This is a genomic window from Paenibacillus sp. 2TAB26 (assembly GCF_052115145.1).
In the GTDB taxonomy this organism is placed as follows: domain Bacteria; phylum Bacillota; class Bacilli; order Paenibacillales; family Paenibacillaceae; genus Pristimantibacillus.
Genome location: NZ_JBFRGC010000012.1, coordinates 230,687 through 288,357 on the forward strand (window position 1 = coordinate 230,687; position 57,671 = coordinate 288,357).

Sequence of the window (57,671 nt, forward strand, 5' to 3'; positions counted from 1 at the left end):
TACAAATTTTTCAAATCCAGCAGAACCTAGCTTATTAAACTCTGCGATGTATTCATTCCAAATGGACTCAAAGGCTGTCTCAGAAGCGAACACCATTTTTGGATAGTATTTCTGCTGTAGGTCGCCTGCTTTCTGGTTGAAGATCTGTTCAGGAGAGCCTTGTTCCTTCTCGATACTCCAGGCCGGGTACCAAGCTCGTTCTACCGGTTCGGAGTAAAAGCCGGAGAAGGTCTTCAGACCGTAGGCCTTTAGCAGGGCTAGATCGCCCTCCGTGTAATTAACCGCCGCTACCTCTGGCTGACTAGTAGGCACATGAGCGTTGCCGTCCTCGTACACCGAGTTGTTGCCATAACGCGGCCACTCATAATCGAAGTATGCCCAGCCGTATTTGCGTTTGAATTCATTGTCGTTGCGGTTGGCTACTTGCTCCTTGCTCATGATGAAACGGCCTTCTTCATTTACCGAATAGGTGACATCTTTCTCACCCCATTGAATGAGCTTCTGATTTTCTTCGGTCAACAGGTTATCCCAATATTTAATGATTCGTATCGGATCCTCAGCGCTCACGGTAATTCCGAGCCCTCGGTTGTTTACAAAGGAGGGAGGATCGATATAGGCATCTGTTATGCTTTCGTCAAAGACAATGGGAAGTGCCACATAACGTAGGTCGTCATTGCCTGCCGCTTTCAAATTATTGGTAGCATCGCCAATTTGCCAAGCATAGTTGACATATCCCAGCACGCGGCCGGACGTAAGTTTAGCCAAGTATTGGTCTTTGTTAGCAGTAAAGGTTTCCGGGTCAAGCAAGCTTTTCCGGTTTACCGCGTTTAGTGAGGAAAGCCAGCGCTTCTCATATTCGCTAGCCATATAAAGCTTGGCTTCATGAGTTTGCATGTCAACCATGACGTTGCCGTCATTTGGATATCCGGCTAGATGCATCGGCTGATTGGTGATGGTGAAAAACTCACCAGGCGTGCCTGCGAAAGTAAGGAAGCCAATCGTACCTTTTCCGTCTACCGTAGGGTATTTGGCTTGATACTTCTCGATCAGATCAAAATATTGATCAAGCGTTTTCACTTCCGGATAACCAAATTCTTTCAATACACGTCTTTGCATCCAAAATGTACTGGACGCGTCCGGCTCCATCAAATAACCGTTTACGTTGGCCGTGAAAGGAAGAATATAGATGTTTCCATCCTCATTCGTAATCTTGTCCATATAATCGCCGTAGACACGCTTGATGTTAGGGCCATACTTCTCAATTAGATCGTTGAGCGGGATGAATGCGCCTGCATCCAGAAGCTTAGAAAGCTCGCCTACTGGAGAGATGACATCAGGATAATCGCCGCCGGCGATCATGACACCAGACTTTGTGCTTGCATCTCCTACAACATATTCCATCTTCCAATCGACACCTGTCTGACCTTGGAGGATCTTGCCGATGGTCGTGTTGCTTGCAAGAACGTCTTTATTCGTACCGAAGGCGAAGTAATCGTAGGTTACCGGTTCAGTACTTACCTCGCTTTTCGTTCCTTCCGTTGCTTTGTTTCCTCCTGCATCATTACTTGAGCAGCCAGCAAGGAGGATTGTCATAGCCGTTAGAACGGCCAGGCTGGATTGCAGCCATTTTTTGTTGCGCATTGCTGTATCCCCTTTCTCTATCAAAGTATTGTAAGCACTTTCAGTATAGAAGATAGTGTTTATGATTGTTATATAGCAAAGCTTAGATCAGTCTTTGAATAATTAAGTACTTATTGCTCGGAATTTATCTTTTTTTTGTCCAGCGGTAGACGCAGCATGATCCGTGAGCCTCCCCCTGGAGAACTGTCAATCGCGAAGCTGAACGATTCACCATAGCATATTTTCAGGCGAGTAATGACATTTTTCATTCCGATGGAATCGCCCATAATCGCTTCCTCATGGAGATAATGATGAAGCTCGCTGATCTTTTCCTGATCCATGCCTACCCCGTTGTCTGCAATAAGGAAGACAATCTGACCTTGCTCTTGCGCGATCTGAATCGTAATATAACCGATGCCTGGCACACTCTCAATGCCATGAATGCTTGCATTTTCCACAAACGGCAAAAAGGTCATCTTCGGAATTTCAATATCCAGCAGGGATTGATCCACCTCGATATGAAACTCCAGTTTTGTATCGAAACGGTACTTCTGAATTTCCAGGAAGCTTTCCATTAATTCAAGCTCCTCGCGAATCGTAACGAAGCTTCGCTTCCAAAGAATGGATTTGCGGAAGATTTTCGCCATGTTTTGAATCGTCTTGGCCGTCTGCAACTCGCCCTTCATTTGACTCCGCATTCGGATTGTTTCGAGCGCGTTGAATAAAAAGTGAGGATTGATCTGACTGTGCAGCGCGTGCAGTTGAGCTTGTCTTTGGCTTAGCTCCAGCTCTTTCTTTTGTATTTCTGTAACATACACATCATTGATCAGATTCTCAATCCGCTCGCTCATTCGGTTGAACTCCACTGCAAGCTCGCCGACCTCATCCCGTTCTCGATGATAAGGAATACGTTCGAAGTTTTTGCCTTTTACGGATTTCATGTGTTTCAGAATCTTTTGAATGCGTGTATGGATCGAGCGGGAAACAATAACAATCACAATCGTAGGCACAAGGAAATTAATCCCTGCAAACCAAAGGATAAATTGCCCTGATCGCCGGACATCATATAAAATTTTCTCTTCATCCAATACTCCGTATATCGTCCAGTCTCCCAAATAGCGGTTGTTATGATATTGCTTGCTAATGATGATTGCCTTATTCGGTACGGGTATTTCCTTGAGACTTAGTGTCCGTCCTGTTTTGATCAGATCACTTGGTTGACCGCTCGACAGACGGCCGTATCGAGCTTGAGAAGACGGATCCATAAAGTAAAAATCCCCCTCAAAGCTGGATAAATCAAGAATTTGGTTAATGTATTTCATATTTAAGTCGATTTTCATGACATGCTCATAGGTTTCAAACCGGGGATCGGATAGCTTTTGAATAACGCTGATACTGTCGGACGTTACATACAAATAGGGATAGGTGTTATTGAAATTTTCAATTTGATGATACCAATCCGTATTCCGCATCTCGTTCTCGAGCCTGATGATATGGCTCGAAGCCAGTATCGACGGATTGTCGCTCATAATCACAACAGAGCTGATGGATTTGTACTCCTTGTCGGCTCGGTTGAACAGATTGGATATGGCATTTAGAGACTCCACATAGTGGTCATGAGAGGCATGGAGGGTGTTTAAATGATTGTTGAGCTGCTTGTTAATCGAATACAGATAGGAAATACCTGCTGCATCTTCAATGACTGCCCCAAATTCGGCTTTTAAAAGATTTATGGCTTGTTCCGCATCTGTCGTTTTCTGATTTTTGATGTTAATGGTAGTCACATGATAGAACATCACGTTAGTCAGTACGATCGGTATGAATACGCATACAATATAAATGAAGACCAGTTTATTTCGGAGCTTCAGATGATGAAGCCGATAGTTGAGCACGGGGGAGCCTCCTTATTTTTTACCGATAATCTTATTCCGATAATCCGTTGGCGTCATGTTTTCCAGCTTTTCAAACTGGGCGGCAAAATAATCGGCATTTTGAAAGCCTACGAGATCCGCGATTTCGTACATGCGTTTTTTCGTTTGCCGCAGCAGCCGCTTGGCGTCCTCTATGCGAAGCGACAGCACATACTCATTGAAATAAACGCCGTAATTTTTGCGAAACAACTGACCGAGATAGACTGGATTCATATGGAATTCGGCAGCTATTCCTTTTAAATAGATGTTTTCTTTGTAGTGGCTGTCGATATATTTTTTCACTTTTTCAATACTGCCCTCGTTCTTTTCGCCTCGCTTCTCCGCGATATATTTAGCCGCTTCTTCTATAAACTGCAAGAAAACATGCCTTATCTGCTTCAAATTGCGGTATTTCATCTGCCAATTAAGCAATTCGTCCAACCATTGCAGATCTTTTTCGTTTCCTCCCAGCTGCCGGATGATATTGATGATAGCAATCATGATTCGCCTAATTGTATTCGTAACGGCACCTGGAGCGAAATGCCGCTCCTGAAAGGCAATAAAAATGGCATCAATGGCGGATTGATAACCTTTCAGTTGATTGGCTTCAATCTCATAGATGAGCTTTCTATGCAGTTCTTCATCCACATCAAAGTAATATAAGGGCAGCTTATGCAGGTCCGATGCCATAAAGATGCCGTTAAAGCCTGCGGCAAAACGATAATTCAAGCATTCCTCGGCACTGGTTCCGGATTGAGCAATTTGTTTTAAATGGCTTGTCGAATGGCCTATAAACAAAGCTATCGTCGTTGCAAGCTCCGTCTCCAGCATGTCAAGCAGCTTGGCGTAGTTCGTCCGCTCTGCATTGTTTTGCTCGTCCAGCCACAACTGAGGCACAATAAAGCCATATTGATTGTACGCGCGTACATGAATAAGCAGAGCTTGTCCCTCATGATGAAAATATTGCTGGAGTGCCGTTTGCAGTGCCGGAAAATAGTCAATTGCCCCTTGAGGCAGCCTATCTTGTATTTCTGCAATGATATACGTATAGGAAGAGGAGAGTGGAAGCTCCAGCGCATGGGCAATCCGCGCCATCACTTGCTCGCTTGGTTCGGTCTGCAGCAAGCTTTCGATGACGGTTTCGATAAGCGGCTTTTCTCTCGTTATCGATAAGAGCTGTTTTTGATTCAGCGAATTGGCTATTTTTTTCAAAGTGGATGTAAACTCCTGTTCATCAACGGGCTTCAGGATATAATCCGACACATTGTAGCGGAAGGCTTGCTGAGCATAAGAGAAATCGGGGTACCCGCTTAAGATAATAAACAGCGGTTGATGCTCGCATTCCGCTTTCACTTTTTGAATCAGCTCCAGACCGTCTAGCACGGGCATGCGTATATCCACAATGACGAGGTCCGGGGTCTGTTGTTCGATAAGGTTCAGTGCTTGCTCCCCATTTTCCGCTTCGCCACAAATTTCAAATTGCATAGACGACCAATCCATCAGACTTATTAAGCCCTTGCGCACAAAAATTTCGTCATCCACGATCAGCACCTTATACATGGTTTTTCCTCCTTTGAGATACAAACTACGGCCTTAACTACGGCTATTTAACTACAGCGATTCTTTCGGTAATGATGCATTCCCTTGCAGGCGTTTAAACGTTGAAGGCGAAATTCCCTTATATTTCTTGAATTGCTTTGAGAAGTAGCTAAGCTGCTGAAAGCCGTTTTCGAGAGCTGCCTGCAGCATGCTGTACGAGCCGGATTGGATCATCAGCGCGGCGCTGTTGACGCGGAGCATATTAATATATTCGAGTGGTCTCATATCCGTCAGCTCTTTGAATAGCCGGCATAGATGGGACGGCGATATGGAGCCGATGGATGCCAGATCGTCGAGCGTGAGCGAAGATTTGTAGTTTTTGTTGATGTACTCCAGCACTTGAATCATGTTTTTCCATTTGTTCGTGTTTAAAGGATTGGCGCGTTCGTATAGCTGCTTTGGAATCAAATGCGGGTAGAGAACTGCGAGAATCATATAAAGCCGTCCCTTGACGCCAAGCTGAAATCCTTCGCGTTCGACGCGGTATTCCGTGAGCAGATCTTCGATTCGGTCGATCAATAGACGATCCTGCACTCGCCGTCGAGTCAACAGGGAAGGGAACAAAAGATCGCCTCGAAGAAGCGGATTCAAACATTGCTCCTGACAGAAATCGGGATGCAGGGCGGATAGCCACGATAGCTTGAATACGATAGCAGTGTAGGAGCAACCGTATGCTGAGTTGCAGTAGCCGCTGTGGAGTTCTGCCGAATTGACGATCAGACAATCGCCAGCCTGCACTTGGATCTCCACATGGTTCACGGAGAATACGGCCTGTCCTGCTCGAATATAAATCAGCTCGATTTCCTCGTGCCAATGCAACGGAAGAATAGACTGATTTCCCGAAAGATAATCTACGTTATAGACGGCGAACGGAAAGTCAGAGGAGCCGTGCAGTACTTTTTCCAGAAGACGGTATTCCAGCAAAGATATTCACCACCCTATCAATATTGAGTTAATTATAAACAAAATAGAGTTATAAGTTAATTTATAATATCAATTTCGTGGTAATGCTGAGGATTCGAATTCAGTATACGAAGGAAATGAATATTTACTGTCCTTTTGCACCAGTTAATGATTAGAACTGCATAGGTCATGTTTTAACTTTACAAATGTTTATAGTTGCATGCGATTAGATATAACAAATCTCAGTTAAAGTAAACATACTTTGTCGAAAGGGGTTTTGTTTTAAATGAGTAGAGTACGCAAAAAAATGTCAAGGTGGATGACGGCAATGCTGGTATTGCTGGTAGCTGCCACTGGAATTGTAAAGCCTATGCCGGCTCAAGCAGCTCCACCCGCGGCCATTCCGTCGCAAATCACACTGGCTATAGGCGGAGGCGCAGCCGATGGTAAAACGGCTATGGCTTTCAACTGGGTTGCGGACGCGACGGTAAACACATCAGAAATTGTTTACGGCACTTCTCCTGACTTGGCCGGCGGTACAACAAAAAGCGCCGAAGTTGCCACAGTCAATGCTTCAACTGTGACTGGCAGCGTTCCGGACAACAAGCTGGTTAACGTTAAAGAGGTACGTACTTATCGTGTAGTTGTTCAGGATCTGACACCAGAAGCCAAATACTATTACAAAGTAGGAAACACAACCAACGGTTATTCCGCGGTCTCTAGCTTTACTGCGCCTGCAGATCCTACGGCTAGGAAACCGTTTTCTTTTTTGATCACTCCTGATACGCAGGGAACATCCCCAAGCACGTATCAAAACACCGCCGACTTGTACGATTATATCAAGGCGAACCATCCGGATGCCGCATTTCTCGTCCATAATGGCGATGTAGTAGAGGATGCGAGTTTTTCAGACCACTGGCAGTATTTCTTTGATGCCGCTCAAAACCTTTCTAGTACGATGCCGATCATGGCTACCCCTGGTAATCATGACAATTCAATCTATGATAAAGATTCCATTCAGTATACAAACAGATTTAATTATACAACTCTGAAGAGACCAAGCGGTCTGTCTGAGGCTGCTGCTGGAACTGTGTATTCCTTTGAATATGGAGACGCTTTGTTCATCTCTCTTAATTCGTTTGGTCTGAATTCCAGTGATGATGCCGTACAATGGAAATTTCTGGCTGATGAGACGGCAGCGTCGACTAAAAAGTGGAAGGTCGTAAATCTGCACGCTTCGCCTTATGACCCGGGTTCAAGCCACTATGCAGTGGACAATGTAATCGRTAAAAAGTTTACCGATGCCGGCATCGATCTGGTTCTCGCCGGTCACGAGCATGCCTATGCCAGAACCACATTAAAGACAATCTCAACTGTGGCAGGAACAGGAAGCATTCAAAAAGCGAATTTTGGCGAAGCACCGACCTATGTCATAGGTGGATCGGTGTACAACTATGCGTACAGCTTGAATGCTACCAAAGACACTTCATGGAACGACTTCTTCTATGACCTTCGTATCAACAAAACAAGTCCAGGTGGCGGATCCATCTATTCACCAGGTGTATATAGCAGAGCTGAGGTTACAAGCAATGCAATCATTTATAAAACGTATTATAAAGCGACAGGCTCTGACAAGCCTTTCCGAGTCATCGATGAATTCACCATTACCAAATCGGGGAACGAGATCACCCAGCCAAYAGGCGGCGGCAAAGTGCCTGCCTCGGTGACATTTATGTTCGACAACTTCAATGAGGATACACGCAAGACGGTGAAAGACAAGTACATTGCCCGCTTTAACTGGGTAACTCCAGTAACAACGAAGTCGACGCAGCTCTTTTATGCGAAAAAATCCGACTTTGACAGCAACGGCGGCAAGTTCACGGATTTTGTTTTGGGAACCAATTTCACAGTTGATTTGAGGAGCAATATTGAGAATTTGAAGTATACAGGCGCAGGGACGCAATACTCAGTCGACCCGGTCCAAAGCCATAAAGCACAAACGGCTGTCCTCGAGCCGGGGACGGAGTATGTGTACAGCGTAGGTGACGGCGTTCAAAATGTGACGAGCGTTACAGCGCCTGCCAGCTTCATGACACCTGCCAGCAACATCGATACTTTTAACTTCAACTGGATTTCCGATGCCCAAGCAAACGATACCAGAGGTTATGCAGCAACGCTCGATAGTTATAATAAAATGAGTAAAAAGGCGCTGACGCAAGCCTTTACAGATTTTCCGGATGCTGCGTTTGTCCTGAGCTCGGGCGACCAGGTCAACTTTGGTTTCGACACATGGGAATGGGATGCATTCTTTGAGGCCAATCAGGATTTGTTCTCGAAAGTGCCGCTTTACATGGCGACGGGCAATCATGAGTTCGATGGAGCGGGCAACAGCTGGGCCAACAACAGCTGGACTCCTGTGGACCCTACGCTGCAGAACTTTTTGGGCCGCCACAATCCGCCTAAAAATGGCGCATCCTTTTACGGTGGCGGCGAAGGCACGGAACGAATGGTTTCGGGTATGACGAAATTACAACTCGAATCCAGCAACTATTATTTTGTACATGGCGACACGCTGTTCTTGGTGATGGATTATCAGGATCAGAGCACCGCCGCGCAGATCAAAGCACAGCAAGACTGGATGAAAGCTGTCGTGAAACAAAATCCGACCAAATGGCGCGTTGGAATGTTTCACAAAACGTTGTTCGGATATCGGATGGCCTCTCCTGTAGCCTCCTGGACGAACGCTTTTGATGAAGCGGGAATTGATGTGGTGCTGATGGGACATGACCATATTTATGCCCGCACCAAGCTTCTCGCAAGCGGCAAAGTCGTTGCAGAGTACGGCGACGGGACAACCTATCTAACGAATTACTCTGCAAATAATGACAACCGTGGATCGTTATACAAAGAAAATCCTGCCATTGCGTACGTCGATATTAGAGAAGTCGGACGGGGATTTGCCAATATTTCGATTTCGCCTGATCAAATTAGAGTGACAAGCAAAGGTTTCGATAAAAACGATGAACTGCAAACCGGGGATGTTGACGTGCTGGTTACCAATAAACCACGTACTTATGATTTGAATGCCTGGAATTATCCAGCGGTTCCGCAGGAAGTCGATGAATTTACGATCACGAATATTGCCGTCAACGGGTTTGCCAAAGAAGGGCAAACATTGAATGCCTCGATTACGCCGGCGAGCGCTACTGCATCCTTCAAATGGGAAATCTCGAAGGACGGTACGTCTTGGACGACTATCGCAGGAGCAACAGCTGCTAATTACGCGATCAAAGCGGCGGACGTAGGTTCATATTTGCGAGCTGTTGCAACGGGAACAGGTTTTTATAACGGAGTTGTTACCAGCATAGCCACAGGCAAGGTCACTCCGCTTGCCAGCAGCGGCTCAGCAAAAATAAAAATCAAAACAGCAAACGATCTGGTTGCACTGTCACAGAAATTTGGCACGCCTGAATATCCATTTGACGGGAATTACGAACTGTCGGCGGATATTGATATGACAGATGTTACGTTTACATCGATCGGCAGAGACACGGTTCCAAAACAATTTATTGGGACATTTAACGGAAAAGGTTATATCATTCGAAATCTCAAGATTTCGTCCACAGACACTAGCACGGGCTTCTTCGCTTATATCGGAACTGGTGGAAGAGTAGTAAATCTAAATTTGGCGAATGTAGACATAACCGGTATGAATAGAACTGGAATTATTGCAGGGGTATCCAGCGGTACGATTGAAAACAGCTATGTGGACGGCAAAGTAACCGGCACCGGTTATACAGGCGGTATAGCAGGGCTGCTCTATGCGGGCACATTGCAAAACACGGTCATGAACGCAGATGTTAGCGGGACCACAGTAGGCGGCTTAATAGGAGGCACCAATTATAACGGTTCTGGTTGGTCGCTTATTCAACAAACAGTTGGAAATGTAATTTTAAATAACGATGTGAGAGGTACGGTTACAAGAATCGGTGCAACTCAATATACCGGTGGTATCGTCGGTGATATGGGCGGCGGTTCGGGCAGCGTGCTTCAGACCCTTAATGGCAATACATTCTCATCTGAAATTATTGGAAATCCTACGAAGCTGCTCGCAGGCTATTGGTCAGGCAGCAGGCCGATCGTTGAATCCAATCAAGTGAACTACTATGACAGCGCAAAGTTAAACACAAGCGGCATACCTTCGGGAACCGTCTCTGCTTTTGTAGCGAAGTCGGCAGCTGATTTTGCACAGCAAGCAAATTACGTGGCTTTGGGATGGGACTTTACGAGCATTTGGAAATGGGATGCCACGAATAACGCACCCGTGCCTCGCGTTCTTGAACTTGGCGGGGGCTCGGATAAAATAACAATCAAAACTTCAAGCGATTTGGTTGCATTGTCGCAGAATTTCGGTACGCCTGAATATCCGTATGATGGGAATTACGAGTTGTCGGCGGATATTGATATGAAGGATGTGGAGTTTGCCGCGATCGGCGGAAAAGACACATCAAAGCCATTTATAGGCACGTTCAACGGAAAAAGATATACGATAAGTAATCTCAAAATTTCAACGACAAACAGCAGTACAGGTTTCTTTGCCTACATCGGCAATGGAGGCAAAGTCGTAAATCTGAAATTGGTGAATGTCGATATTACCGGTGGCAATAGCACAGGTGCCATTGCAGGAACTTCCATGGGCACGATTGAAAACAGCTATGTGAGTGGTAAAGTCACCGGTGGAAGCATTACTGGCGGTATTGTAGGTACGCTCCATGCAGCCACTTTGCTAAATTCCTTCGTATCTGCAGATGTGAGTGGAACAACAGTTGGAGGCTTGATTGGCGGTACAGGTTGGAACAGTGCAGGTTCGCCTATTCCCGTTCGATATGAGACTTCGCCAACCGTCATTCTGAATAACTATGTGGGTGGAACGTTTAATAAGCTTGGCACATATTCCGGTGCAATGGTTGGTGATATGGGCGGTTCTGCTGGAAATCTGCTCCAAACCTTAAATGGCAATGTGGTAGCCAATGCAATTAATGGACCTGCCCCTGGTCCAATCGCAGGGTATTGGTCCAGCAGCAGGCCAATCGTGGACTCCAATAAAGTCAATTACTATGACGGAGCGCGTTTAAGCACTAGTGGGTTGCCTTCAGTGATTATCCCAGCATTTGCTTCAAAGTCGGCTGCTGATTTTGCACAGCAAGCAACCTTCGAAGCCTTGGGATGGGACTTTACGAACGTATGGTATTGGGATGCAACGAACAGCATTCCCGTGCCTCGAGTGCTTAATCTTGGTGAGGAAGAAGAAGGAACAATCTCTGCTCTAACTGTTGCCGGTGGAACGGTTGAAGTAGACGGTGCTGCCGCAGGAAGTTCTGCACAGGTTGAGGAAGGCTCGACGGTTAAAGTAACTGCGGCTGTTCCAAACGGACAACGCTTTGTAAAATGGAGTGCGGCAGGGCTTGCATATGGAAGCAACACAACAAATCCACTGACATTTACGATGCCGGCAAACCCGGTTTCATTGACGGCTGAATTCGAAAATGTACCGATGTCGAACGCGGATTTGAGTGATCTTAGGGTGGACGGTACGACAATAAGTGGATTTAACGCGAATACGCTGAGTTACACGCTGAATGTGCCGAACGTAAAAACCTCCGTGACGGTAGYGGCAAYCGGGTCCGAATCGAAGGCAACCGTCGCTGTCGTAGGCGGCAGCGACCTGGTTGTTGGAGACAACACGATAACGGTTACTGTAACGGCGGAAGACGGAGAAACAACAAAGGTCTATACGATAATTGTAAAGCGCGGGACAGCGGGGCTATCTTCCAATGCCGAACTGAGCGATTTGAAAGTGGACGGCACGACAATAAACGGATTTAACGCCAATACGTTGAACTATACGTTGAATGTGCCAAACGTAAAAACTTCCGTGACGGTAGCGGTATATGCATCTGACACGAAGGCAACTGTCGCTGTCGCAGGCGGCAATAACCTGGTTGTTGGAGACAATATTATAACGGTGACCGTTACAGCAGAAGACGGAGAAACAACGAAGGTCTATACGGTTATCGCAAAGCGCGGGGCAGCGGATCTGTCTTCCAATGCCGAACTGAGCGATTTGAAAGTGGACGGCACGACAATAAACGGATTTAACGCCAATACGTTGAACTACAAGTTGAATGTGCCGAACGGTCAAACTTCCGTGACGGTAGCGGCAACTGGGTCCGACTCGAAGGCAACTGTCGCTGTCGCAGGCGGCAACAGCCTGATTGTCGGTGACAACGCCGTAACGGTAACTGTAACGGCAGAAGACGGAGCGACGAAGAAAGTATACACGATTACCGTGCAACGCGCCGCCGCCTCGACAGGCGGAGGAGGAACGACCGCACCTGCAACTGACAGCAAACAAACACTGCCTGCGGGCACAGGGGGGACGGCCCAGTTCGAAAAAAATGCCGTCACCATCGTGGTTCCTGCCGGAGCATCGGAGAAGCAATTGACGATTACGGTGGAGAAGGTGATCCAAACCTCGCAGCTCGTAACGAACAAGGACATTCTACTTAGCCCGGTCTATGAGATTCTGAAAAACTTTACAGAAAAATTCTTGAAACCGATCACGATCACGTTAACGTTCGATTCGGCAACAGTCGGAGCGAATCAGATCGCTTCTCTCTTCTATTACGATGAGGTGAAGAAGGTTTGGGTGGAAATCGGAGGGATGGTGAGCGGTAACCGGATTACGGCGGAAGTCGATCACTTCACGAAGTTCGCGGTATTCGCCGTAGCGAAGAAAGAACCTGAAGAAAACACAGGTGCAGGCGCAACGTTCAGCGACGTAACAGGCCACTGGGCGGAAGCAAGCATCAAGAAAGCGGCTGCGAAGGGCATCGTCGACGGTTATGCTGACGGAACATTCAGGCCGAACGGCGAGATAACGCGTGCCCAATTCGCGGTGATGCTGGCCCGTGCTCTGAAGCTGGAAGGCAACGGAGCAGTACTGGCGTTTACCGATAAGGAACGCATCGGCGACTGGGCGAAGCAAGGCATCGCACAGGCCGTGAAAGCTGGCATCGTGAACGGGTATAGCGATGGTAGCTTCAGGCCGAACGCGAAGATCAGCCGCGCCGAGATGGTGACGATGATTGCTAATGCGCAGGGTCTGACCGCAAAAGCCAATGCAGCAACTGCGTTCGAGGATCATGCCGACATTCCGGCATGGGCGAAAGCCGCAGTATCAGCAACGGTTGAGAAAGGTATCGTTCAGGGCATCGGTGCCAATAAATTTGCGCCGAACCAAACGGCAACGAGAGCACAAGCAGCAGTCATCCTGCTTAGAGCGCTCGAGATATCCAGCAATTAAAGCTTTATCCTCTCTTTAAAGCCAGGCCCCCGGTAAATGAGCCGGGGGCCTGAATTTTATAACAGCACCGGACGGTTTCCGAGAGAGACATTCACAAAACTGAGAAAGCAGTTGTCGCAGCGTTGCTTATTACCAGTTAATTACTCAAACTGCATAAGTCATATAACTAAAAAATAAGGAAGGGGCTGTCTCAAAAGTCATAGTTGACTTAGGGACACCTAAGACTGAAGCGAACGCCAATCGGTACACGTTCCCATTACAATTGTGAGCGAATACATTGAGGAACGGCCATGAAATAGGTATTGATTATTTTATTACTTTCGCCAGTATTTAATTTGTTTAGTGCTCGGAATCAAGATGAATATTTACAAGTATTTTGGAGAAGTGCAGTATCCTGGTTTATTTTATAAGGCAGCTGTTTATTTTGAAGGTATAGCTGCAGCTCAATGTTTATGAGCTGAAGGCAGAGAGGATGGAACTGTATTAGAAAGCTATATCAGTGGCTCAGAAGAAGATAAGCCTAGGTAATCTATCGCAATGGTTGGAGAAAAATAGTAAACGGATATAGATTTGTTCCGAATATTGATTATTAGGTTTACTCGCTATTTTTGTATAAACAATATCAAATGGTTTACTTTTTGATTTTTTAGGTGCTATTAAACAAAAAATATTCAATGAGGTCATCAAACATTATTTAATGTTTTTTTTGAATTGTTTTAATTCAGTTAATAGATGGTCTAACTGTTTTTGCGATGTTTCTAACTGTTTTAAATGTTTATTTTGGCTTTGAGAACTCTTGTTACTGGATTTCACTAATGCTTCTAGGGCAAGACCAGCAGCGATTGCTGTTATACTATCTCCTAATGTCGTGATGGATGCTCCAATAAATGCAAGTTTAGCAACCTGAATATCTGTTGTATCAGATGTTCCATTTAATTCGCTTTTATTGTTGTTCATAGTCATTCTCTCCCTGCGTAGATCAAAAGTTAAAGGATTCCTTAATACTCACAACATATGCAATTAATGTGGGAAGAGGTACCTAGTTTGATTTAACTCGATGAATAGTTGATGTACATGGGCTGACTAGATTAGCTTGTTACCCTGGCAATGTAATCACTCAATTTATTGCCTTAAAGAGGTAAGGAGTTACTACTTTGATTCAAGTATCAGCGTAAATACGGAGAAACTTGACAAGGAGCAAGTGGAATATGGGATTGTATATAGATACCAAACCATGTAAAAAGAAAAGCCGAAATAGGAATCGGCTTCTGATAAATTAATTAGTGGTGATTCATAAAATACAAAAACCAAACTGCATGATTTTGTTCATCTGCTGCAGCTTGTGTAAACAAATCTTTAATAACAGGATTATCAGTTTTTCTTGCTATCTCATGATAAAAATCAACAGTTTCTTGCTCAGCATTAAATGCTACGGATACTCCTTTTTGAAAATCTGTTTGGCATTCTTCTGTTCTTTCTGGAATTGGTTGTTTTCCAGTTAACCATGTGTATATTTGCGAAAACATGTTAAAATGTCTAATTTCATCATTTCTTATTTCGAGTATTTTATTTTTAATATCAGCGGTTGGAGCTTGATTTGCTAGTTGTTCATAGCAGTAAATGGCGGAATATTCTCCATTTAAAGATTTTGATAATTCTCCAATACCAATAAACATCATATCTTCAGAAGGATTTAGTGTCTGATTTAACGCAAGAAAATGTTTTTCAACTTCATTTAAGTGTTTGCGGTATTCGCCGCCATAGTAGAGATGCAATGGATGGTCCATATATTCATATTTATCAGCAAGCATTTTGTAAGTTGAAGCCAGTTTCAAATGATATTGCCATGCTAATCTATTACTTATTCTATTCAAAAGATTCACTCCTTAAAATTAGGCTCAAACCCATCATATGCAGTTACCTAATAGTGGGAGTGGGCTTTCTCTATAGGAACATCACTGAATATTGAGGAACTTAGGAGGGGAAGTATTTGCAAAGACAGATGAACAATCTAGTTGGAATGATGGATTCAAACGGCAACGAAAAAGTAAGGTTTTCGGTTGTTTAGAAGTAAAGATCGGTCGGTATGGAAAAGAACGTGTCGATTATATGACATTTCTAAAACTGAAGTATTACAATTTTTGCAATGATAGTCGAGTGAATTATCTCTATATTGCTATTTAATTACCTGAATTGAAATTTTGCCTTCTAAGACTATGGATGAAAAAGATATTGTTTCATGACGAAAATACTATTTCTTCCCTTCAAACAGGTGATTGGAATTAGAAGACTGTCTAGAAAGTCTGATTGCCTTTTTTGGAGGATCTTTTCGTTTTATAGGTGGTGAAATGCTATTACTGCGCGGTGAAGACAAGCGCTTTATCTTTGCACCGGATAATCGATTTATTTTCGAAGATTAGAAAATTTTCTCAATTGACTTCGTACGCATACCCCCACAAACGACATTATAAATCCGAAACTAGTTTATTAATGAAAGTGAAGGGAGCGGCTCATGAAACAATCGAAAGCGGTAACGCTTATAAGCCGGATCTACCAAAACCAACATCCGTTATTTGATTCCGAGGAGACAGCTAAAGCAGCAATTGACGATATCGATATTTTCCAAGTCGCTCCCCAAGTTTATTATTTATTGAAGAGCAGCGGCTTATTGGAAGCCGTGCCTTCCGAGCACCGAAGCAGGATTAAATCGGGCGTGGATGCTGTTTTGTTTCAAAACATGCTGATCCGCTCCGAGATGTACAAGCTTCTTGATGCGTTTGAGCGTTCAGGAATTCAAGTGATCGTGCTGAAAGGCATTCGGTTGTCTGAACGTTTTTTTGGACATTTTTCGGGCAGGGGAACATCCGATATCGATCTGCTTGTACGTCCAGAAGATTTGGATAAGGCGGTCGCCCTATTGGAGCGCCATGAGTTTATCCGGTATATAGAAGACGATGCGGATCATTTCCATATGCTGTTGAATAAATTTTATGCGAATGAGGATTTCCCGCTGCTCGGGGTGGAGCTGCATTGGAATATTTTGCGCGAACATGTCTCGGATACGGATATGAGCTGCTTTTGGATGGATGCAGAACCGATTTCTCCCTATCAATTGGTGAAGGAGCTTTCGGCCAAGGACACCTTTTACTACCTATGCCTTCATGGCTATAACCATAATATGTTATCACTGAAGTACGTTATCGATATTTTGCACGTCCTGAGATGCTGTAGCGCAGAAATAGACTATGGCCAGCTCTTTGCACAGGCAAAGAGCGATGGGAACTATGCCAAAGTACTTATTGCGCTGACAATTGTCTATGACTTGTTTCCCGAGCTGCATGAAACCAAGCCGCTAAACGTACGGAGACGCTGGCCGCTTTGGAATATCGAACTGATGCGAAATGCCCAATTCGGGATCAGAAACTGGCGATTTTATGGCTTCCATCTGTTTTCTGCCTTCGTCGCCTACGATTCGGTTAAACAACAGTGGGCGCATCTGCGTTATTTACTGCTGCCGCCAAGAGATTATGCCTTGGACCTATTAAAGTATGCCAATAGATCAGATGTCCCGGATTCGAATGAGCCGATGAGCAAAATCTATGCCAAAATCTATAAGAGAAGACTACAATTTTGGATTCGAACCATTCGTGCCAAACAAAAGAAGAATTAAATCGAATATTCTTGTTTTATATATACAAAAAGCAGGTATTAATACATTTTATCATAGTATTATTTTACTAAATTTCATAAATATCATTGACTATCACTATAATATGACATAAATTCCTTGAAAGGAGGTGAATGAAATGAAAAAGTATGAAGCTCCTAAAGTACTTACGCAGCATACTGTCGAATTTGGAACAGCGAGACCAAGCGATAAAGTCGGTGGCTATGAATGGTGCCAAAAACGTAATTTTAAACCTATGTTTTGCAGGCATTATATTGGAGGCTAACTAGAAAGCAATGATAGATTTTATCTGAGAAGCGGAGCTAACGATCGAGTTTGCTCCCTTTTTATTCTCAGGAATAACTTCTGATGAACGGGCGGTGCATAATGACGTACACATTGCATACACAGGTCGGCAGGAGTTCGATCGATTTTCAAATTCAAACTACCTTTTTATATGATGAATTGACCGCACGTTTTCGTTCCTTTAAAGCAAGTGGAAATCTTGAAGCGCCTGACATTCAGGTGGAGGTCTACGACTTTTACGGGAAACCTTTCGACGACGGTCCTGTCGAGATTCAAGAGAACGGCGGCGAATATATCTATATCCGTGCGGACTATAAGCTGGTGACAACACCTGATTACAGTCAGGCAAAAATTTATGTTCACGATGACCTTGCACTCAAGCACGCCTTAATCAATCTCTACAGCGCCTGGCTGATCTATCGGCGCGCAGGGCTGCTCATCCATTCGTCATGCGTGGTGGAGGATGACCGCGCTTGGATGTTCGCCGGGCCATCGGGAGCAGGCAAGTCGACGGTAGCTGATCTTTCCGTTCCCCGTCCTATTCTTTCCGATGAGGCTACGCTCCTATTGTTTGAGCCGGATGGTTCGATTACAATCCACGACTCCCCATTTCGGAGCGAAATGGAAGAAGCATGCGAGCTTCCAAGCAGTTCCTTGGCAGGCATTCATTTTCTGATCCAATCGCAGGATGTAAGGCGGGTAGGTATCCGCAAAGGCGACGCGCTGATTTCTTTGCTGGATAAGGTTTTTTATTGGGAGCATAACAAGCTGGAAACGGCAAAGATGATTGCGCTTTGCAAGCAGGCGGCAGAAGGCGTACCGGCTTATGAGCTATATTTTCAGAAAAACGATACCTTTTGGGGAGTGATATCATGACGATAATGGTAAACCAAACACTGCTGAGACGGGAAAATATCGAGACGGCTGAGCTGGATGGCGAGTGGCTGCTGCTGAACATCGACACCCACGCCATCACGAAAGTGAACGAGCTTGGAGGTTATATTTGGTCGATTCTTCCCGAATTTCCAACTGTCGCAGAGCTGGCCGAAAAAGTACATACCGAATATGGCGTTGAGATGGAAGTTGTCCTCGATGACGTTCAGGCGTTTGTTGAAATGCTGATTGAGGCCGGACTGCTAATAAATGCATGATTTGACGCCAATTATGTCAGCAGTAATCCAGCGAACCGGAAAGATCGAGCTGCCCTCTGCGGGTATCAGCATGTATCCCTTGATCAAGGAAGGAAACGTAAGCACTTTCTTGTCCGTGCAACGGGAAAAATTGAAAATTGGCGATATATGTTTATTTGTTACAGATCAAGGTGCGTTGATCGGACACCGGCTGTACGCCGTAAAGCAGGACGGCTCAAAGGAATTATTTATCTTCAAGGGAGATACATGCTATGAGCCGGATGATCCCGTACCGTTCACAAGCATTCTGGGTCGATGGTCCGGCGTTCGCCGTAACAACCATTTTCAAGCTGCGAATCATTGGAGATCCAGGCTGCTTGCTGTACTGGCTTTGCGTGTACCAAAATGGCACAAAGTGATTCGATGGTGCGCAGTAAGAAACGAGCGTTATATGTAACTGCCGGAGAGTGACATTGAAAAAGGAGTATTTTAAATTGAAAACGGAGAATGCGAAGCGGGAAGCTGGTAAACCTGTTAACGGCGTCGCAGTAGAACAACAGGATACGGAGAATCCATGGCTCCGTATAAGGGCGGATGTGGATTTCAACCTACGACGATTTTGGCATTACGAGGTTGTTTTCAAGACCTTAACCATGGAAATGGTGGACGGGCAAGGGAAAACCATCATGACCTTTCATAAGAATAACATGATCGATGTATCCGTTCGCGAGGCTTTCGGCGGAGCATCGTTTTTTATTATAACCGGTGATGGCGAGATAGAAGCTGCGAGATTCTCGCTTCCGTACATTGAACCTTTCCGACAGGCTGTTCCCGCGATAAGGAACTGGCTGGCGGAAGGGGACGAAACTGGAGATCTAGCCCTCCCAGCTCTAGAAGAAAGTACGGAAACGTATAGATGCTCAAAATGCGACAAAACCGTCTCTCCCGGTACAAGCAAGTGTTTAAACTGCAGCAGCAGCAAATGGTCCATGCTGCGCAGGTTGGCGGCTTACTGTACTCCGTACCGAAGCCCCATGCTGGTAAGCGCGCTGCTGCTTGTATTATCCGTATTTATTGAAGTGATCCCACCCTATTTGATCAAAATGATTGTGGATGAAGTAGCCAAACCGTCTGGAAGCTTGAACGTGCTTTTTGCATTGGCAAGCGGTTTGGCCCTTGTACAGGTGTTATCTGCTGCGATGCAAGTCATTCGAAGCTACCTTGGCGTTCGAATAGGCGGGAAACTGGTAGGGGCGATCCGCCGGGATATGTTCGGCGCTTTGATGAAGCTTTCGATGCGCTTCTTCGATCACCGCCAGGTCTCTCAATTTATCGGCCGTATCCAGGATGATACCGATGAATTAAAAGAATTTTTGACAAACGGCATGGTGTATCTAGTCACGCAGATGCTGCTCGCCGTAGGCATCCTGTTTATGCTATTCCATCTGAATTGGCAGCTGGCAGCGATGATTCTGATCCCGACCCCATTCTTGTTTGCCGGATTCTATTGGCTGTGGAAGAGGCTGAGCTCACTTTGGTATTCGCAATGGCAATCTGCTTTGCATGTCAACAATGTGATTGGCGAAGCGCTACAAGGCATTCGAGTCATTAAAGCCTTTGCGCAGGAAAATGCCGAGAAAAACCGTTTTGACAAGGTGAATAATCATTGGATCAATCGCACGATTTCCTTCGGTAATCTTTGGCTTGGCGTATCTCCGATTTTTACGGTACTGACGGCTGTGTTCGGCATCGCTGTTTGGTATTTGGGAGGACGATCGGTCTTGTCCGGCACCATGTCTATTGGAACATTGACCGCCTTTACGACCTATTTGCTTATGTTCTTCGGGCCTGTTCAAGCCTCCGGACAGCTATTAAGCTGGCTAAACCGCTCGCTTGGCTCGGCCGAACGGATTCTCGAAATCATCGATGCCAAGGTTGATGTCCCTGATAAGCTGGACGCGGTAGAGCTTTCTTCCGTTTCTGGCGAGATCCGCTTTCAAGGTGTACGTTACGGGTATGAAGTGGAACGACCGGTGCTAAAAGATATTAACCTCACTATACGTCCCGGTGAAATGATCGGACTGGTTGGCCGCTCCGGTGCAGGGAAAACGACTCTCATAAACATGATTTGCCGATTTTATGACCCGAATGCTGGAAGCGTTGCGCTTGACGGGCACGACTTGAGAGATATCCGGCAGGAGAGTCTCCGGAAGCATATTGGCGTCGTGCTTCAGGAAACGTTTTTGTTCGATGGTACGATTGCCGAGAACATAGCCTACGGCCGTCCGGATAGTCCGCCGGAGACCATTATCGCAGCTGCCCACGCCGCGAATGCCCACGATTTTATTTGTCGTCTGCCGGAAGGCTACGATACGCGGGTTGGGGAACGCGGACACCGTTTATCGGGCGGGGAGAAACAGCGAATCGCAATTGCGAGAGCGCTGCTGCTTGATCCGGAGATTTTGATCTTAGATGAAGCGACAGCATCTGTAGATACGGAGACGGAGCGGCTCATTCAAGAAGCGTTAAGCCGCTTATTCCGGGGAAGAACCACTATCGCGATTGCCCATCGCCTATCCACTTTACGTCATGCAGACAGGCTTGTAGTCCTCGACCAAGGCCGCATTGTTGAAATGGGGACGCATGAAGAGCTTTACGCGAAACAAACGCATTATTATCGTTTGGTCGAATCGCAAAAACAAACAGCGAAAATACCATCGGAGGTCGGATAAGATGAACCCGTTATTCTTTTTAAGCCGTTCGGAGCTGAGTCAAATCCGTTTGTTCCGATCTTCTGAAGGTATTTTGCATTTGGAGCAGGAAGGTAAGGGTTTTGCCCGTGTAACACTTATTCGCAGTTTTCCGTATACAATGCCCGACAGGTTCATCTCGGTTCGCTCGGCGGAAGGGCGTGAAATTGCAATGATACAGGATGTGAAGCTTCTCGCGGAAGATAGCTTTCAGACGGTACGAGAAGAGCTTGACCGAAATTATATGATTCCTGTCATTAAACAAATCCTGACTGTTAGAAAAAGAGGCAGCGAGTGGTATTTGCAGGTCGATACGAATTATGGCACGACAGCATTGGTCATGGATAACCTTCATGAAAATATCCAACCCGTAACGGAAAGCCGCTGGATGGTAACGGACAATGAAGGACGCCGCTTCGAGCTGTCCGATCCGGAGCAGATGGATGCCCGAAGCCGTGAATATTGGAAGAAGCTGATCTGATTAACGGTTTGTAAAAGTCAGGAGGTATTCGTATGGAAAAAAAAGGGTCATCCTCATATGAAAACACTGATTTTTTTTGTTAACTACTTATCGAGAAGAAACCGTGCAGACTCTGTCAATACCTATTAAATGAATGCACTCGCTATGCTGGGATAGTATTAATCCCAGACAACCCAATTGGAATAGAAGTCATTTAGATGATCCAGACGGTAAGTAATTATAGATCTGGTGGAGTAAAGACTTTAATTGCTTATTTGGACGAGGTTCCAGAAGATCAAGCTCATTAAATGTACTTACAATGTGGCGGCCTTTTAATCGAATGTACGGTTTTAGTTTTTTTGATTTCTTCTTCATGCTAATCACTAAGACCTCCTGAAATTTATGATAATGGATTATTATATGTCTAAGAAAGGCAGTTCGCCTGTGCATTCGCCAAAAGTGTTGTATCTAAAGGGTTATATTGATGACTTGCTGTGAGTGCGATCGAGCAACAAAATTCGTTGAATACAGAAATACATGGAAGGACTTAATGGGATGCTTAACGGAAGAAGTACCCGAGCAGCCGAATGTATGAAGCTAACTGTCCTACCTTACATAAAAAAAACCCTCCAGATGTTTGGGAGGGCTAGACGGACTTAGATATGGTAGTCATATATCTTATGCTATGAATAAAAAAACGTGAGTCAAGCGTTTTTACACCTCTTGAATAATTTGTGCAGCTCTTTTTCACGTTTGTTCAAGTATTTTTGCATTATTTAGTTCTTGGTTTAACTGTTGATATTGACCTGATGCTTGCTGATGATAACTAATTGTTGAATAAGTTGTTCAGCATGAGCGAGTTGTTGTGAATTTTGAATTTTGAATGTTTGCTTATTGTTGTTCCTCCAAGTTTTTGTAATTTGTTTTTTGGCTAGCTTATTTTGCCATTGATAGTTAGATTTTCACCTAATTTAAAAACAAATAATGCTGCATATTCGATTTAATTCGAAATGCAGCATTAGGAAGTGAAGATTTATTTATATTAACCATCTCAAAACAATTTTAATTGCATTCACACATCTAATACCTAACTGAAGCTAGTGACTAACCATTTTAATCCTTTCGGTGAGCTTCGTCGTTGTTATCGTCAGCAGCTTCTCCAACCTTATTTCCCAATGCTGCGCCTACGATACCGCCAACAACAGTTCCAACAGGACCCAAAGCAGAGCCTACGACTGCACCTGCAGCAATACCTCCCGCCGTTCCTACAGCTTTTCCGATGTCAGCTTCATCCGTATTGTTACTATTTTGGTCAGAATCAAGATTTCGATTGAGTTCTTCATTTTTTGTCATTTAATTTCACTCCTTCGTTTTAATGACAGCTGCTATATTTACCGTAGTCACAATGAATATCATGTCCTAAATAGTATGAAAGGATTCATTTCTTGATGAGCTTGAAGCTATTGCGCGGTAATCGATCCGGACAAAGGGATGTGTAAGGATGTCTCGCATGGTGAATTCGCTGCTTCAATGCTTGGATGAATTAAAATCGGAGAGTATATTACATGCTGCAACCATTTTGGATGCAGAATTGGATTCTGTGATATGGAGAAGATTTGATACAAAAATGAAATATGATGCCCTAACAGATTCAGAGACGTTTACTGGAAGCATGGCTCACGAATTCGGAAACGATTTTTAGTATGGATACAAAAACACGTCTCTTTTTTGCAATAAAAATATCCCCACCAAGGTTCACTCAATCTTCATGTAACAACACGAAGTTTTTTGAGTGTCTACTTAAAGGGGTTAATACCATACCTTAAATTGAAGCAGGGGGATTTGTAATTATGTGGATTCATTACACTTCAATGATGATTGGTAGAACCATTGGCCGTCTTTTTGTTTTTGCATAAAGCAGCTTACTTGTAGATTCTTTAATAGAATGTTTTAATATAGACCACTTACCGTCGTTTCCATTTTCTTGTAAGTCAGCAATGGTTTTCATCACAAGTCGACCTACTTCGCCTAATAAAGCTTCGGATTCTCTAACGTATACGAAACCTCTGCTAATAATATCAGGCCCGGATAGTACGGAGCCTTCTATACGACTAAGTGTGACAACAACAACAAGGATGCCATCCTCGGCAAGATGTTTTCGATCGCGTAATACAATGTATCCGATGTCGCCAATGCCCAAACCATCGATAAGTGTATAACCTGTGGTAACTTTCCGTGTTTGTTGTACATGATTACCTGATAGGTCAAGAACATCCCCATTATTCATTATATATATTATCCTTCTCTACTCCAACAGACTCATCAAGTAAGCGATGCTGGTATAACATGCGATATTCTCCGTGGATAGGGATGAAATAGTTTGGTTTCATTAGCGTAAGCATAAGTTTAAGCTCTTCTTGGCTGCCGTGACCAGACACATGCATTCCAGTCGCTACACCTGATCCATGAATAACATGAGCCCCAAGCATATACAGATGCTCTATCATGCTTGCAACGTTCTTTTCATTCCCTGGAATTGGTGATGATGCGAGGATAACAGTATCACCAGAAGATATTTCTGTATGTGGATAGGTGGAGCTAGCGAGACGCGAGAGTGCAGCCATCGGTTCACCCTGACTTCCCGTACACAATACCGCAACTATCAAAATGATCATTTCCTCATCTAATATAAGGAAGCAGCCAATCATTATGATTGGCTGCTTCGATGTTTTTATTAATAGTTAATTAACGTCCCAATTGTTAAGAGAAAATAAAAATGTAGACTCGAAAAGTTATACGCCTTCCCAAATTACCAAGCGTAGCTTCATTTTGTTGAACGTTTTATCAATTAATAATAAATATGAAAAATATATTTTCATTAATGTATGTATATAGTTGAGAATTGGTCGTAGTTGTCAGAGCAAGAGTGGGGTTCAGTCGGATGCTGAAGGTATTGCTTTGGAATCCCTGCAGCGATTGGTTTGAACAGTTGAATCGGCCACTCTTTATATGAATTGCAACTGTTGTTAATGACTATAAATCCATGATTCTTATCGAATCGGCGCTGCTTATGTTAAGTAAATAGCAACATTCTCCGGTGTACGTCCCTCAGGCTCATGCTTAGGCTGCTCTGACAGCACCGTTCCATCCTCTAAGTGCAGCCAAGTATCGAAGCTTCGTTCTCCTTCTTTCAAGGAAATGACCCTCGCTCCTGTTAAAAAGGGCCGATCCAGGTATGCGTTTCGGGTCGTGCGGCCATAGCAAAGACGGATGCCATGCCAATCGCCCCAGAAATCGTGACCGTGGTCATGGCCAGCGAAGGTGCCCATGACATCGCCCATCTCGATCATAGCTGCGAAGAAACCGGAATTCACCCAAGGTGCGCAGCAGAAAGGAGCATTACGCTCTCCGTAGCAAACACCGAAGTCCCATACATCGTTATATTCAGGAAGCGGTATGTGAAAAAAGGCGAGGGAGGGCAGCGGCGTTCCGCCATTGCTTCCGGTAAGTCGATAGGACTCACGTGTGTACCAATCAATCTGATCACGGCGAATCCAATCATAATAGCCCATTCTGCTATATTCCAGCGGAGAGTAGCTGCCTGAATCCAGAAAATAAAGGGCTGCGGCCGTTTCGCGTTCTTTACCTTCTACGGTAAGGACATAATTACCGGAGCCATGAATGCCAGGTGGGTCAGGCTTAGCATAATTATGCGGGTAGGTCAGCTGCAGCGCATGAAGCTGCTCCCGCGTGACGGTTCCTTCCGTATCGTGGTTGCCGAACACAGCAGCCCAAGGGATGTTCAAGCTTTCAGGCACTGAGCAAGCGCGTCGAAATGCGACTACCGGGTTAGGGTGACCAGCTGAAGCGATGACATCTCCTGTGTAGACGACCAGATCAGGCTGTTCGTCTTTCAGGATATCTAGCATCATAGCTTCCATCCTTTGTTCTTCCGCTTCGTATGAAGAAAATTCGGGATCTGTGAACTGCACAATTTTGAAGCTCCCATCTTCTCGAAACCGCAGCGACTTAGCCATTATGGGACTCCTCAGCGGCAGCTGTTTTGCTATCGACGATAGTAATGCTCTTGGATGCCCATGTGTCATCAAGCAATCCCTCTGGTAAGCGAGCATCCCATTGCTGAGTCAAGGTTAAACCTAGCGCAAGTGCAGCAATTGCAGCTGTATCTGTAATGGATACAGGTCCTTTTAGAAGACCGCTATTAATCCCAGGTCCGATACAGCCCCAGAATACGTCACGGTCCATTGGATGGGCGCTGCCATGGCTGTATTTGTTATCACCGCCTCCGCCATGGTCAGTGAGAAGTACAACTAAGCTGTCTTCCATAAGACCTAACTTCTCTAATCGCTTCAACACACTGCCGATTAGTTCGTCACAAGTAGTTATCGCAGCTAAATACTCCGGACAATCATCTCCGTAGCCGTAACGGTGTCCAGAGCCATCCGGTTCATCCAATTGTAGAAATAACAGACGAACGTCCTGATTCTCTTCCATGTATACGAGAAGAGAAGAGACAAGCTCCGCATCCGGCAAAGAAACTTTATGTACACCGAGATTATCTTCAATAATACCGGAGTTAATCGGACTCCAGCTGCTAAAGGAAGCAAGCTTAGCCTCTGGCTGTTGTTCTCTTACTAGTCGAAAGAGGGAAGGAAAGGGAGAATCACTCGGATAGGATAGTGTTGCCGCCTTCTCATTATTTAATTTATGCTTGTCAGGCTGTACCCCATGAAGCACAGATCCCCAACATTCTGCACTGATCGTCGGCATTTCCGCCTTGGCATCAAAGGTGTAGGCTCCACGTGGAAGCCAAGCATCTAGATTCGGTGTGTCTGCTTGCTGTACGAAATTACCCGCACCATCCATTCCAAGAATAAATACCCGCTGTACAGCCTTAGTTTGCTTCATCATCTTTCACTCCCTCATATTAAATCTCTCGTGAAGGACGTGTCTTCCATTAATAGGAAACGGCACGACCAGTTCACGCTTTTAGCATAAGAGCACCCGTTATAACCGTCAATATCCTAATTCATGCTCTGAGACAACTAGTCATTAGCGTGATAAAGATATGTCATTATTATAGTAGTTCACTTGATTAACAGCCCACTATAATGAGAGACAGAGAACGACAACATGAAAGGGTGAGCCTTATGACGGCGGTTGCATCAAACGATACATCCACAACTATGAGTAGCCGAATGCGAACATTCAAAAAAAAAATAAAGAAATACAGGGCTTTACTCATTATGATGGTCCCCGGGCTAGCGTACTTAATTTTAAACAATTATATTCCTATGTATGGAGTCATCTTAGCTTTCAAGGAACTGAACTATGTAGATGGCATTTGGGGCAGTCCTTGGGCCGGAATGTACAACTTTAAGTTTTTGTTCAGTTCTCCCGATGCTTTTCTGATAACGAGAAATACGATTATGTATAACGTGTTTTTCATCGTTGTGAATACCACTTTTGCGCTTCTTGCCGCACTGTTGGTCAACGAGATCAAAGATAAAGTCATCACCCGTTTTTACCAGAGTACGTTTTTGCTGCCACATATCATTTCAATGGTAGTTGTCGCGTATCTGGTATACAGTTTTCTAAATACCGATAGCGGGCTCATCAATAGACAGTTAGACAAATGGTTTAGCGCCGAGTCGATCTCTTGGTACAATGAGCCGGATTATTGGCCATATATTTTGGTTATTGTGAATGCGTGGAAAAATGTCGGCTATTTGGCAATTATTTATTTTGCGGCCATTATCGGTATTGATAAGGAATTTTACGAAGCGGCAACCATCGACGGCGCTAACAAATGGAAACAGATGACTCGGATTACGATTCCACTCATCTCGCCAATGATTATCATCATGACGCTGCTAGCGATCAGTTCGATTATGCGTTCAGACTTCGGTCTATTCTATCAAGTACCGATGAACTCAGGTCCGTTAATGCCTACAACTAATACGATCGATACATTTGTCTACCGAGCAATGATTGAGCGTGGAGACATTGGAATGTCGACTGCCGCTGGTATTTATCAATCTGTTGTCTGCTTCTTCTTGATCTTAGGGGCAAACTTCGCAGTTCGCCGAATCAGCAAGGATGACGCGTTATTCTAATCGATAAAAATTCATAAAGAGAGGAGGCATCAAGCAGATGCCAGTTACATCACGTTTGCGATCTCCACTTATCCATCTGTTCTTTGTGCTCTTCAGCATAGCGTCACTATTCCCGTTCATTTTAGTATTCATGGTCTCCATTTCAGATGAGAGTTCTATTGCCCAGAACGGATACAGCTTAATTCCAAGCAAAATTAATTTCGCCTCTTATCAGTTCTTATTTAATGACTTTGGTCAGATTGCGAGATCTTATGGAGTAACCATTCTCGTAACTCTTATTGGAACAACGGTCAGCTTGTTTATAACGGCGCTCTTCGCTTATCCTTTATCACGCAAAGACTTGCCGCTGCGCCGCACGATGTCATTTCTTCTATTTTTCACGATGTTGTTTAGTGGAGGCATGGTGCCCTGGTATATCACCTATGTGACAATGATTGGGCTCAAAAACACACTGTTTGGCATGATTATACCCAATCTATTACTGAGTGCCTTTAACGTTTTGTTGATGCGTAGTTTTTTTGCCAACACGATACCAGAATCTATCGTTGAGTCAGGCACGATCGACGGGGCGAGCGAGCTGACTATCTTCATGAAGCTAGTGGTGCCGCTTTCAGCTCCAATTATGGCGACAGTCGCCCTCTTCAATTTGTTAGCTTATTGGAATGACTGGTACAACTGTATGCTGTTTATCGATAAACCAGATTTGATGAATATCCAGTACCTTATGACCAAGACGCTAAATAATGTACAGTTTCTAATTATGAAGGCGGATACATCCAGTCAAGTAGGCGAACTTCTTTCCAAAATGCCAACCGAAGGTGTTCGAATGGCACTCGCCATTATCGGCGTCGCGCCGCTCCTGGTCGCTTATCCATTCTTTCAAAAATTCTACATCAGCGGTATCACCAGCGGTGCGGTTAAAGGTTAAGAATACGCATCTAGGTTTCCGATAAAAACAAAGAGAAGAAGGGATTGGTTACGTTGAAGAAAAAGCTGCAAATCGGATTAACCCTGATCATCATTGTTATGCTAGTTCTGTCCGGATGCGCACAGAACAAAACAGGAGGTTCCAACACTCCAAAAGAGGATACGAATAACACACCATCCAATGAGACTGGTGATGCTGCAAGTCTCAAGCCTTACAAAATTACATTGATTTATCCTGGTGCTGTGCCTAAGGATCTAAAGCTTGTTCAGGATGAAATGAGCAAATACTTAACAGAAAAAATCAACGCAACTATCGAATTGAAACCGATTGATTGGGGCTCTTGGACAGACAAGACTAACCTGATGAAAATTTCCGGCGAATCCTTTGATCTCATCTTTACTGCCGGATGGTTTGGTTATGGATTAGACGTATCCAAAGGACAATTTGTAGAACTGACAGATCTCATTGCAAAACACGGTAAAGATATCCCTGCCATTTTGGGCGATGATTTTATGAAAGGCGCACAAATTAGCAACAAGACTTATGGCGTTCCTACCAAAAAGGAATTCGCACAAGGTTTTGGTTTCCTTCTAAACAAAGAATTGGTTGATAAATATAAATTCAATACTGAAGGAGTTAAAACTCTGGAGGAAATGGAAGAAATGTTTAAAGTAATTAAAGAAAAAGAACAAGGTATAGTACCCGTTGTTAGTAATAAATTTGCAAACACTTGGGGAGCAGCTAATTACGATAGCGGTATAATTTCACGTGACAGCAAAGAGTTGAAAGCTATTGATACCCTAGAAGACCCTAAATTTATTGATTTTCTTAAGCGTATGAGACAATGGAATCTTAATGGTTGGTTCGATAAGGATGTTATGACTTCAGATTCAAGCGGTCAAGCAGAGAACATGATGAAAGCCGGCAAAGCCTTTGCAATCGGTTCATCATTGAAGCCTGGTAAAGATAAAGAAATGTCTGTAACAATGGGATTGCCGCTCGTACAAGTTGAGACAGCTCTACCTTATACAACAACAGGTGAAGCAAATGGAGCATTGCTATCGATTTCCCGTACATCCAAGGATCCTGAGAGAGCAATGATGTTTCTTAATATGCTGTATACGGATGCTAAGCTTCTTAATATGCTGGATTGGGGAATTGAAGGTACGCACTATGTTAAAAAAGCAGACAACGTCATTGATTATCCAGAAGGCGTAACCGCTGAGACACAAGGCTACCCGAGCCCAGGCGGTTGGATGTTCGGAAATCAGTTCATCTCATACCTGTGGGTAAACGAAGACGCTGACAAGTGGGAACAATTCGAGAAGTTCAACCAAAGTTCCGAACGCTCTATCGCTCTTGGCTTTACCTTCGATGAGGCACCAGTTAAGGCTGAGAAGGCTGCAGTCGGTAACGTAGATAAAGAGTTCCAGATGGTTCTGAACTCAGGTGCTGTCGATGATGTGGAAGGAACAATTGCCAAGTATAAAGCTAAGCGTAATGCTGCGGGATACCAGAAAATTTTGGAAGAACAGCAGCGCCAGCTAGACGAGTGGGCCAAAGCGAATACGAAATAAGTTATATGCAGGAGTTGGAGAGTAAACCTCCAACTCCTCCTTCTTTTCCAACCTGATGAGATATGCCATAATAAAATGCAAAAGGTATACCGACATGAAGGAATAGGGGAAGAACTGCGATGAATCCTAAAGGCTCTTTGCGTTTCAAGTTAACGGTCGGCTTTATTACCATTACGTTGCCTCTAGTCTGTCTGCTGCTTTACAGTAATTACACGGCCTCCAATTCCGTACGAGAACAAGCGGCGGAGTCGAGCAAAAGTATGATCACACTATATTCTAACCAGATCCAGACTGCGCTTGGCATAGAAACTAATTTTCTATACGATTTAGCAACCGCGGATGTGGATATTCTGTCATTGAACAAGATGGTCTACAACTCTAACGAATATACATTGACCAAGATGCGGATCCTGAACAGCTTAAGCCGATATAATCGGTTTGACAGCACTGTAGATATTCAGTTCGCCTATTCTAACGCATATCTTGATCTGATTCATACCAATATCAAAACAGCCTCTTACGATGAAAATTTGGCCATCAAGCAAGGCCTTCAGGACTTGCTTGACACAGTAAAGCCTGGCAGCCCATTATTTTCAGGGTGGAGGGTAGTTAGCTCTGGTAACATACATGGCTTGGTACGCATTGTGGATTCGGGCGCTGGTGTATACTTGGGAGCATGGGTTCGCCTGGAAAAGCTGATGATTCCTCTGGATCTGATTCAGCTTGGAAGAGAAGGCTTTGCTGCTCTTGCGGATAGTGAGGGGAAACTGATCACCGGAAGCTTCGATGTTGGCGGTTTCGCCGATCCTCCTCTTATTGACTTCTACGAGAAATACCAGAGGATTATGGGAGAAAAAGATACCTACATTGTCGTTAGTAATCCAATTATCTCAACGGATGTTACGCTGGCTGCGTTCATTCCGGAAAAGCGAATGCTTCATAATCTTGCTCGTTTTCGTATGATTATTGCTTGGATTCCGGTATTTGCCGTTGTGCTGCTCTCTCTCTATTTGATTTATCTTAACGGTATTATTCTCAGGCCGATGAATGAATTAATAAAAGGCATGCGCACTCTCAAAAGAGGGGACTGGGCATATAGGCTGAACAATTCGCCTTCTAGGGAGTTTTATATGGTCAATGAAACCTTCAATGACATGGCGCATCAAATTCAAAAACTGAAAATTAACGTTTATGAAGAACATATTCGAGCTCATAAGGCGGAGCTTAAGCATTTACAGCTGCAAATTAATCCGCATTTCCTGCTCAACAGCATTAATGTGGTCTATAACCTTGCTCAGCTCAAAAATTATTCCGTAATTCAAGCGATGTGCCTTAATCTAGTGAAATACTTTCGCTTTACGACCAAAACGAGCAAGCAGTTTGTTACTCTCTCCGAAGAGATGGAACATATGGACAGTTATTTGCGTATTCAGCAGCTCCGCTTTCCCGAAAGGATAACCTATCGGTTTGTGATGGATGAGGACTCGAAGAAGGTACAGATTCCTCCCCTGATCGTGCAGCCTTTTATCGAGAATGCAATCAAATACGGTTTCGACTTCATGGATGATCCTTTTCATATTGAGATTCATTCCATAATAGATACCGATCAAAAACGTTGCCGCATTCGGATTGTTGACAACGGTTGTGGATTCTCGCAAGAGCTGCTGGACTCCTTACGGAGTGGTCACTATTTCCATCAAACAAATGATCAGCATTTGGGCATTTGGAATAGCTATCATCGCTTGCAGCTTCTTTACGGCAACACCTTTCGCTTGGAATTCGATAATTGCGCTGACTCTGGCGCTCTAATAGAGCTGGAGATTCCTGTCGAGGCTCCAGTAGATTAGGGTATAGCGTTGACTCGGATTATAATAGACAGGTTTTTGATTCCAATAGATTTATCATGATAGCAGGAGGCGAAGAGCTTGCAGGTTCTGATTGTTGATGATGAGATGTACTCCGTCATGGGGATAAAGGATGCAATCAACTGGGATGCACTAGGTGTCTCTGCGGTATTCGATGCCTATAACATGAGAGAGGCTGTTAAGATCTTTCAGGAGCAAGAAATTCAAATCATGATTAGTGATATCGAAATGCCGAAAAACACAGGAATCGAATTGCTAGAGTGGGTAAACGAGAATTCCCCGAATACGGAGACGATCTTCTTGACGGCTCACGACGATTTTAGGTTTATGCAGCGGGCCGTTCAGCTCAGCAGCTTTGACTATATGATGAAGCCTGTGGAATATGAAGTCTTGGAAGAAGCGATCCGGAAAGCTATTCTTAGTGTGAATAAGAAGAGTGCAGAACTGGTACAGAGCGAACAATACAAGCCATATTATGAGTTGTGGAACAAAAAAAAGACGCTGCTTAGCGAACGCTTCTGGTACGATCTGCTGTCAGAACGTATTGTGGCTAGAGAGAATGACAACTGCAGCCTGCCAGCTGAGTACGGCATAACATTGAAGCCGGATGATCGACTGCTTCCAGTCATAGTCAGCGTAGAAAATTGGAAGAGGGAACTCAGCACGCGGGATGAGGAAGTGATGGAGTACGCCATTCGTCAATCCTCCTCCGAGCTGTTGATTGCCGACTCACGAGGAGAGGTCGTTCAGACCAAGAACGGTGTCACGTTGGCGATCCTCTACTTCTCACCGGAAGAGGAGTCCACGCTTCGTGATCGTATTGGTGATAGATGCAATATGTATATTGATGCTTGCAGTCAATACTTAAACTGTACGGTATCCTGCTACATCGGTGAGCCTGTGAGACTGCATGAGTTAACGGTGATGTATAAGACGCTGTTGTCCATGGAGTACAATAATCTCAGTGAGTCCAATCAACTGAACTGGCTTAGCAAGCAGAGTCCAGATCCTTTTCCAGATCCTTGCTTGCCTGACTTTACGGCTTGGGCGCTGCTGCTCGAAAACGGCAAAGAAAAAGAACTGGTTCAGCAGCTGAGGAATAGTCTTCAGGAGCTGGCTTCGGATCGACGATTTGGTGCAAACGCGCTGCAAGCCTATTATCAGGGATTTCTGCAGATGATTCACTACCTGCTGCAGAAGAAAGGTCTCTCTGCCCATCAACTGCTTCAAGACACTAGCGTTCCTCAAATGAAAGCGCCTCCGCGTACGCTAGAGCAGATGGAAGAGTGGGGTATAAATCTGATTCAAAAGGTATATTGCTATCTCTTTCAGGAAGAGTCAGTCATTCCGCGTCTTAAAGCATTTATTGCTGATCATCTCAGGGAGAATATCACCCGGGAAATGCTCGCAGAATACGTTCATCTCAATCCTGCTTATCTCTCCCGTTTGTTTAAAAAGGAGGTAGGGATGAGTATTACAGATTATTTGCTTAACGAGAGGATGCGGATTGCCAAAGCGTTGATTGCCAGCTCGACAATGCCGATTTCAGAGATCGCTCAATCGATTGGATATAGTAACTTTTCCTACTTCTCTAAAATGTTCAAGCGTGTCTATCAAGCGAACCCCCAGCAGTTTAGGAAGCTTTCTGGCAGCTCGAATAGCTGAATTGTTCGTTGTTTTTCATCGCCGCCCGATTAATTGGGCGGCTTTTTTTTTTGCCGCAGCTTATAGAAAGTAATGAAGTCACCAGTCTGTTAGTAGATAGTCATTATTCTGGTAGAGTGAAATGGGCTGTGTTCATACAATTCAAGTACAGCATTCTTTACAGTGAAAGGAGATCAGCCGGATGAGCAATAAAATGAAATTTCGTGAGGATGGTACCTTCGTCATTGTCCAATTCTCTGATGTGGAGTTTATAGACGCGGGAGATTATGACCCGGATACACCGGAATTTAATCGCTTGACAAGGGCGACAATGGAAAGCGTTATCAAACAAGAGAAGCCGGATCTAATCGTATTTGCCGGTGATGTTACAGCTAGCGCCAGAGGAAATGATCCGATTCAATCCTTACGCGATGCTGTCGCGGTAGCGGAGGAGAGCGGCATACCATGGGCAGCTGTTTTCGGCAATCATGATTCAGAAGGAGCCGTTTCTCGTGAGCAAATGCATGAAGAACAGCTAGCCCACAGCTACTGTGTCGCTGAAGCCGATCCACCGAATGTAAGCGGGTCTGGTAATTATATCATTACTCTTCTTGACCAAAATGATGAAACGGCCGCTGCTTTGTATTTCCTCGACAGCGGTGATTATTCTTCTAACCCGTCGGTTGGCGGCTATGACTGGATTCGAAGAGATCAAATTGAATGGTATGTCTCCGAATCGCAGAAATTGTCGTCCATTAACAATGATTCGCCCTTACCAGCATTGGCGTTCTTTCRTATTCCTCTGCCGGAGTATCAAGAGGTATGGAATAATCAGACTTGTCTGGGACACTGCTTTGATGGAGTAAGCGCACCGGTTATAAATTCCGGTTTCTTCTCGGCGATGGTGGAGATGGGAGATATAATGGGGACGTTTGTTGGTCATGATCATGCGAATGACTTTAGCGGAACGCTGCATGGTATCCGCCTTTGTTACGGCCGATCTACGCGATATGTGAGTTATGTGGATAATGTCCGCAAGGATCATTTTCAAACGGGAGCAAGAGTTATCCGATTAAAGGCAGGCGAGCGGAATTTCGATACATGGATTCGCCAAAATGACGGAACGATTGCGGTTTTGCCTGAGCATTATCCGAACCAGTCCGACTAATTATAAAAGCTTGTGCGAGGAGGCTTGTTGATGAATTGGCAAATATTCGATGTGAATGAGTGGGTTTATCCGGATACTGAATTATCAGATGCAGGGGCGAGAAGCATTAATCTAGAGACGGCGCGAGGCACCTATGTTGGCTGCCAAATATTGTTGGAGGGACTCCCTTCTAATGCGAAAATAACATGGGAATATGTCTCGGCCGAGTCTGGATTTGTGAAGAATACGTCCATGTATCAGCTCATTGATGTTCAGGTGAATGAGAATACAGGGCCGGATTATTCCACCGTACCTGTAGGCACTCCAGCCGATTATGTAACACGACTTGCGCCGTTCCGTGTATATGATGCTTTAAAGCCGGTCGGCAAGGAATTCCAAGTGCGTGCTGAGAAAGATGCCCTATATGTTTGCTGGAAAGTGGACGAATCCGCAAATCCACATCAGCATGTCGGAGAGCTCCGTTTTCATATTGATGGCAATAGCTATGTCATTCCTGTTGAAATAGAGGTCTTTAAAGCTAAAGTTGCCAAAGAGGAAACGCTGTCGATTACGAATTGGTTCTCATTTGGCAATATAGCAAATTGGCATAACCTCGAAAAATGGTCGGAGCCCTTCTGGAACATGGTTTACCAATACGGAGAAGCGATGCGCCGAACTCGTCAAACTCATTTTTTAGTCGGCATGGAATTGGTTGATATCAAGGAAACGGGAAGCGGAAGCTATGAATTTGACTTCTCGCGTGTCGAGACGTTAATCAAAATGTTTTTAGGTCTGGGCTTCACCCGTATAGAAGGCGGGCATATAGCTGGCCGAAGAGGCTGGGACGATTCTTTTTTCGTTTTAAACTATGATACCAACATAAAAGCAACAAGCCCGGAAGGCTATACATTTATATCGCAATACCTATCTTCCTGGAACAAGTTCCTTGCCACTAATGGCTGGTTGAGCTTAACCGTACAGCATATTGCTGATGAACCGCTTGAAGAGTCGGCTCAAGATTATCGGGTCTTGGCAGGCATAGTTAGAAAGTTCATGCCGGGGGTTCCACTTATTGACGCAATCATACATACGGAACTGGAAGGAGCATTAGATATTTGGGTGCCAACGAATAGGGACTATGATCGTAACAAATCAGCTTACGAAAAAATTCAGGCTGGCGGCGATACATTATGGTTTTATACATGCTGGAACCCAGGCGGTCATTATATGAATCGCTTTCTAGATATTCCGCTTCTCAAAACAAGATTTCTGCACTGGGGCAATTACTTATACAAAATGGATGGCTATCTCCACTGGGGATTGAATTATTACCTGGAAGGCCAAGATCCATTTGAATTGACAAATCCCATGCTTGCTCCAAGCGTTCACGCCAAAAGGGTGCCTGCCGGCGATACTCATATCGTCTATCCGGGTACAGATGGACCTTGGCTAAGCATGAGGCTGGAGTCGATGAGGATGGGCATTGAGGATTATGAATTGCTTCAACAGATAGCTCAAGCTGACCGTAAAATAGCGGATGAGCTGGTAAACTCCTGCATGACAAGCTTTACAGAAGCAAATACCGATGCAGCAGCATTTCAGCAAGTACATCGACGATTGCTAGAAGCCGCATCCATCTGATTCATACCTTACTAACACCATAACTTCCTGCTAAGCGCTTGATATTTTTATTTATCAGTTTCTTAGTGGGGAGTCCCCACATCATTTTCATCAACCTACGCATGAGAATGGAGCGATAGACGTGTCCTTGCTGCGTAAGCTTTCGATTCGTTCACAGTTATCCATAATCGCGTTATCCATCACCTTTGTCTTATTTTTCATTTTATGCACCAGTTATTTGCAAATGGCTAAGATCATTAGCTCAAACAGTGAAAAATATTCGAGCGAGATTGTAGATATGATCCCTAAAGACGCACTTATGCGCGACATGAACGAGATTCGCTTTTCTTTTATTTGGATATTTGTGTTTGGAGCTGTTATCGCAGCAGTTATGTTCACTATTATTACAAGCAACATTTTGCTTCACAAGAACGATTCCTTAGCCAAAGAGCTTCTGGATACAAATGCGGTGCTTTCCTTCATGCAGCTAGAGAAGAAGAAAGCTGAGCTTGCATCCCTGCGCTGCCAAATTAATCCTCATTTTCTCTATAATACGCTGGAAATGATCAAAGGAATGGCTGCAGTAAAAGGGGTTCTTGAAATTAGAGAGGCTGCCGCTTTGCTTGGAAGTATATTTCATTACAGCGTTAAGGGGGGAGGAAATGTTCCCCTGGACACGGAGCTTTCTATCATCGAGTCATATTTACAAATTCAAAAGCTGCGTTTTGGTACCCGCTTTAGTGTGAAATTTGATATCGATGGTCTTGCCCGCAACTGCCATGTGCCGAAGATGATTTTACAGCCAATTGTCGAAAATGCGGTTTATCACGGACTAGAGTTAAGTGAAAAGCAAGGTTTATTAAGGATAAGCGCTTATCTGGATGTGTACAGAGACTTGATTATCGTCATTGAGGACGATGGGGTAGGGATGAATCAAGCTCAACTGGAGCGGGTCCAATCTACATTGTCGGACTCGGAGCCGAGTGGATTGCTGATAGGCGAGAGAGATAATAGCATCGGTTTTGCCAATGTGAATGTAAGGATCAAGCTGATTTGTGGTTCAAAGTATGGACTTGATATTGCTAGCAAGGAAGGTGAAGGAACTCGGGTAACGATGAAGCTGTCGACGAAGGGGGAATTTTCGAATGTATTATAAGGTTCTGCTAGTTGATGATGAAGCATGGGTTGCTGAGAGTCTTAAGGCGAGTGTTAATTGGCATGCTTATGGGTTTGAGGTTGTAGGAATGGCTCATAACGGGACAGAGGCACTGACCATGTTTGAAGCTATACTTCCGGATATCGTATTCACCGATATCCGTATGCCAGGTATGAATGGTCTGGAGCTAATTAAAAAAGCACGTGAGCTTCCGCATAAAGCGCAATTTATTGTCGTAAGCGGCTATGCAGAATTTGCTTATGCGCAGAAGGCGCTCACTTATGGTGCGCTTGCGTATTGCCTTAAGCCGTTCGATGAACAGGATATTATATCGATCCTAAGCAAATTTAAGAAAAATAATGAAGCGCAACATGAGACAGCTGAAAATCCACTTCAATTATTTTTGGAAGAACCAAACGAAACGAATCGCAATAAGCTTACATACAAGCTCGAACAATATGGCCTAATCGATGGCTTTAATAATGGAGTTGGCCTAATCGTCTGTTCCACTATCGGTAATGAGTCAGTACAGGCTTCAGAAAACTATTTGCAGGTTAAGATCGGAAGATCAAAGTCTCTGTATCTCGTGGCATGGGCTCAATTGGAGAAGACAATTAATGAAATAAGCAAAGGGATGCCTGATCGGATCCGTGGAATTGGCGTAAGTGAAAAAATAACAGAAATAGAGAAACTAAAAGAATCGGTTGAAATCGCGAATTCATTAGCTGATCATTATTTTATTGCTGGTAAAGCAGCGATATTTCGCAAAAAAAACCCGATACGCAAACCTTTTAACGAAATGCTGAAGAGAATTGATGATGCTATTCGAATAGGTAATATAGCTGCTGCGAATGTTGCTTTTGACCAAGTACTCGTCCTGTTCAGAGAAGGAAGTCTGGCTATGAGCCATGCACTCCAGCTTTATAATATCGTACTTTCATTCATGTACCAGTTTGGAATTGAGCTGTCCGATAAGATGTTATATAGCAATGAACTGCTGCTTGCTTCTTTTGGCTCTCTATCTGAAATGATTCATTGTTTACGTCAATATGTAAGCAGATATATTCTTGAAGCGACCGAAAACGTCTCACAAGAAATTAGCAATGAAACCTTTAGAGCTATTCTGAACTATGTAAATCAAAATTACATTCAAGATATATCGATACAGAGCTTATCGATCAAGTTTTATACAAACCCTAGTTATATCAGTCAATTATTCAAAAAGGAAGTAGGTGAGACGTTTACAGCATATATCGCCAAATTACGCATTACCTATGCCTGCAAGCTGCTTGGCAATACTAATTTAATGGTGGGTGAAATTGCAGAAAAGGCGGGATATCAGGATTATTTCTACTTCACAAAAATTTTCAAAAAAGTTGTTGGTACCACGCCATCAAGGTTCCGTGCGGAGATGAAGCTCGCGTAGGTGCTTCTTTTATTAGAGGGTATACCTGCTCACGATGTAGTAGTATGTAAAATTTTTAGATAATCTATCGTTATTTATTATGAGATTTGATGGACCTTATCATTTAGGTTTTTTATGTAGAAAAAGTATGAATTTGTACAGATACCTCGCTTTAAACCAAACTCTTATAATTAGGATTACAACCAAATGTAACCGCTTTCAAATATACTCCAATCCTTATACATTAGGCGATCATTCATTTGGGTTTAGTAAGGTATGTATCCAAAAAATGATATTAAGGGGGAAAGAAGAATGAAGCTAAAATTATTAACGATGATGCTGGTGATTGCAATGTTTGTATTTACTGGCTGCTCGCAAAATTCCGGATCTAATGCGTCTAAGGATGAGCCAACCCCGGCTCCTACAACTGAGACTTCCGAGGAGACGGCAACAGAAGCGCCACCTTCTACTGCGCCAGTCGATGAGAAGATTGACTTTAAAGGCGGAACGATCCGCATCGGGCAATGGTGGGGAATGGAAAACTATTTGAATGAGGAAGAGAAGGAAATGCAACGCAAAGCAGAGGAAAAATACAATGTGAAAATTGAGTATGTAACCGTACCTTTCGCTGAGATTCAATCAAGAATAGTAACCACTTCCGTAGCAGGGCAGCCTTTTGCCGACATTATTATGATTCCGACGGAATGGGCTATTCCGAAGATGGTTAAAGAGGGGTATCTTCGCAATATTGACGACCTAGTGGATATGAAAGACCCTAACTGGAATCAAGTTATGTTGAAGAATGGCAGCTACGGGGGGAAGCAGTACAGCTTCACCGACAAGGACAATAACGGCAATGGATTCTACTATAACAAAACGTTAATTCAGAAATTCGGTTTAGAAGATCCTTATGAATTGCAGGAAAAGGGCGAATGGACTTGGGATAAGTTTCTAGCGATGACCAAAGCCGCTACGAAGGATGGCGTATTCGGCGTAACTCCCTATGATACAGCTTCGAGCCTAACGCTTCCTTTCATTTACTCCAATAACGGATCTGTAACGAAAGATGACCAAATTACATTCGAGGAACCGGAAGCATTAGAAGCTATTCAGTTTGTCTCCGATTTATACAATGTTCATAAAGTTGTGGGCGGATCTTTTGTGGAAGGTAAAGCGCTATTCTATCCTGGAGCTCGTTGGGTTTCAGCAGATTTCAATGGCAGCTTGGCTGATGACTGGGGTTATGTATTCTTTCCTAAGGGTCCTAAAGCAACCGAATATGTTGTTCCAATAACTGTAAACATGTGGAATCTGATGGCGGATGTAGAAAACCCAAAAGCAGTTATGACAGTTTGGCAGGAGCTTTATGAGAGAAACCCTGAAAAAGGCTATGATGGCGTAATTCGTGGAGAAGAAGCTAACTTTAGAAGTGAAGAGGGCCTCAATACGCTGCGTAAAATGCTTGGTAACGGAACGGTGATGCAGTTCTTTGCCTATGATGGCTTTCAGGGCTATTTCAATGAAGCGATTAATAATATCATGACTGGAAAAGCGACACCTGCAAGTGAGCTTGCGAGAATTAAACCGCTTGCTCAGGCTGCAATTGATGTGACTTTGAAGAAATAGGATTTGGTTGCATAAAACGCTGCGCGCACCCCAATTCATTTCTATGGTTGGGGTGCTGCTCATAAGCGGGAAGGGGGATTCCATATGGCCAATGTCAATAAATATGGAATAGTCAAGGTTGTACTTTTAGTGACGCTTTCTGCTGTGTGTATCCTGCCCCAGAGCTTTCAATCAAAGGGGATGTCTATGGTAAAGGCAGCCTCAAATGCTGCTGATACTTCTGAAGCCATCTCGGAGCAGATGCTCGGTAGTAAGAGTGAGGACGGATACGACCAATATTTGGTGAAGCATCAGAATGCGCCTAGGCCAGGGCAAGAGATTATCATTCCAGGAGATACCTTTTCTAAAGTGGTAGACATGAAGGCTAACGTCGTTAACGACATAGCTGGATTGGCGGGTAATGCGGTTGAATCGGATGAAACGGGAAGTATCTCATGGGAGTTCGATGTAACGAATGAAGGCTTATATAATATTGCAATAAATTTTTATCCAATGGAGGGTAAGGGTGCGGATATTGACCGCGAGCTGCTGGTTGATGGAGAAGCGCCGTTTGCTGAGAGCAGAAATTTGGTGTTCGGGAGAGTGTGGACGAGCAAAGCGGAAATTGCACGTGATACGCGTGGGAATGACACCCATGTCCAGCAGGTAGAGCTGCCGATGTGGCAGGAGACATACGCACAAAGTGCGGATGGTCGCCACAATGAACCCTATTTATATTATTTTACTCCAGGGAAGCACAGCATCACTTTAGTTTCCGCAAAGGAAAAGATGCTGATTCGTTCTATCAAGCTGAACCAAGTTGAACAAGCGAAGGATTACGAAGCGGTTGCCGCTGAATATGAGTCGAATGGTTATAAAGATGCTTCTGATGTCATGATCAAGGTTCAAGGGGAATTAGCGGATTTGAAGTCAAGTCAAGTACTTTATCCGATGATGGATCGCAGTAGCCCTTCTACCGAGCCTTATCATATGTCTCAAATCCGACTCAACACGATTGGCGGCTTCAACTGGGCGGAATCCGGTCAGTGGATGACTTGGGATATAGAAGTGCCGGAAGATGGACTTTATCATATCGGCATTAAATATAAACAAAGCTTTCAACGAGGTATGATTTCTTATCGCAAAATGTATATTGACGGCAAGCTGCCGTTTCAGGAGGCTGATGGCATTGCCTTTGGTTTCTCAACGAACTGGGAAATGAATGAGCTTGGAGACGGGAAGAGTCCGTACCAATTTTATTTAACGAAAGGCAAGCATGAGATTAAGCTTGAAGTGACACTCGGAGAAATGGCATTGCTGCTGCGAACAGTGGAGTCCAGCGTGCTGGATCTAAATTATATTTTCCGGCGCATTATTATGGTGACGGGCACGGTACCGGATGAATATCGGGATTATCAGCTTGACAAAAAAATTCCAGAGATGATTGAAGTTTTCACCAAACAAATGGAAGTGTTGAAATCTATAGTTGAGCGTGTAGAGAAAATATCTGGTGGCAGCAGTGATCGCACAGCTTCATTGAATCGGCTCATTTTTCAGCTGCAAGACATGGTAGATGCTCCAGAGACAATAGCACGCCGGTTAGAGACGTTCAAATCCAATACAAGCTCATTAGGAGATTGGATTTATTCCATCAATTATATGCCTTTATCGATTGATTATCTTGTCATCGCCTCACCTGATAAGAAAATGCCTGCTGTCAAAGCGAAGTTTTTCAAAAGAATGAAGCATCAAGTGGGCACGTTCATGCTCTCTTTCTTCACCGATTACAATGTGCTCGGTTCGACGGAGAAAGGCAGTAAAAAAATCACGGTGTGGATGACGCAGGGGATTGATCAGGCAAAAATTGCGAAGCGGCTTATTGATGAGTCATTTACTCCTGAAACCGGAGTTGCCGTCGACATAAAAGTGGTCAGTGAAGGCGTGCTCATGCAAGCCATGCTGGCAGGACGCGGTCCTGATGTTTCCTTCGCTCTGCCGGAAGATAAGCCAGTCAATTATGCCTTGCGGAATGCAGTGGAGGATTTATCCAAATACCCTGGGTTCAACAAGGTGAAGCAGCGCTTCCATGAGAGCGCATTAGTTCCTTATGAATTCAATAAGGGAACATTCGCACTGCCTATTGAGCAGCAATTTCCGGTTTTATTTTATCGGAAGGATATTCTCGAGGAAATGAATCTGGAAATTCCGCAAACATGGGAGGATGTCTTTGAGATTATTCCTGAGCTGCAGAAGCAAAACCTGTTGTTCGGCTTTCCTATTCAGGTTTTGGTGAAAACGGGGGCGAACGTACAAGATAACGCTACATTGCCGGTTAACTTTACCTTTGGTACGATGCTGTTCCAAAACGGCGGGGAAATTTATCGCAAAGGTGATAAAGCCAGCGCACTAGATACTGAGGTGTCTGTTAAATCATTTATCGATTGGACGGAATTATATACGACCTATAAGCTGCCGTTAACGACCGACTTCGTCAACCGTTTCCGCAGTGGAGAGATGCCAATCGCGATTGCTGACTATACGAGATTCAATCTCATCAACGTCGTTGCACCGGAGCTGAAAGGACTATGGAATTTCACTCTTGTGCCAGGACTTGAGCAGGCTGACGGCACTATTCACCGGGAAGTGCCTGCAACTGGAACCGCTGCTATTATGCTGAAGGACAGTAAGCATAAGGAGGAAGCATGGTCCTTCCTAGATTGGTGGACCAGCACGGATGTGCAGGCGAAGTACAGTCTTGAAATTGAAGCCATTTTCGGCCCGGCTGGAAGAACTTCCACAGCTAATCTGGAAGCGGTGGCTCGGATTCCTTGGCAGGTAAAGGATTACAACGTATTAATGGAGCAGTGGAAATGGGCAAAGGGATTGCCTGAGGTTGCTGGCGGATATTTCACTGGCCGTCATCTTGACAATGCTTTCCGCAGCGTCGTTATCTCTAACGAGGATCCACGTGAAGCGATAGACCATTATACGAAATTTATTAATGAGGAAATTGTGAAAAAACGAAAAGAGTTCGGCTTGCCAAACTAGAGAGAGGGGGCGGTTGTATTGTCAGGCCCAAATCAAGCAAGCGTTGAATTGCAGGGTCCAAGCAGATTGAAGAGGCAGCCTAGCGAGAGGCGGAAGAGGCTTGCTCATCTACGGGGCGAGATTAGTGTGAAACGGCATGGCTATGTACTCCTTGCTCCATATTTCATACTCTTCTTTATCTTCACCGCCTTCCCAGTCCTTATGGCATTCGGACTTAGCTTCACGGATTTTAATGTACTTGAAGCGCCAGGGTGGGTGGGTTGGGAAAATTATGCCAACTTGTTCGTCAAGGATGAAGTGTTTCTAATTGCGTTGAAAAATACGCTGCTGTTCGCGGCGATAACCGGTCCGCTCAGCTATATCGTTTGCTTCTTTCTTGCATGGCTCATCAACGAGCTTTCACCTAAGATAAGGTCTGTTATTACGCTTCTATTTTATGCGCCATCGATTTCAGGAAATGTATATTTGATATGGCAAGTTGCCTTCTCTGGCGATTCTTTCGGCTATATCAACGCATTCCTGATGAAATGGGGATTTATTCTTGAACCGATTCAATGGCTGCAGGATCCCAAATACATGCTGGCGATTATTATGCTGGTTCAGCTCTGGTTAAGCCTCGGTACAGCCTTTCTGGCTTTTATCGCTGGATTACAAGGAATGGATATGACGCTAATTGAAGCTGGTGCGATCGATGGCATAAGAAATCGCTGGCAGGAGCTGTGGTTTATTACATTGCCTTCACTGCGTCCGATGCTGATGTTTGGCGCGGTTATGCAAATAACATCTTCGTTCGCGGTCGCAGATGTGGCAACAAGCCTAGTCGGCTTCCCAAGCCCGCAGTATGCGGGACATACAATAGTAACGCATCTGAATGATTTCGGGACRATCCGTTTCGAGATGGGCTATGCTAGTGCGATTGCAACCGTATTATTCGCGATTATGCTTGGCTCGAACTTGGTCGTGCAGAAATTGCTTCGGAAGGTGGGTGACTAGAGAGCATGAATATAAGCTTTCGTCTGCGTCGAGAGAAGAAACTCAATCGTTCCCTTCCTGTTGATATAGCTCTATTTCTAATATTGCTAGGAGCGGGAGCATTCATGGCAGTGCCTTTCGTTTTCATGATCAGCACTGCGTTAAAGCCTTTGGATGAGATGTTCCTGTTTCCTCCCACATTTATTGTACGTTCTCCGACAGTGGATAATTTTTATGATTTGTTACTTATTTTTTCTGATTCATGGGTACCGCTTTCTCGCTATGTGTTTAATACGGTCTTTGTTGCATTAACCGGCACGGTCGGGCACGTCATTTTAGCTTCCATGGCAGCGTATCCGCTAGCGAAGCTGAAGCTTCCAGGCGGCAATATCCTATTCGGGATTGTTATCCTGTCGCTGATGTTTGCATCTCAGGTAACTTCCATTCCCAACTATTTAACGATTACGTGGCTGGGTTTGCTCGACTCTTATTGGGCGCTGATTTTCCCGGCTCTAGCAACTTCGCTGGGGTTGTTTCTAATGAAGCAATTTATGGAGCAAATCCCTGATGCGATAATTGAAGCCGCGAAGATTGATGGTGCGAGCGAGTACCGGATCTTTTGGACCATAGTCATGCCAATGGTTAAGCCAGCGTGGCTAACGCTTATTATTTTCTCCTTTAAAGGCTTATGGGGAACAGGCAGCGGGGGCCAAGGCGCTTCCTATGTGTTTAGTGAACAGTTAAAAACGATGGATTATGCCTTTAGCCAAATTTTGTCCGGAGGATTTGCTCGTTCAGGACCGATGGCTGCCGCTGCGCTCATTATGATGCTTGTGCCGGTCACGATCTTTATCGTGACGCAAAGCAGCGTGATTCAGACAATGTCGACATCAGGCCTGAAAGAATAAAAGAGAAAGGGGGAACGCAATTGGCGTCCATAAGGGGCATTGCATCATTTCTTATCCTTATGTGCTTCATTACCGGCTTCGCTGTTCCGGCTTATGCTCTGCCTGATCACGGATACAACTATTCCTACTGGGAAGAGGCGGAGCCTGCGCCATATCCTTATCTGGCCGAAAAGCATGTGGACGGATCGGAGCTTGGTATCGGCCATTTTAATGTTCCGCAGGATTTATTTGTTGCCAAGGATCATCGGATTTATATCGCAGACACAGGAAACAATCGTATCGTCAGCTTAGATGAGAATGGCAAACTTATTCGTACGATAGACGGCTTCGACAATAACGGCAAGAAGGAAACCTTCAACAAGCCCTATGGCGTATTTGTCGATGCTTCACAAAATATTTACGTAGCGGATACGTACAACAATCGTATCGTTAACCTCAGCAATGATGGAACTCTCATTCAATTGTTCGGAGCTCCTGAGTCCAGCATAATCCCGGAAGGGTTTCAATATTTCCCCTTCAAGCTGTACGTTGATAAGTTTGATCGGATTTACGTGATTGCACAAGGTGCCTTTGAGGGGATTATGGAGCTTGACGCTTCAGGCGGTTTTAAAGGTTATATCGGAACGAACAAAGTGAGATTTAATCCAACTGACTTGCTGTGGAAACGTTTATCGACCAAGGAGCAAGTCGGGAAAATGGAGTTATTCCTGCCAATTGAATTCAGTAATTTGGATGTCGATGATCGCGGCCTAATCTATGCCGTATCTTCGGAGGCTAATTCGAATACACCAATTAAGAGGTTTAATCCCAGTGGGGAGGACATATTGCGCCGTGAAGGCTATTTCCCTCCGATGGGAGACATTTCGGTTATTCGTCTTGCCCCCACAAAGAGTGTAGTGAGTGACCAAAAAAATAGAGGAAGCTCTAGATTCATTGATGTAGTATCCGATGAAAGCGGCATGTATAGCGGCTTAGACTCCACTCGCAACCGCATCTTTACCTATGACCGCGATGGTAACCTGCTCTATCAATTTGGGGGAATAGGCACACAGGCTAATAACTTTCAAAAACCGGTTGCCCTTTCAATGCTCGGAGAGCGAATAGCGGTTCTGGATAATGAGATGAACCGGATGACGATTTTTGCGCCGACTCGCTATGGCAAACTAATCCGGCAAGCTGTAAAGGCCCATTATGCGGGCAAGGTGGATGAAGCTGCTGATTCATGGAATAAGGTGCTTCAATTAAACGCTAATTTCGATATCGCTTATATTAGTATGGGCAAAGCGTTTCTTAAGAAAAATGAGAACAAGATGGCCATGAATTATTTCAAAAACGGAAATAACAGGAAGTATTATTCAGAAGCTTTCAAACAATACCGCAAGCAATATGTATGGGAACATTTTGGTACCATTATGACGGTTCTACTCTCCGCTGCCGCGCTCTTCGTTGCAATCCGTATCTATTGGGTCAGAAGAAAGCCGAAGCTCTACTTTGTTGAAACCAATATTGTAAAAGCGCCTTTCTATACAATGATGAGACCTTTCAACGGATTCTGGGAGATGAAGTATGAACAGAAGGGTCGAGTGAAAATTGCGCTGATTATTCTGTTGTTACTTGTCGTGACGATGATTTTGAAGCGGCAATACTCTGGCTTTGTTGTTAATTTCAATAAGCTAAGCACACTTAACAGCGTGGATGAGCTCATCTATATTGTGCTGCCATTTATTTTGTTTTGTGTGGCTAACTGGTCACTGACAACATTAATGGACGGTGAAGGAAAGTTTCTTGAGATTATTACGGCTGTTGGTTATTCGCTGCTGCCGTTCATTATTTTGTACCTGCCGCAAGTCGTATTCAGTAATATGATTACGCATGAAGAAGCCCCTTTTTATTATTTGATTGAGTCTGCAGCTATTTGCTGGTTTTTGTGGTTGTTGTTCGTGGGTATGATGACCATTCACCAATACTCTATTTTCAAAACACTACTGACTTTATTCCTCACCGTTGTAGTCATGGTTTTTATTGTTTTTCTATGCATCCTTTGTTTTAGCTTACTGCAGCAGATGACCACTTTCATACTTTCAATCTATTCAGAAATCAGGGCAAGAGCGTGAGGAGGTGTGTACATGAGTAAGGGAAAGAAACGGACGATATTGATGATGCTATGCTGTCTTATTGCAGCATCATGCCTATACGAAACCATGTTCAGGAACGAGATGGAGGCTGCGAACGAGAGTCTGCCCATGAAGAAAGATAACCACGAAGTGACTATCGCTTCTGAAATGAGAGCACTTCCGGGTGGAATGGGTATGATTGCTGAGAATGAGCATCTGCAGCTATTTATCGATAAGAAGACGACTGAGGTCAGTGTGAGGGAGAAACGCAACGGGCAAGTATGGTCGACCAATCCCATTGATCATGCCAAAGATACGATTGCAACGGCAATTAATAAAACCAATCTAGCCTCACAGCTGATTATTTCGTATTTCAATGACAAAGGGCATGAGTCCTTTATGAACAATGAAGAAGAGAGCATTAAGAAGAATCAGTTTGAGATTGCTCTCGTTGATAACGGCGTCAAAATCACTTACGAAATCGGAAGCTCAGAGAAGGGTCTAAGTTCTATCCCGAAAGCTGTCGGCAAAGAACGGTTTGAAGAACGAATCTTGAACAAAATTGCGGATGAAGCAGTTAGAAATAAGCTTCGTACTCGTTTTTTCTACAACGAGGAGAAGCAGCAGTATGAGCGCAAAAAAATGCAGGATTATGTCGTAAAGGACGTCGTGGCAGTTCTTGAGTCCATCGGCTATACGGCTGAAGATGCACAAGAAGATAACCAGATGGTGGAGAGTGGGGATCAGGCAGAAAATGTAGCACCTCGATTTACTATCCCGCTTATCTACCAGCTTGAGGGTGAGAATCTCATTGCACGAATTGCAACGGATGAGGTGATGGATTCGGACGCATTCCCCCTTCATACGATGCAATTACTTCCATTTTTCGGAGCCACTGATAATGAGGCTGAAGGTTATATGTTTGTGCCGGATGGATCAGGAGCACTCATTTATTTGAACAATAACAACCATGCAGCACGTGCCTATGAGGTTCCGCTGTATGGCATCGATCAGACACCGCTGCAAAATTCGAGAACTGAGGTTCAATATACACAGGTTTCTAGATTTCCTGTTTTTGGAATGAAACAGGAGAATCACGCGATGTTTGCCATTATTGAACAGGGCGATGCCCAGGCAACAATAACGGCGGATACGAGCGGCAAGCTGAATAGCTATAATCGCGTAGGTGCCACTTTCAAAATGAAAGACATGGAACCAGTTGTGTTTAGAACGGGCTCGGTTACCAAGCAGGTTCCTAAATATTCGGAGATGTATGATAGTGGCCTTCAAATTCGCTATGCTTTTTTAGAAGACTCTTCTGCTGATTATACGGGAATGGCTAATTACTACAGGGACTATCTGATTAAGCACTATGGCTTGACTCGGCATAAAAGCGGGAGCGACACGCCATTCGTTCTGGAGTTAATCGGCTCAATTCCTGTTCGTAAAAACTTTCTAGGTATTCCTTATCCATCTACCGAAGCGGTAACCACCTATTCACAGGCGATAGAAATACTGGAGTCTTTGCAGAAACGTGACATATCCCAAATCCAGCTCAAATATTCAGGTTGGTTTAACAAGGGCGTTCAGCATAGGCTGCCTTCATCGATCAAGCTGGATTCTATTCTTGGTGGAAAAAAGATGTTTGAGAAATTATTAAATTATGCAGAGGAAAACAATATCGAGGTATATCCGGACGTTGCTTTTCAGAGGGTTTATGAAAATGGCAAGGGCTTTCAAGCATTAAAAGATGCCACGCGCTTCCTTAATCGTAAATCTGCTAAAAGCTTTGATGATGATATTGTAACGACCAATCCTTCAGATATGCTTTACTATTTGCTCTCACCTCGTAAATTGACGGGCGTGGTAGATAAGTTTCTGAAGAACTATGAATCATTTGACTCCGATGGCGTTTCCTTACGTGATTTGGGAGAGGATTTAAACAGTGATGTTACCTCTCATGAAACCGTTAACCGACAGGAAGCCATAGGGATTATAGGTGAAAATCTGCAGAAGATTAAAAAAGTAACCGGGAAAATCATGCTTAGCGGAGGGAATGCTTACACATTGCCGTATGCGAAGACGATCGTAAATGCTCCGCTCACGAGCAGTGAATTTAATATTGCTGACGAAGATGTGCCTTTCTACTCTATGGTTTTGCACGGATATGTGGACTATGTCGGAACGCCTATAAACCTCGGCCGTGATCAAGATCAGAGAACCGCCTTGCTAAAAACGCTGGAGACAGGATCCAATGTATTTTATCAATGGTTTTACGCACAGCCTACTATGATTCGTGATACGAAGCTGAACAACTTATATTCTCCGCATTATGGAGACTGGTTTGAGGAGGCCGTTCAACTATATAAGGAATCCAATGCCATCTTAAGGGATGTGCAGGATCAGACGATTAAGGGCCACCGCAAGTTAGCTGATGAAGTATTCGAAACAACGTTTGAACAAGGCAAAAAAATAATAGTGAACTACAATAAATCAGCGGTAACAGTAGACGATATTTCTATTGAAGCACAGGGTTACCGCGTGATCGGCGGTGGATTATGATGAAGCGTAAAAGTCCGACGCTGCAGCAGAAAAAGTCTAGACTAGGCATACTTTTCGTAACACCTTGGTTTCTAGGCTTTGTTTTCTTGTTTAGCATTCCACTGTATAAGTCCTTTCTGTATAGCTTAAATACGCTAACTCTTGGTAAGGGAGGCTTCGATACCAAATATGAAGGATTTTCATTTTATAAGCAGCTATTTATGTCGCATCCAACGTTCAATCGAACGCTGATTGAGGCAATTTCTGATATTTTGATTAATGTGCCGTCCATTACGATATTTAGTTTATTTGTCGCAACGTTGATTAATCAGAAATTTAGAGGAAGGATATTTGCGCGAGCCGTATTCTTTCTTCCGGTACTTCTTGCAGCACCCGTGCTATCACTGGAGAACAGTTCTGAGATGGCATCCATCGCCTCGACGATTACGGGTTCTTCAAGTGAGGATGGTGGCTTTGCTTTTACTAGCTTTGAGCTTCAGCGAATGCTGGTTGAGGCGGGTGTAGGTAATGGGATTATTAGCTACATTACAGGATCAGTCGATCGGATTTATGAAATTATCAGCTCATCTGGTGTGCAGATACTGATATTCCTTGCAGCGCTCCAATCGATCTCACCATCTTTGTATGAAGCAGCGAAAATTGAGGGGACGACCGGCTATGAAGCGTTCTGGAAAATTACTTTCCCGATGCTTAGCCCTATTTTACTGACGAATATCGTGTATACCGTTATTGACTCCTATAGTACAAACGCATTAAGCCAGATGATAACGGATACGGCGTTTCAAACACTTAATTTCAGCCTCAGCGCAGCGATGGCGTGGGTGTACTTTCTTATCGTATCCGTCATTCTACTTGTGACTATGACACTCGTTTCACGCAAAGTATTTTATTACGATTAACAGGCAAAGGGGGGAATACAGTGAAGCTGGCCATCCGTTCAAGCGCAACAGCTTGGAGAGAACGTGCAAGGCGATTCAGCCTGCTTAATTGGAGCAAGCATTGGAGCTGGGTGACTGTTCGAACGATACTCGTGATTGGTTTTTGCTTTGTGATTTTATATCCGCTGTTTTTCAAGCTATCGGTGTCGTTTAAGGATCGTGTGGATTTGTATGATACAACCGTACTTTGGATTCCGAAAAACTTCACATTGGATACGCTAAAAATTGCCTTTGAGGCGCTCCGCTATCCGAAGACATTCATGAGCTCATTTACGATTGCGGGAGTTTCGACTCTCCTGCAAGTGATTTCCTGTTCTCTGGCGGCATTTGGATTTGCGCGATTGCGCTTTAAAGGGAGTAAGATTTTATTCGGGGGCGTTATCTTTACTATTATCGTGCCTGTGCAAACGATTATGATTACAACTTATCTCAATTATCGTTACTTCGATGTATTCGGTCTTATCGAGTTGTTCACCGGACAGAAGGGGATTAATCTTCTGGACAGCTATTGGCCGTTTATTCTTCAATCTGCTACCGGTATGGGAATAAAGAGCGGTTTGTTTATCTTCATTTTTCTCCAGTTTTTCCGAGGCATTCCTATGGAGCTGGAGGAGGTTTCTTACATTGATGGATGTACCGTTTTTCAATCGTTTTACCGCATCATGCTGCCTAATGCCATTCCATCGATCGTTACAGTTGTCCTATTCTCGTTCGTGTGGCAGTGGAATGACAATTATTTCGTCTCTCTATTCCTGACATCAACAGATGTATTATCGACCAAGTTGCCTGTCATGTGGGCTTCCTTCTCTATGACGGACCCACTCTATGCCTATATGGTTAAAAACGCTGGCGAGCTGCTGTTTATTGCACCGATCGTACTTTTGTATATGTTTGCACAGCGCTATTTCGTAGAAAGCGTAGAGCGCAGCGGATTGATCGGGTAAATGATCTTGGTAGGTTAAATCAGACTATCAGGAAAGCCATTTCGTGTACAATGAATAGCTCTTTAGAACTTATACATCGTTCTAGGGGCTATTTTCGTTAAAAGGTTCTAGTGATAACTGGATTACTGAAGTCTATAACAGTGGTTAAAAATTGCCAGGGAAGCACTACATGAGTTTAAACAAAAGATTGATCGCGAATTTTCTCCCACGACTTATCGGTAATTCTCCACTCAGGGCCTTTTTTCTCGAAAATGTACAGATCGAGATCATTAACGAGATCCTTCGTCAGGTAGTTGCGGATGAATGAAATATCTGAATCGAGCTCGCGTACCTCGAATATTTTTAAGCCCAAGTAATAAGGATTCAATGTGTGCCGGGATGGCTGCACAACAGAGGAGTTTAGCTTAGCGAACTCAATCGTTTCATCGCTAGTCAGATCAAGCTCGCGAATAATTCGCTGATGCCAATCCTCCAGAGTAGGGGAGTACTCCTCAATGAACCAGATGAGATCTTTTTCTGGCCGTGGCGGAAAACGTTTGGTGTCAGCGGCCTGCGATTGAGCGGCTGATGCGGCGGCAGCGATGCGATCCGGGTCCAGATTCCACAAGTCATCTTAAGAGGAGGAAGGGATATTCCACTCCGAGCGCTCGCTGTCCTTTTGCACCATTTCGATATAACGTTTCTTATCTAATTAATAAGTTAACAATCTGTCTTTTTTTATTCGATTATTTTAAAATTTATCCACGCGAAGTATTTAAAGCCGCTATTTTATCGAATAGCCCCGCATCACGCTAGTATTATCCTGTTTTTCAAACATCCAAGCGCATAATTTATTCCAATAGGTACAATACAGGAAAAGATATAGACGAGTTATCTACAAAAAATCGTCATTAATCTGTATACATGTGAAAATACGCAAGTAGCTAGGAATAAAGGGCTCTTGCAGTTATTTTGTATTTCGTAGGGTAACCACCGGTATGTTTCTTAAACATATTGTTAAAGTAACTTTGGTTATGATAACCGACTCGGATCGCAATTTCCTGCAGATGCAAATCGGTTGTCATAATCAATTCCTTGGCTTTCTCGATACGTTTGATGTTTAAATAGTTGGAGAAAGTATCATTCATGGCCTTTATGAATTGTTGTCCCATATACGCCGCATTCACATTAAAAGCATTGGAAATGGTTTTGAGTGAAATGTTTTCCATATAATGACGGTCAACATAGTCCAGTATGCGCTTGATGATCGGATTCATATCATCGTCTCTCAGATGAGCAATCTGAAAAGTTGTCTGTGCTAGCGAACTAAGCCATAGCCTTAGTTCATCCATGTTTTGTTGTTGCTGCAACTCTGCTACAAGACTTCCCTGATTTTTCATCTGAAACGCATGATCAGGGTCTATTTTATGGGTATAGCTAAGCAAGTGGTGGGCAATTTCAATAGTGACATTCTGTACGAGCGAAGGCGAAACACCTCCTACACTGGATAGTTCGGATAAAGTTTCCTCAATAAAGGTCAATACTCCGGCGCCATTCCCGTTGATCAAACAAGACTGTAGCCGATTATAATCGATGTTGATTGGAATGATGCTTTTCAGGGGAGACTGCTCCGAGTCATCCATAATTGAATTCATTGGCATTACAAGGCTATAATCCATTAAATGCAGAGCACGTTTATAACTGAGATGGACGTCGGGCAGCTCCCTTTCCCGGGTCCCGATCGTGATAAACACATCACGTTTAAGATAGGCTGTAATGGATTCAGAGCAGTCCTTTAAAACATTCTGGATTTGCAGGATTTTGTCTTCAGAATCGCTAGGAAATATACATACGATATGTCCATAGGGATCACAGACTGTAACAGCCCACGTTGCAAGCTCTGAGCAAATATTCTCGGCGGCATATTGAATCAAATCCCTGTCATGATCGGTATCGGAATCTCTATATAAGATCTTTATTAAGCTGACGATGATATAAGGAGAATCAAATTTGATGTTTAGCAAATCGGCTCTTTGCTCAAGTTCCTGGCGTCCGATTCGATTCACTAGCCAACGGTTGATAATATTATTTCTCAGAATGACTGCATCGCTTCTCAACTGTGTTTGTTCAGATAAATAACTTTCTATTTTCCAGTATATACCAATAAGTGTGTCGGACAATTCTTCCCGATTTACCGGTTTGAGCAAGTAATTCTCAATTCCGAGCACAGCTGCTTCTTTCACCAACGGGAAGTCGGCATGACCACTAAGAATGACACATTTGATTAGCCGATTGAAGGACTTTGTCCACTCAATCAATTGAAGTCCATCCACATTAGGCATTTTTATATCAGTAATCAGGACGTGAACCGTTTCGCATTCCATGATCGCCATCGCTTCCGCTGCGGATTGGACTGTACCGACTACCTCCATGCCGAAGTCTTCCCAATCAATCAAACGCTGCAATCCTTGAATAATTTTCGGCTCGTCATCAACCAGCAAAACTTTGTACATCACTCAACATCTCCTCTCGGCTTTTTGTTGGAATACATATACGTACGGTAGTGCCCCTATCGGATTTGCTGTCAATATCCACGCCGTATTCCTTACCGAATAATAATTGAATACGCCTATGAACATTGGAAAGACCAATTTTATTGTGGTTTATTTCACTAGTGATACTGAGTTGTTCTCTGATTTGATCCCTCGTTGAGTCATTCATCCCCTGCCCGTCATCCGATATTTCAATCACAATCTGCTGTTCTTTTCTGTAACCTTGGATCGTTATATGGTTTTCGGGTCTTGAATGATCTACAGCATGAATCAAAGCATTCTCAATGATCGGTTGCAAAAGATGCTTGGGAATACCGAATCGATGAATGCTTTCATCGATTCGGAAATCGAATACCAGGTTATTACTATACCTGACATGGTACAGTTCGAGATAGCTGTTGCAGAATTCCAACTCATCTTTGATCGTAACGACCAACTCTCCTTTGATGCTATTTCTGAATAGTTGGGCAAGAAGCTCAATCATATGCCCTGTACTCTCATCTCCATAAGACAATGCTTCCATTCGGATTACTTCCAGTGTGTTGTAAAGAAAGTGGGGATTGATTTGGGCTTGAAGCGCATGGATCTGGGCGTCCTTCTGCAATAAATCAGAAATGTAGATCTTATTGATATAATCCTTGAGCATATTGCACATATGATTGAAATTAACCGCTATGCTGTTGATCTCATCCTGATTCTTGCTGACGGGAATCTGGTAATTCAAATTGCCCATCTGTACTTTCTGGATTGCTTTATTGATGAGATTAACCCTTCTTGAGAATAACCGAATACTGACTATACCGAAACATAAGGCAAACGCCGCACACACCGCAGCGATAAGTACAACCGTGTTTATGGAGGACTGGATAGAAACCATAATTTGAGAGCGCGGCAGTATAGCTACGACATAATAGCCTAGTTTCTCATTATAAAAGGAACTGACGAGACTGGCTTGCTCCAAATGGGTAATCGGTGTCGGACTGTCTTGTCGGAAATGAGGGTATGTCTTCCCGTAATACTCGCCGGTAGTGTCCAAAATCACGTCACCGTTTTGACTTAACACAATAATTTCAGGTGAAAACTTACCGCTAACAATTTTGTCGAAATGGCGGACAATTCGTTCTGCGTTATAGTTTACGGTCAGGATGGCGATGCTTCGGTTGTACAATGAAGTCTTATCCTCATCGGAAAGGGCAAAGGGCGCGCGGATGTTCGATGAAATAGAAAAAACTCGCAATTGCTTTGAACTTGCATAATCTTGAAGATATGAGGGAGTAATCGAGAGACCATAAAAAGCATCGTCCATTTTCCTGAAAGAGGATGTGTTGTTCGCAATGAAACTCTGGCTGTTCAAGATCAAATAATTAGAGGTAAACATGAGGTCTTCGCTGATCTTCTTATACAGTACGGCATCAAAGATATCGTTATCCAGGGATGCAACTGCATTAAGGTAGTTATTGATCACAGATGCTCCCATATAATCAACTTCGTTGTAATTGGTAATTTTCCTGGAAAGAAAGTCCATCATGCTTTGGTGTTGTACTGGATTAAGATAAATCTGTCTTGTCAGTAAAGTTACAGATTCGGATTTTTCCTCCAGGTAATTCATTGCAATGGAAGCGCTTTCTTTTACCTTGTGAAGACCGTCTTGTTCAGCCGACCGCTTCAGACTGTGAATGACGGACATGCTGAATAGAATGACCGTAAGGATAATGATCGCCGTGTATATGATAAGAAGTCGATTGAAAAATTTTCGTTTAATAAACCTGGAATACAGTGAGATCATCGTTTGGTTAACCTCCAGGAAAGAATTCATAATTATTGCAAATTCCTAAAATTCTAAGAATAGCATTCCATTATGAGATCGTATTACTATGAACCTATAGGATTTCAGAAATCAAACATATCATAGATTAGGGGTACTTAGATGTCAACAAACAACTTGCAGGTCAATAAACAGAAGGTGTACATTGCCAAAAGGAATAAGAGGATGGATTCAGGGAAAATAACCCTACTGCTAATGGCAATTCCTTGCGTTATTATCTTGATCGTATTTTCTTATCTCCCATTGGCGGGTTGGGCCATGGCATTCTTCGATTACAAACCGGGACTCAAATTGTTAGATACCGAGTTTGTGGGCTTTAAGTGGTTTGTGTTCGCGTTTGACGACCCTGAGTTGTCCAACGTGCTGCGTAATACTCTTGTTCTTAGTTTTCTCAGTCTTTTATCTACGCCGATTGCTGTAATATTCGCCATCTTCCTTATGGAGATGACGAATAGCAGACTACGGAAGCTTATTCAGACGATAAGCACATTTCCCAATTTTATCAGTTGGATTCTGGTCTTCTCGTTTGCTTACGCTATATTTGCCCCAGGGGATGGCATTCTTAATAAAGTATTGCTCAATCTGGGTTGGATCTCTGAACCGCTTAACCCTCTGGCAAACTCCGACATTGTCTGGTATTTTCAAACAGCCATCTCGATATGGAAATCGCTGGGCTTCGGAGCCATCATCTATATTGCTGCAATTGCAGGGATCGATCAAGAACAATACGATGCAGCTTCGGTGGATGGGGCGGGTCGATTCACGCGGATGTGGCATATCACTATGCCCGGTCTGATTCCCACTTTCATCACACTGTTGTTGTTGAATATCGGCGGGCTGCTAAATACGGGATTTGAACAATACTTTCTGTTTCAGAATGGGCTTACCCAATCTAAGATTCAGGTGCTGGATGTGTATGTTTATAGGCTTGGCATCACACTCAACAATTATCCGATGTCTACGGCAATCGGAATGGCCAAGACAGTTATCAGTATTATTTTGCTGTTAAGTGCCAACTATATTTCGAAGAAATT

General features: G+C 44.0%; 39 protein-coding genes and 2 pseudogenes (2 of these 41 running past the window's edge). 28 read left to right on the forward strand and 13 right to left on the reverse strand.

What is annotated here, in order from left to right; all coding sequences use genetic code 11:
• The 4 genes from AB4Z50_RS15945 to AB4Z50_RS15960 all read right to left on the reverse strand — a co-directional run.
• Window positions 1-1,641, reverse strand: the 5' portion of a protein-coding gene (locus AB4Z50_RS15945; protein WP_441880521.1) for an ABC transporter substrate-binding protein. It extends 39 nt beyond the left edge of the window; only the first 1,641 of its 1,680 coding nucleotides appear in the window; its start codon is at window positions 1,639-1,641; the stop codon falls past the left edge of the window.
• Window positions 1,642-1,751: 110 nt separating this feature from the next.
• A complete protein-coding gene (locus tag AB4Z50_RS15950) occupies window positions 1,752-3,512 on the reverse strand; it encodes a sensor histidine kinase (protein WP_441880523.1) in 1,761 nt (586 codons plus the stop codon).
• Window positions 3,513-3,524: 12 nt separating this feature from the next.
• Window positions 3,525-5,090 carry a response regulator transcription factor gene (locus AB4Z50_RS15955; protein ID WP_441880525.1) on the reverse strand — a complete coding sequence of 522 codons (1,566 nt, stop codon included), beginning with the start codon at window positions 5,088-5,090 and terminating at the stop codon, window positions 3,525-3,527.
• Window positions 5,091-5,141: 51 nt separating this feature from the next.
• A complete protein-coding gene (locus AB4Z50_RS15960; RefSeq protein ID WP_441880527.1) occupies window positions 5,142-6,053 on the reverse strand; it encodes an AraC family transcriptional regulator in 912 nt (303 codons plus the stop codon).
• Window positions 6,054-6,318: 265 nt separating this feature from the next.
• Here AB4Z50_RS15960 and AB4Z50_RS15965 point away from each other — a divergent pair, with 265 nt between their 5' ends.
• Window positions 6,319-13,398, forward strand: coding sequence for an S-layer homology domain-containing protein (locus AB4Z50_RS15965; RefSeq protein ID WP_441880529.1), 7,080 nt, complete (start codon window positions 6,319-6,321; stop codon window positions 13,396-13,398).
• 690 nt (window positions 13,399-14,088) lie between these two features.
• On the opposite strand, the gene AB4Z50_RS15970 is transcribed toward AB4Z50_RS15965, so the two are convergent.
• Window positions 14,089-14,355 (reverse strand): translation initiation factor 2, encoded by a 267-nt coding sequence (locus AB4Z50_RS15970; protein WP_441880531.1) that lies wholly within the window; start codon window positions 14,353-14,355, stop codon window positions 14,089-14,091.
• 323 nt (window positions 14,356-14,678) lie between these two features.
• Complete coding sequence (locus tag AB4Z50_RS15975) at window positions 14,679-15,272, reverse strand: ferritin-like domain-containing protein (RefSeq protein WP_441880533.1); 594 nt, start codon at window positions 15,270-15,272, stop codon at window positions 14,679-14,681.
• A 402-nt stretch (window positions 15,273-15,674) separates the two neighbouring features.
• On the opposite strand from AB4Z50_RS15975, the gene AB4Z50_RS15980 reads away from it, so the two are divergent.
• The 8 genes from AB4Z50_RS15980 to AB4Z50_RS16015 all read left to right on the forward strand — a co-directional run bounded on the left by AB4Z50_RS15980 (window position 15,675) and on the right by AB4Z50_RS16015 (window position 21,732).
• Window positions 15,675-15,818 carry a hypothetical protein gene (locus AB4Z50_RS15980; protein ID WP_441880535.1) on the forward strand — a complete coding sequence of 48 codons (144 nt, stop codon included), beginning with the start codon at window positions 15,675-15,677 and terminating at the stop codon, window positions 15,816-15,818.
• 92 nt (window positions 15,819-15,910) lie between these two features.
• Window positions 15,911-17,068: a nucleotidyltransferase domain-containing protein gene (locus AB4Z50_RS15985; RefSeq protein WP_441880537.1), complete on the forward strand. Its 1,158-nt coding sequence runs from the start codon at window positions 15,911-15,913 to the stop codon at window positions 17,066-17,068.
• A gap of 136 nt (window positions 17,069-17,204) precedes the next feature.
• Entirely contained in the window at window positions 17,205-17,351 is a 147-nt protein-coding gene (locus tag AB4Z50_RS15990) for a hypothetical protein (protein ID WP_157265932.1), read from the forward strand.
• A gap of 101 nt (window positions 17,352-17,452) precedes the next feature.
• Complete coding sequence (locus AB4Z50_RS15995; RefSeq protein ID WP_441880539.1) at window positions 17,453-18,247, forward strand: hypothetical protein; 795 nt, start codon at window positions 17,453-17,455, stop codon at window positions 18,245-18,247.
• Complete coding sequence (locus tag AB4Z50_RS16000) at window positions 18,244-18,522, forward strand: PqqD family protein (protein ID WP_441880541.1); 279 nt, start codon at window positions 18,244-18,246, stop codon at window positions 18,520-18,522. Before AB4Z50_RS15995 ends, AB4Z50_RS16000 begins: the two co-directional genes overlap by 4 nt.
• 13 nt (window positions 18,523-18,535) lie before the next feature.
• Entirely contained in the window at window positions 18,536-18,958 is a 423-nt protein-coding gene (locus tag AB4Z50_RS16005) for a signal peptidase I (protein WP_441880543.1), read from the forward strand.
• 37 nt (window positions 18,959-18,995) lie between these two features.
• Window positions 18,996-21,233, forward strand: coding sequence for an ABC transporter ATP-binding protein (locus tag AB4Z50_RS16010; protein WP_441880545.1), 2,238 nt, complete (start codon window positions 18,996-18,998; stop codon window positions 21,231-21,233).
• Window position 21,234: 1 nt separating this feature from the next.
• On the forward strand, window positions 21,235-21,732 hold the full coding sequence (locus tag AB4Z50_RS16015; protein WP_441880547.1) for a DUF1854 domain-containing protein: 498 nt from the start codon (window positions 21,235-21,237) through the stop codon (window positions 21,730-21,732).
• Between the two features lie 1,092 nt (window positions 21,733-22,824).
• Here the strand turns inward: AB4Z50_RS16015 and AB4Z50_RS16020 are convergent.
• The gene (locus AB4Z50_RS16020) at window positions 22,825-23,064 is read right to left on the reverse strand and encodes a glycine zipper domain-containing protein (RefSeq protein WP_339204194.1); all 240 of its coding nucleotides are present in this window, start codon (window positions 23,062-23,064) and stop codon (window positions 22,825-22,827) included.
• 148 nt (window positions 23,065-23,212) lie between these two features.
• On the opposite strand from AB4Z50_RS16020, the gene AB4Z50_RS16025 reads away from it, so the two are divergent.
• Window positions 23,213-23,413: a hypothetical protein gene (locus tag AB4Z50_RS16025; protein WP_441880549.1), complete on the forward strand. Its 201-nt coding sequence runs from the start codon at window positions 23,213-23,215 to the stop codon at window positions 23,411-23,413.
• Window positions 23,414-23,572: 159 nt separating this feature from the next.
• Here AB4Z50_RS16025 and AB4Z50_RS16030 read toward each other — a convergent pair.
• The 3 genes and pseudogenes from AB4Z50_RS16030 to AB4Z50_RS16040 form a co-directional block, all read right to left on the reverse strand.
• Window positions 23,573-24,371: pseudogene (locus tag AB4Z50_RS16030) on the reverse strand (ribonuclease J); the annotation flags it as partial.
• Window positions 24,372-24,779: 408 nt separating this feature from the next.
• Window positions 24,780-25,748 carry a metallophosphoesterase family protein gene (locus AB4Z50_RS16035; protein ID WP_339204190.1) on the reverse strand — a complete coding sequence of 323 codons (969 nt, stop codon included), beginning with the start codon at window positions 25,746-25,748 and terminating at the stop codon, window positions 24,780-24,782.
• Entirely contained in the window at window positions 25,741-26,640 is a 900-nt protein-coding gene (locus tag AB4Z50_RS16040; RefSeq protein WP_441880551.1) for an alkaline phosphatase family protein, read from the reverse strand. The genes AB4Z50_RS16035 and AB4Z50_RS16040 overlap by 8 nt, the downstream gene beginning before the upstream one ends.
• 278 nt (window positions 26,641-26,918) lie before the next feature.
• Here AB4Z50_RS16040 and AB4Z50_RS16045 point away from each other — a divergent pair, with 278 nt between their 5' ends.
• The 17 genes from AB4Z50_RS16045 to AB4Z50_RS16125 all read left to right on the forward strand — a co-directional run bounded on the left by AB4Z50_RS16045 (window position 26,919) and on the right by AB4Z50_RS16125 (window position 52,281).
• Entirely contained in the window at window positions 26,919-27,848 is a 930-nt protein-coding gene (locus tag AB4Z50_RS16045) for an ABC transporter permease (RefSeq protein ID WP_076267771.1), read from the forward strand.
• A gap of 37 nt (window positions 27,849-27,885) precedes the next feature.
• The gene (locus tag AB4Z50_RS16050; protein WP_076267726.1) at window positions 27,886-28,776 is read left to right on the forward strand and encodes a carbohydrate ABC transporter permease; all 891 of its coding nucleotides are present in this window, start codon (window positions 27,886-27,888) and stop codon (window positions 28,774-28,776) included.
• A gap of 53 nt (window positions 28,777-28,829) precedes the next feature.
• Window positions 28,830-30,353 carry an ABC transporter substrate-binding protein gene (locus AB4Z50_RS16055; RefSeq protein WP_441880554.1) on the forward strand — a complete coding sequence of 508 codons (1,524 nt, stop codon included), beginning with the start codon at window positions 28,830-28,832 and terminating at the stop codon, window positions 30,351-30,353.
• A gap of 119 nt (window positions 30,354-30,472) precedes the next feature.
• Window positions 30,473-32,200, forward strand: coding sequence for a histidine kinase (locus AB4Z50_RS16060; protein WP_441880556.1), 1,728 nt, complete (start codon window positions 30,473-30,475; stop codon window positions 32,198-32,200).
• 78 nt (window positions 32,201-32,278) lie between these two features.
• Complete coding sequence (locus AB4Z50_RS16065; protein ID WP_441880558.1) at window positions 32,279-33,883, forward strand: response regulator transcription factor; 1,605 nt, start codon at window positions 32,279-32,281, stop codon at window positions 33,881-33,883.
• A gap of 181 nt (window positions 33,884-34,064) precedes the next feature.
• Window positions 34,065-35,030: a metallophosphoesterase family protein gene (locus tag AB4Z50_RS16070; RefSeq protein ID WP_441880560.1), complete on the forward strand. Its 966-nt coding sequence runs from the start codon at window positions 34,065-34,067 to the stop codon at window positions 35,028-35,030.
• Between the two features lie 30 nt (window positions 35,031-35,060).
• On the forward strand, window positions 35,061-36,650 hold the full coding sequence (locus tag AB4Z50_RS16075) for a DUF4091 domain-containing protein (RefSeq protein ID WP_441880562.1): 1,590 nt from the start codon (window positions 35,061-35,063) through the stop codon (window positions 36,648-36,650).
• A gap of 121 nt (window positions 36,651-36,771) precedes the next feature.
• Window positions 36,772-37,785 carry a sensor histidine kinase gene (locus AB4Z50_RS16080; protein WP_441880564.1) on the forward strand — a complete coding sequence of 338 codons (1,014 nt, stop codon included), beginning with the start codon at window positions 36,772-36,774 and terminating at the stop codon, window positions 37,783-37,785.
• Window positions 37,775-39,211, forward strand: a complete 1,437-nt coding sequence (locus AB4Z50_RS16085; protein ID WP_441880566.1) for a response regulator transcription factor — start codon at window positions 37,775-37,777, stop codon at window positions 39,209-39,211. Before AB4Z50_RS16080 ends, AB4Z50_RS16085 begins: the two co-directional genes overlap by 11 nt.
• Before the next feature lie 291 nt (window positions 39,212-39,502).
• Window positions 39,503-40,816: an ABC transporter substrate-binding protein gene (locus tag AB4Z50_RS16090; RefSeq protein ID WP_441880568.1), complete on the forward strand. Its 1,314-nt coding sequence runs from the start codon at window positions 39,503-39,505 to the stop codon at window positions 40,814-40,816.
• Window positions 40,817-40,900: 84 nt separating this feature from the next.
• Complete coding sequence (locus AB4Z50_RS16095) at window positions 40,901-43,843, forward strand: extracellular solute-binding protein (RefSeq protein WP_441880570.1); 2,943 nt, start codon at window positions 40,901-40,903, stop codon at window positions 43,841-43,843.
• 18 nt (window positions 43,844-43,861) lie between these two features.
• Window positions 43,862-44,836 (forward strand): carbohydrate ABC transporter permease, encoded by a 975-nt coding sequence (locus tag AB4Z50_RS16100; RefSeq protein WP_441880572.1) that lies wholly within the window; start codon window positions 43,862-43,864, stop codon window positions 44,834-44,836.
• A 5-nt stretch (window positions 44,837-44,841) separates the two neighbouring features.
• The gene (locus AB4Z50_RS16105; RefSeq protein ID WP_076271716.1) at window positions 44,842-45,723 is read left to right on the forward strand and encodes a carbohydrate ABC transporter permease; all 882 of its coding nucleotides are present in this window, start codon (window positions 44,842-44,844) and stop codon (window positions 45,721-45,723) included.
• A gap of 20 nt (window positions 45,724-45,743) precedes the next feature.
• On the forward strand, window positions 45,744-47,837 hold the full coding sequence (locus tag AB4Z50_RS16110) for a YIP1 family protein (RefSeq protein ID WP_441880574.1): 2,094 nt from the start codon (window positions 45,744-45,746) through the stop codon (window positions 47,835-47,837).
• 12 nt (window positions 47,838-47,849) lie between these two features.
• Window positions 47,850-50,399, forward strand: coding sequence for a DUF5696 domain-containing protein (locus AB4Z50_RS16115; RefSeq protein WP_441880576.1), 2,550 nt, complete (start codon window positions 47,850-47,852; stop codon window positions 50,397-50,399).
• Window positions 50,396-51,298: a carbohydrate ABC transporter permease gene (locus AB4Z50_RS16120; protein WP_321166097.1), complete on the forward strand. Its 903-nt coding sequence runs from the start codon at window positions 50,396-50,398 to the stop codon at window positions 51,296-51,298. Before AB4Z50_RS16115 ends, AB4Z50_RS16120 begins: the two co-directional genes overlap by 4 nt.
• Window positions 51,299-51,318: 20 nt before the next feature.
• Window positions 51,319-52,281 (forward strand): carbohydrate ABC transporter permease, encoded by a 963-nt coding sequence (locus tag AB4Z50_RS16125; protein ID WP_305953938.1) that lies wholly within the window; start codon window positions 51,319-51,321, stop codon window positions 52,279-52,281.
• Window positions 52,282-52,459: 178 nt separating this feature from the next.
• Here the strand turns inward: AB4Z50_RS16125 and AB4Z50_RS16130 are convergent.
• From AB4Z50_RS16130 to AB4Z50_RS16140, 3 genes and pseudogenes are all read right to left on the reverse strand, one after another.
• Window positions 52,460-52,894, reverse strand: a pseudogene (locus AB4Z50_RS16130) (SpoVR family protein); the annotation flags it as partial.
• A gap of 310 nt (window positions 52,895-53,204) precedes the next feature.
• Complete coding sequence (locus AB4Z50_RS16135) at window positions 53,205-54,773, reverse strand: response regulator (RefSeq protein WP_441880578.1); 1,569 nt, start codon at window positions 54,771-54,773, stop codon at window positions 53,205-53,207.
• Window positions 54,751-56,499: a sensor histidine kinase gene (locus AB4Z50_RS16140; RefSeq protein ID WP_441880580.1), complete on the reverse strand. Its 1,749-nt coding sequence runs from the start codon at window positions 56,497-56,499 to the stop codon at window positions 54,751-54,753. Before AB4Z50_RS16140 ends, AB4Z50_RS16135 begins: the two co-directional genes overlap by 23 nt.
• A gap of 240 nt (window positions 56,500-56,739) precedes the next feature.
• Here AB4Z50_RS16140 and AB4Z50_RS16145 point away from each other — a divergent pair, with 240 nt between their 5' ends.
• Window positions 56,740-57,671: the 5' portion of an ABC transporter permease subunit gene (locus AB4Z50_RS16145; RefSeq protein WP_441880582.1), read on the forward strand. 22 nt of this gene lie beyond the right edge of the window; the window shows 932 of its 954 coding nt (coding positions 1-932); its start codon is at window positions 56,740-56,742; its stop codon lies beyond the right edge, outside the window.

What these genes read in the sequence shown, in the direction of transcription:
- AB4Z50_RS16140 (WP_441880580.1), bottom strand. Translation starts at nt 56,499, where the DNA reads ATGTCCGTCATTCACAGTCTGAAGCGGTCGGCTGAACAAGACGGTCTT.
- AB4Z50_RS16095 (WP_441880570.1), top strand. Translation starts at nt 40,901, where the DNA reads ATGGCCAATGTCAATAAATATGGAATAGTCAAGGTTGTACTTTTAGTG.
- AB4Z50_RS15990 (WP_157265932.1), top strand. Translation starts at nt 17,205, where the DNA reads ATGAAAAAGTATGAAGCTCCTAAAGTACTTACGCAGCATACTGTCGAA.
- AB4Z50_RS16000 (WP_441880541.1), top strand. Translation starts at nt 18,244, where the DNA reads ATGACGATAATGGTAAACCAAACACTGCTGAGACGGGAAAATATCGAG.
- AB4Z50_RS15970 (WP_441880531.1), bottom strand. Translation starts at nt 14,355, where the DNA reads ATGAACAACAATAAAAGCGAATTAAATGGAACATCTGATACAACAGAT.
- AB4Z50_RS15955 (WP_441880525.1), bottom strand. Translation starts at nt 5,090, where the DNA reads ATGTATAAGGTGCTGATCGTGGATGACGAAATTTTTGTGCGCAAGGGC.
- AB4Z50_RS15985 (WP_441880537.1), top strand. Translation starts at nt 15,911, where the DNA reads ATGAAACAATCGAAAGCGGTAACGCTTATAAGCCGGATCTACCAAAAC.
- AB4Z50_RS16090 (WP_441880568.1), top strand. Translation starts at nt 39,503, where the DNA reads ATGAAGCTAAAATTATTAACGATGATGCTGGTGATTGCAATGTTTGTA.
- AB4Z50_RS16040 (WP_441880551.1), bottom strand. Translation starts at nt 26,640, where the DNA reads ATGAAGCAAACTAAGGCTGTACAGCGGGTATTTATTCTTGGAATGGAT.
- AB4Z50_RS16035 (WP_339204190.1), bottom strand. Translation starts at nt 25,748, where the DNA reads ATGGCTAAGTCGCTGCGGTTTCGAGAAGATGGGAGCTTCAAAATTGTG.
- AB4Z50_RS16135 (WP_441880578.1), bottom strand. Translation starts at nt 54,773, where the DNA reads ATGTACAAAGTTTTGCTGGTTGATGACGAGCCGAAAATTATTCAAGGA.
- AB4Z50_RS16005 (WP_441880543.1), top strand. Translation starts at nt 18,536, where the DNA reads ATGTCAGCAGTAATCCAGCGAACCGGAAAGATCGAGCTGCCCTCTGCG.
- AB4Z50_RS16020 (WP_339204194.1), bottom strand. Translation starts at nt 23,064, where the DNA reads ATGACAAAAAATGAAGAACTCAATCGAAATCTTGATTCTGACCAAAAT.
- AB4Z50_RS16115 (WP_441880576.1), top strand. Translation starts at nt 47,850, where the DNA reads ATGAGTAAGGGAAAGAAACGGACGATATTGATGATGCTATGCTGTCTT.
- AB4Z50_RS16120 (WP_321166097.1), top strand. Translation starts at nt 50,396, where the DNA reads ATGATGAAGCGTAAAAGTCCGACGCTGCAGCAGAAAAAGTCTAGACTA.
- AB4Z50_RS15995 (WP_441880539.1), top strand. Translation starts at nt 17,453, where the DNA reads ATGACGTACACATTGCATACACAGGTCGGCAGGAGTTCGATCGATTTT.
- AB4Z50_RS16085 (WP_441880566.1), top strand. Translation starts at nt 37,775, where the DNA reads ATGTATTATAAGGTTCTGCTAGTTGATGATGAAGCATGGGTTGCTGAG.
- AB4Z50_RS16075 (WP_441880562.1), top strand. Translation starts at nt 35,061, where the DNA reads ATGAATTGGCAAATATTCGATGTGAATGAGTGGGTTTATCCGGATACT.
- AB4Z50_RS16045 (WP_076267771.1), top strand. Translation starts at nt 26,919, where the DNA reads ATGAGTAGCCGAATGCGAACATTCAAAAAAAAAATAAAGAAATACAGG.
- AB4Z50_RS16105 (WP_076271716.1), top strand. Translation starts at nt 44,842, where the DNA reads ATGAATATAAGCTTTCGTCTGCGTCGAGAGAAGAAACTCAATCGTTCC.
- AB4Z50_RS16060 (WP_441880556.1), top strand. Translation starts at nt 30,473, where the DNA reads ATGAATCCTAAAGGCTCTTTGCGTTTCAAGTTAACGGTCGGCTTTATT.
- AB4Z50_RS16025 (WP_441880549.1), top strand. Translation starts at nt 23,213, where the DNA reads ATGTCTCGCATGGTGAATTCGCTGCTTCAATGCTTGGATGAATTAAAA.
- AB4Z50_RS16015 (WP_441880547.1), top strand. Translation starts at nt 21,235, where the DNA reads ATGAACCCGTTATTCTTTTTAAGCCGTTCGGAGCTGAGTCAAATCCGT.
- AB4Z50_RS16050 (WP_076267726.1), top strand. Translation starts at nt 27,886, where the DNA reads ATGCCAGTTACATCACGTTTGCGATCTCCACTTATCCATCTGTTCTTT.